56 protein-coding genes and 1 tRNA gene (1 of these 57 running past the window's edge) are annotated in these 55991 nt (G+C 64.9%); 35 read left to right on the top strand and 22 right to left on the bottom strand.

The annotated features are described in order from the left end of the window. From DKT70_RS13520 to DKT70_RS13495, 6 genes are all read right to left on the bottom strand, one after another. Window positions 1-550, bottom strand: the 5' portion of a protein-coding gene (locus DKT70_RS13520; protein WP_111559639.1) for a glycosyltransferase family 25 protein. It extends 380 nt beyond the left edge of the window; the window shows 550 of its 930 coding nt (coding positions 1-550); it begins with the start codon at window positions 548-550; its stop codon lies beyond the left edge, outside the window. A gap of 136 nt (window positions 551-686) precedes the next feature. Next, window positions 687-1400 carry an arsenical resistance protein ArsH gene (gene arsH / locus DKT70_RS13515; RefSeq protein WP_111559638.1) on the bottom strand — a complete coding sequence of 238 codons (714 nt, stop codon included), beginning with the start codon at window positions 1398-1400 and terminating at the stop codon, window positions 687-689. 41 nt (window positions 1401-1441) lie between these two features. After that, the gene (locus DKT70_RS13510; RefSeq protein ID WP_407672214.1) at window positions 1442-1606 is read right to left on the bottom strand and encodes a thioredoxin domain-containing protein; all 165 of its coding nucleotides are present in this window, start codon (window positions 1604-1606) and stop codon (window positions 1442-1444) included. After that, window positions 1603-2655, bottom strand: coding sequence for an ACR3 family arsenite efflux transporter (arsB, locus tag DKT70_RS13505; RefSeq protein ID WP_111559637.1), 1053 nt, complete (start codon window positions 2653-2655; stop codon window positions 1603-1605). Before arsB ends, DKT70_RS13510 begins: the two co-directional genes overlap by 4 nt. Window positions 2656-2691: 36 nt before the next feature. Next, window positions 2692-3024: an ArsR/SmtB family transcription factor gene (locus tag DKT70_RS13500; RefSeq protein ID WP_111559636.1), complete on the bottom strand. Its 333-nt coding sequence runs from the start codon at window positions 3022-3024 to the stop codon at window positions 2692-2694. A gap of 108 nt (window positions 3025-3132) precedes the next feature. Beyond that, window positions 3133-4653: an NAD(P)H-hydrate dehydratase gene (locus DKT70_RS13495; RefSeq protein ID WP_111559635.1), complete on the bottom strand. Its 1521-nt coding sequence runs from the start codon at window positions 4651-4653 to the stop codon at window positions 3133-3135. A 155-nt stretch (window positions 4654-4808) separates the two neighbouring features. Between DKT70_RS13495 and DKT70_RS13490 the strand changes: the two genes are divergently transcribed. The 3 genes from DKT70_RS13490 to DKT70_RS13480 all read left to right on the top strand — a co-directional run bounded on the left by DKT70_RS13490 (window position 4809) and on the right by DKT70_RS13480 (window position 7060). Next, window positions 4809-5147 carry a P-II family nitrogen regulator gene (locus tag DKT70_RS13490; protein ID WP_072297194.1) on the top strand — a complete coding sequence of 113 codons (339 nt, stop codon included), beginning with the start codon at window positions 4809-4811 and terminating at the stop codon, window positions 5145-5147. A gap of 79 nt (window positions 5148-5226) precedes the next feature. After that, window positions 5227-6633 (top strand): type I glutamate--ammonia ligase, encoded by a 1407-nt coding sequence (gene glnA, locus DKT70_RS13485; RefSeq protein WP_111559634.1) that lies wholly within the window; start codon window positions 5227-5229, stop codon window positions 6631-6633. A 166-nt stretch (window positions 6634-6799) separates the two neighbouring features. After that, window positions 6800-7060, top strand: a complete 261-nt coding sequence (locus DKT70_RS13480; RefSeq protein WP_111559633.1) for a hypothetical protein — start codon at window positions 6800-6802, stop codon at window positions 7058-7060. A gap of 68 nt (window positions 7061-7128) precedes the next feature. Here DKT70_RS13480 and DKT70_RS13475 read toward each other — a convergent pair whose 3' ends face one another. Beyond that, window positions 7129-8271 (bottom strand): alkene reductase, encoded by a 1143-nt coding sequence (locus tag DKT70_RS13475; RefSeq protein ID WP_325048044.1) that lies wholly within the window; start codon window positions 8269-8271, stop codon window positions 7129-7131. Window positions 8272-8391: 120 nt separating this feature from the next. Here DKT70_RS13475 and DKT70_RS13470 point away from each other — a divergent pair, with 120 nt between their 5' ends. From DKT70_RS13470 to DKT70_RS13450, 5 genes are all read left to right on the top strand, one after another. Continuing rightward, window positions 8392-10941, top strand: a complete 2550-nt coding sequence (locus DKT70_RS13470; protein WP_111559649.1) for a cation:proton antiporter — start codon at window positions 8392-8394, stop codon at window positions 10939-10941. Window positions 10942-10976: 35 nt separating this feature from the next. After that, window positions 10977-13265: a Tex family protein gene (locus DKT70_RS13465; RefSeq protein WP_111559632.1), complete on the top strand. Its 2289-nt coding sequence runs from the start codon at window positions 10977-10979 to the stop codon at window positions 13263-13265. A gap of 12 nt (window positions 13266-13277) precedes the next feature. Then, window positions 13278-14498, top strand: a complete 1221-nt coding sequence (locus DKT70_RS13460) for an AGE family epimerase/isomerase (RefSeq protein WP_111559631.1) — start codon at window positions 13278-13280, stop codon at window positions 14496-14498. Window positions 14499-14618: 120 nt separating this feature from the next. Then, a complete protein-coding gene (locus DKT70_RS13455) occupies window positions 14619-15719 on the top strand; it encodes a sensor histidine kinase (RefSeq protein WP_111559630.1) in 1101 nt (366 codons plus the stop codon). 102 nt (window positions 15720-15821) lie between these two features. Then, window positions 15822-16598, top strand: a complete 777-nt coding sequence (locus DKT70_RS13450) for a transglutaminase-like domain-containing protein (RefSeq protein WP_111559629.1) — start codon at window positions 15822-15824, stop codon at window positions 16596-16598. Here the strand turns inward: DKT70_RS13450 and cbiB are convergent. Then, complete coding sequence (cbiB, locus tag DKT70_RS13445; protein WP_111559628.1) at window positions 16595-17500, bottom strand: adenosylcobinamide-phosphate synthase CbiB; 906 nt, start codon at window positions 17498-17500, stop codon at window positions 16595-16597. The genes DKT70_RS13450 and cbiB overlap by 4 nt on opposite strands. 4 nt (window positions 17501-17504) lie before the next feature. Continuing rightward, window positions 17505-18050: a histidine phosphatase family protein gene (locus DKT70_RS13440; protein WP_111559627.1), complete on the bottom strand. Its 546-nt coding sequence runs from the start codon at window positions 18048-18050 to the stop codon at window positions 17505-17507. A 170-nt stretch (window positions 18051-18220) separates the two neighbouring features. On the opposite strand from DKT70_RS13440, the gene DKT70_RS13435 reads away from it, so the two are divergent. The 7 genes from DKT70_RS13435 (at window position 18221) to DKT70_RS13405 (ending at window position 26705) form a co-directional block, all read left to right on the top strand. Further along, window positions 18221-19381, top strand: coding sequence for an isovaleryl-CoA dehydrogenase (locus DKT70_RS13435; protein ID WP_111559626.1), 1161 nt, complete (start codon window positions 18221-18223; stop codon window positions 19379-19381). Beyond that, a complete protein-coding gene (locus DKT70_RS13430) occupies window positions 19381-19878 on the top strand; it encodes a lysozyme inhibitor LprI family protein (RefSeq protein ID WP_233490581.1) in 498 nt (165 codons plus the stop codon). Before DKT70_RS13435 ends, DKT70_RS13430 begins: the two co-directional genes overlap by 1 nt. A gap of 7 nt (window positions 19879-19885) precedes the next feature. After that, the gene (locus DKT70_RS13425) at window positions 19886-21418 is read left to right on the top strand and encodes an AMP-binding protein (protein ID WP_111559647.1); all 1533 of its coding nucleotides are present in this window, start codon (window positions 19886-19888) and stop codon (window positions 21416-21418) included. A gap of 28 nt (window positions 21419-21446) precedes the next feature. Beyond that, on the top strand, window positions 21447-23051 hold the full coding sequence (locus tag DKT70_RS13420) for a carboxyl transferase domain-containing protein (RefSeq protein ID WP_111559625.1): 1605 nt from the start codon (window positions 21447-21449) through the stop codon (window positions 23049-23051). A 90-nt stretch (window positions 23052-23141) separates the two neighbouring features. Then, entirely contained in the window at window positions 23142-25070 is a 1929-nt protein-coding gene (locus DKT70_RS13415; protein ID WP_111559624.1) for an acetyl/propionyl/methylcrotonyl-CoA carboxylase subunit alpha, read from the top strand. Further along, the gene (locus DKT70_RS13410) at window positions 25067-25930 is read left to right on the top strand and encodes a hydroxymethylglutaryl-CoA lyase (protein WP_111559623.1); all 864 of its coding nucleotides are present in this window, start codon (window positions 25067-25069) and stop codon (window positions 25928-25930) included. The genes DKT70_RS13415 and DKT70_RS13410 overlap by 4 nt, the downstream gene beginning before the upstream one ends. Beyond that, window positions 25923-26705 carry a crotonase/enoyl-CoA hydratase family protein gene (locus DKT70_RS13405; protein WP_111559622.1) on the top strand — a complete coding sequence of 261 codons (783 nt, stop codon included), beginning with the start codon at window positions 25923-25925 and terminating at the stop codon, window positions 26703-26705. Before DKT70_RS13410 ends, DKT70_RS13405 begins: the two co-directional genes overlap by 8 nt. A 65-nt stretch (window positions 26706-26770) precedes the next feature. Here the strand turns inward: DKT70_RS13405 and glyA are convergent, their stop codons facing one another. Beyond that, window positions 26771-28066, bottom strand: coding sequence for a serine hydroxymethyltransferase (glyA, locus tag DKT70_RS13400; RefSeq protein WP_111559621.1), 1296 nt, complete (start codon window positions 28064-28066; stop codon window positions 26771-26773). A 203-nt stretch (window positions 28067-28269) separates the two neighbouring features. Here glyA and DKT70_RS13395 point away from each other — a divergent pair, with 203 nt between their 5' ends. Further along, a complete protein-coding gene (locus DKT70_RS13395) occupies window positions 28270-29031 on the top strand; it encodes an NAD kinase (protein ID WP_111559620.1) in 762 nt (253 codons plus the stop codon). Window positions 29032-29035: 4 nt separating this feature from the next. Here DKT70_RS13395 and DKT70_RS13390 read toward each other — a convergent pair whose 3' ends face one another. The 3 genes from DKT70_RS13390 to DKT70_RS13380 form a co-directional block, all read right to left on the bottom strand. Then, window positions 29036-30058 carry a hypothetical protein gene (locus tag DKT70_RS13390; protein ID WP_111559619.1) on the bottom strand — a complete coding sequence of 341 codons (1023 nt, stop codon included), beginning with the start codon at window positions 30056-30058 and terminating at the stop codon, window positions 29036-29038. Between the two features lie 84 nt (window positions 30059-30142). Then, a complete protein-coding gene (rpoH, locus tag DKT70_RS13385) occupies window positions 30143-31051 on the bottom strand; it encodes an RNA polymerase sigma factor RpoH (RefSeq protein WP_111559618.1) in 909 nt (302 codons plus the stop codon). Between the two features lie 150 nt (window positions 31052-31201). After that, the gene (locus tag DKT70_RS13380) at window positions 31202-32227 is read right to left on the bottom strand and encodes an RluA family pseudouridine synthase (protein ID WP_111559617.1); all 1026 of its coding nucleotides are present in this window, start codon (window positions 32225-32227) and stop codon (window positions 31202-31204) included. On the opposite strand from DKT70_RS13380, the gene DKT70_RS13375 reads away from it, so the two are divergent. Then, window positions 32226-32540 (top strand): DUF6476 family protein, encoded by a 315-nt coding sequence (locus DKT70_RS13375; protein ID WP_111559616.1) that lies wholly within the window; start codon window positions 32226-32228, stop codon window positions 32538-32540. The genes DKT70_RS13380 and DKT70_RS13375 overlap by 2 nt on opposite strands. Here DKT70_RS13375 and DKT70_RS13370 read toward each other — a convergent pair. Beyond that, complete coding sequence (locus DKT70_RS13370; RefSeq protein ID WP_111559615.1) at window positions 32528-32779, bottom strand: accessory factor UbiK family protein; 252 nt, start codon at window positions 32777-32779, stop codon at window positions 32528-32530. The genes DKT70_RS13375 and DKT70_RS13370 overlap by 13 nt on opposite strands. A 116-nt stretch (window positions 32780-32895) precedes the next feature. Here DKT70_RS13370 and lgt point away from each other — a divergent pair, with 116 nt between their 5' ends. Genes lgt through pgeF form a run of 3 tightly spaced genes read left to right on the top strand, consistent with a single transcriptional unit; the run spans window position 32896 to window position 35589 of the window. Continuing rightward, entirely contained in the window at window positions 32896-33783 is an 888-nt protein-coding gene (lgt, locus tag DKT70_RS13365; RefSeq protein WP_111559614.1) for a prolipoprotein diacylglyceryl transferase, read from the top strand. Further along, window positions 33780-34841: a class I SAM-dependent methyltransferase gene (locus tag DKT70_RS13360; RefSeq protein WP_111559613.1), complete on the top strand. Its 1062-nt coding sequence runs from the start codon at window positions 33780-33782 to the stop codon at window positions 34839-34841. The genes lgt and DKT70_RS13360 overlap by 4 nt, the downstream gene beginning before the upstream one ends. Beyond that, entirely contained in the window at window positions 34825-35589 is a 765-nt protein-coding gene (gene pgeF, locus DKT70_RS13355; RefSeq protein ID WP_111559612.1) for a peptidoglycan editing factor PgeF, read from the top strand. The genes DKT70_RS13360 and pgeF overlap by 17 nt, the downstream gene beginning before the upstream one ends. On the opposite strand, the gene DKT70_RS13350 is transcribed toward pgeF, so the two are convergent. Both DKT70_RS13350 and DKT70_RS13345 read right to left on the bottom strand, forming a co-directional pair. Further along, complete coding sequence (locus DKT70_RS13350) at window positions 35590-36252, bottom strand: NAD(P)H-binding protein (protein WP_111559611.1); 663 nt, start codon at window positions 36250-36252, stop codon at window positions 35590-35592. It abuts the gene before it with no gap. Between the two features lie 60 nt (window positions 36253-36312). Continuing rightward, complete coding sequence (locus DKT70_RS13345) at window positions 36313-36813, bottom strand: Lrp/AsnC family transcriptional regulator (protein WP_072297221.1); 501 nt, start codon at window positions 36811-36813, stop codon at window positions 36313-36315. Window positions 36814-36969: 156 nt separating this feature from the next. Here DKT70_RS13345 and trxB point away from each other — a divergent pair, with 156 nt between their 5' ends. The 4 genes from trxB to DKT70_RS13325 all read left to right on the top strand — a co-directional run bounded on the left by trxB (window position 36970) and on the right by DKT70_RS13325 (window position 42242). Next, window positions 36970-37953, top strand: coding sequence for a thioredoxin-disulfide reductase (gene trxB / locus DKT70_RS13340; protein ID WP_111559610.1), 984 nt, complete (start codon window positions 36970-36972; stop codon window positions 37951-37953). A gap of 226 nt (window positions 37954-38179) precedes the next feature. Next, entirely contained in the window at window positions 38180-39889 is a 1710-nt protein-coding gene (locus DKT70_RS13335) for a bifunctional sulfate adenylyltransferase/adenylylsulfate kinase (RefSeq protein WP_111559609.1), read from the top strand. A 108-nt stretch (window positions 39890-39997) separates the two neighbouring features. After that, the gene (locus DKT70_RS13330; protein ID WP_111559608.1) at window positions 39998-41434 is read left to right on the top strand and encodes an MFS transporter; all 1437 of its coding nucleotides are present in this window, start codon (window positions 39998-40000) and stop codon (window positions 41432-41434) included. Between the two features lie 16 nt (window positions 41435-41450). Further along, complete coding sequence (locus tag DKT70_RS13325; RefSeq protein ID WP_158530052.1) at window positions 41451-42242, top strand: TolB family protein; 792 nt, start codon at window positions 41451-41453, stop codon at window positions 42240-42242. Here the strand turns inward: DKT70_RS13325 and DKT70_RS13320 are convergent. Both DKT70_RS13320 and DKT70_RS13315 read right to left on the bottom strand, forming a co-directional pair. Then, window positions 42229-42456: a DUF1150 family protein gene (locus DKT70_RS13320; RefSeq protein ID WP_111559606.1), complete on the bottom strand. Its 228-nt coding sequence runs from the start codon at window positions 42454-42456 to the stop codon at window positions 42229-42231. The genes DKT70_RS13325 and DKT70_RS13320 overlap by 14 nt on opposite strands. A 10-nt stretch (window positions 42457-42466) precedes the next feature. After that, on the bottom strand, window positions 42467-42877 hold the full coding sequence (locus DKT70_RS13315; protein WP_072297227.1) for an Hsp20 family protein: 411 nt from the start codon (window positions 42875-42877) through the stop codon (window positions 42467-42469). 219 nt (window positions 42878-43096) lie between these two features. Between DKT70_RS13315 and DKT70_RS13310 the strand changes: the two genes are divergently transcribed. The 4 genes from DKT70_RS13310 to DKT70_RS13295 are packed head-to-tail and all read left to right on the top strand — an operon-like array spanning window position 43097 to window position 45328. Next, window positions 43097-43315 (top strand): YdcH family protein, encoded by a 219-nt coding sequence (locus DKT70_RS13310; RefSeq protein WP_111559605.1) that lies wholly within the window; start codon window positions 43097-43099, stop codon window positions 43313-43315. Window positions 43316-43372: 57 nt separating this feature from the next. Then, window positions 43373-43858 (top strand): 5-(carboxyamino)imidazole ribonucleotide mutase, encoded by a 486-nt coding sequence (purE, locus tag DKT70_RS13305; protein WP_111559604.1) that lies wholly within the window; start codon window positions 43373-43375, stop codon window positions 43856-43858. Further along, a complete protein-coding gene (locus DKT70_RS13300; RefSeq protein ID WP_111559603.1) occupies window positions 43851-44885 on the top strand; it encodes a 5-(carboxyamino)imidazole ribonucleotide synthase in 1035 nt (344 codons plus the stop codon). Before purE ends, DKT70_RS13300 begins: the two co-directional genes overlap by 8 nt. Continuing rightward, window positions 44882-45328, top strand: a complete 447-nt coding sequence (locus DKT70_RS13295) for an NUDIX domain-containing protein (protein ID WP_111559602.1) — start codon at window positions 44882-44884, stop codon at window positions 45326-45328. Before DKT70_RS13300 ends, DKT70_RS13295 begins: the two co-directional genes overlap by 4 nt. Window positions 45329-45358: 30 nt before the next feature. On the opposite strand, the gene purF is transcribed toward DKT70_RS13295, so the two are convergent. The 3 genes from purF to radA form a co-directional block, all read right to left on the bottom strand. Next, window positions 45359-46846 carry an amidophosphoribosyltransferase gene (purF, locus tag DKT70_RS13290; protein WP_111559601.1) on the bottom strand — a complete coding sequence of 496 codons (1488 nt, stop codon included), beginning with the start codon at window positions 46844-46846 and terminating at the stop codon, window positions 45359-45361. Window positions 46847-46973: 127 nt separating this feature from the next. Beyond that, window positions 46974-47561, bottom strand: a complete 588-nt coding sequence (locus DKT70_RS13285; protein WP_072297233.1) for a CvpA family protein — start codon at window positions 47559-47561, stop codon at window positions 46974-46976. Between the two features lie 42 nt (window positions 47562-47603). Continuing rightward, window positions 47604-48980 (bottom strand): DNA repair protein RadA, encoded by a 1377-nt coding sequence (gene radA / locus DKT70_RS13280; RefSeq protein ID WP_111559600.1) that lies wholly within the window; start codon window positions 48978-48980, stop codon window positions 47604-47606. A 173-nt stretch (window positions 48981-49153) separates the two neighbouring features. Between radA and DKT70_RS13275 the strand changes: the two genes are divergently transcribed. The 4 genes from DKT70_RS13275 to DKT70_RS13260 all read left to right on the top strand — a co-directional run bounded on the left by DKT70_RS13275 (window position 49154) and on the right by DKT70_RS13260 (window position 52053). After that, window positions 49154-50419 (top strand): lipoprotein-releasing ABC transporter permease subunit, encoded by a 1266-nt coding sequence (locus tag DKT70_RS13275; protein WP_233490580.1) that lies wholly within the window; start codon window positions 49154-49156, stop codon window positions 50417-50419. Then, window positions 50412-51077 carry an ABC transporter ATP-binding protein gene (locus DKT70_RS13270; protein WP_111559599.1) on the top strand — a complete coding sequence of 222 codons (666 nt, stop codon included), beginning with the start codon at window positions 50412-50414 and terminating at the stop codon, window positions 51075-51077. The genes DKT70_RS13275 and DKT70_RS13270 overlap by 8 nt, the downstream gene beginning before the upstream one ends. A 148-nt stretch (window positions 51078-51225) precedes the next feature. Then, entirely contained in the window at window positions 51226-51555 is a 330-nt protein-coding gene (locus DKT70_RS13265) for a c-type cytochrome (protein ID WP_158530050.1), read from the top strand. A 3-nt stretch (window positions 51556-51558) separates the two neighbouring features. After that, entirely contained in the window at window positions 51559-52053 is a 495-nt protein-coding gene (locus DKT70_RS13260) for a phosphatase PAP2 family protein (protein WP_233490579.1), read from the top strand. Here DKT70_RS13260 and selD read toward each other — a convergent pair. Next, window positions 52050-53111, bottom strand: coding sequence for a selenide, water dikinase SelD (gene selD, locus DKT70_RS13255; RefSeq protein ID WP_199559600.1), 1062 nt, complete (start codon window positions 53109-53111; stop codon window positions 52050-52052). The two genes, DKT70_RS13260 and selD, sit on opposite strands and share 4 nt — an antisense overlap. Window positions 53112-53278: 167 nt before the next feature. Here selD and tig point away from each other — a divergent pair, with 167 nt between their 5' ends. The 3 genes from tig to DKT70_RS13240 all read left to right on the top strand — a co-directional run bounded on the left by tig (window position 53279) and on the right by DKT70_RS13240 (window position 55316). Beyond that, complete coding sequence (gene tig / locus DKT70_RS13250) at window positions 53279-54613, top strand: trigger factor (protein ID WP_111559644.1); 1335 nt, start codon at window positions 53279-53281, stop codon at window positions 54611-54613. 158 nt (window positions 54614-54771) lie between these two features. Then, the gene (locus DKT70_RS13245; RefSeq protein WP_111559596.1) at window positions 54772-55194 is read left to right on the top strand and encodes a DUF1489 family protein; all 423 of its coding nucleotides are present in this window, start codon (window positions 54772-54774) and stop codon (window positions 55192-55194) included. A 48-nt stretch (window positions 55195-55242) separates the two neighbouring features. Beyond that, window positions 55243-55316, top strand: a tRNA-Gly gene (locus DKT70_RS13240). The last annotated feature ends 675 nt before the right edge of the window (window positions 55317-55991 follow it).

Below are 55991 nucleotides of genomic sequence, written 5' to 3'. Positions count from 1 at the left end.
AGGCACCGGCCCCTTTCTCTCGGGTCAGGGCGATGGCCAGGCTGCGGCCGTTGGGAAGATCGCGGAAGCGGAATTTCGGCCCCTTGTTCATGGTGCTGAGGCGCAGGATGTCCCAATCTTCGTCGGCGTTCAGGGCGTCGCGCAGCACCGCTGCAAAGTCTTGGGAAAAGGCGACGTCATCTTCCAGGACAAGGGCATGCTCGGCGTCGCTTTGCAGAAGCCGACGCGCGCATTCCACATGGCTGAAATAGCACCCGACCTCGGCCGGAATGATCCGGCGACCATGCAGGTATCTGTAGGCGCGGGCGCTGACGCCCGAATGGGGAAAGGTAAGGGTTTCTCCATCGGTCGCCGCCACGCGTTCGAAGGAAAGGCCCGCCTCGGCGCATTTCTCTTCCATCCGCCGCAACCGTTCTTCCGCACGATCGAGATTGATGAGGTAGACCCTGAGGTAGTTGGGCAAGGGATGTGTCACGAGGCTGCTGATCCGGAAAGGGTGCGACCATATTGCGCGGGTCGGGCCATCCGTCAATCGGGCTTGGTGCGACATCCCCTGCTGTTGACAAGATATGATCCGGCCACCCAAGCGATTGATCGCACTGTCATATCGGCGCGCGGCTGGCCGGGCGTCCGGCTTTTCGGATGCTGCCCCGGCCGTTCACCCGTCGGCGGGGGCTGCCGCAGCCTCAGACGGCCTTGGTCTGGTTCACGCGCTTGGACAAGGCCTCGTGGCTTTCCACGCGCTCGGAATAGCGGTCAACGAGGTGATCCTTGATGTCGCGGGTCAGCAGGGTGAAGCGGACCAGTTCTTCCATCACATCCACGATCCGGTCGTAATAGGGCGACGGCTTCATGCGACCTGCCTCGTCGAATTCATCCCAGGCCTTGGCGACCGAGGATTGGTTCGGGATGGTCAGCAGCCGCATCCAGCGCCCAAGGATGCGCAGCTGGTTGACGGTGTTGAAGCTCTGGCTACCGCCGCAGACCTGCATCACGGCCAGCGTCTTGCCCTGCGTCGGGCGCACGCCGCCCAGGGACAGCGGGATCCAGTCGATCTGGGTCTTCATGACGCCCGTCATCGCCCCGTGCCGTTCGGGCGAACACCAGACCATTCCCTCGGACCAGCCGACCAGGTCGCGCAATTCGGCGACCTTGGGATGGTCTGCCTCGGTCGCATCGGCAAGCGGCAGGCCTTGCGGATCGAAGATGCGGGTTTCGGCGCCAAACGCGGTCAGCAGGCGCGCGGCTTCCTCGACCGAGAAACGCGAAAAGCTGCGGTCGCGCAGCGAACCATAAAGCAGCAGGATGCGCGGTGGATGCTGGCTTCGCGGGGCCGAAAACAGCGGCTCGGCGGTAATGGGGCCAAGGCATTCGGGGGTGATGTTGAGCAGGTCAGTCAACGGGATGGTCTTTCTGGTCAAGGATCATCAGCTGTCCTCATTTAACAGGGGTCAGGTCGGCCGCCGCCAGCAACGCCAGCAGCTGCGCACCGGTCTAGCCTTCCGGTCAAATCGTCGATGAACACCGGCTGGCTGCCAAAGGCGCGGATGATGTTCAGCGCATTGCGCGATGTGCCGCAGTCGGGGTTGTGATGATCGACGATCATGCCTGCTCCTGCGGGAAACGGGACCGGGTGCGGTTGGCGAACGCCACCAGCGACAGCATGACCGGCACCTCGACCAGAACGCCGACAACCGTGGCCAGCGCCGCGCCGGAATTCAGCCCGAACAGGCTGATGGCCACCGCGACGGCCAGTTCGAAAAAGTTCGACGTGCCGATCATGGCGCAGGGCGCGGCGATCCGATGCGGCACGCCCATCAGAAAGGCGGCGCCGTAACCGATGGCAAAGATCAGATAGCTTTGGATCAGGATCGGCACGGCGATCAGCGCAATGACGACGGGTCTGTCCAAGATCGTCTGGCCCTGAAGGCCGAACAGGATGGCCACCGTCGCGATCAGGCCGATCATCGACCAAGGTTTGACCCGGGCCGAAAAGATGTCGATGCGGGACTGGGTGCCAAGAATGCGACGCGTGACCAGCCCCGCCGTCAAAGGCAGGACGACATAGAGGATCGTGGCCAGCACAAGCGTCTGCCAAGGCACCACGATCTGGGTCACGCCCAGCAGCAGGGCCACGATGGGGGCGAAGGCCACGACCATGATCAGGTCGTTCACCGAGACCTGCACCAGGGTATAGGTCGCGTCACCCCGCGTCAGCTGCGACCAGACGAAGACCATCGCGGTGCAGGGCGCGGCGCCCAGCAGGATCAGACCGGCAATGTATTGCTGCGCATCCTGGGGGGCAATCCAGGGGGCGAAGACATGGTCGAAGAACAACACTGCCAGCAAGGCCATGCTGAAAGGCTTGATCAGCCAGTTCACCACCAGCGTGATCAGCAATCCCCGTGGCTGACGAAAGGCCCCGCCCACGGCGCCAAGATCGACGCTGACCATCATCGGATAGACCATGGCCCAGATCAGGACGGCGACGACCAGGTTGATCGACGCCACCTCTGCCCCCGCGATGGCCTGAACCAGCCCGGGAAACAGCGCGCCCAAGGCAAGTCCCGCGATCATGGCCAGACCCACCCAAAGGGTCAGCAGGCGTTCGAACCGGCCCAGGGGGGTGCCTTCGGGTTTTGTCATGTCGGTCATGGGTCTCTGCCCTTGCGCGATGGGATGGGGTCGCGATCAGCAATCGCAGGCGATCTGGTCCAGAACCGGCTGACACAGGTCGGGCTGTCCACCGCAACAATCCTCCATCAGAAAGCCCAGCAGCCCCCGCATCGTCTCCATCCGGGCGAAATAGCGGATCGAACGGCCTTCGCGCCGTGATCGCACCAGATCAGCCGCGCCCAGGATATTGAGGTTGTTCGACAGGGTATTGGCCCTGATATCGAGGCTTGCGGCGATCTCTCCGGCGGCCATGCCCGACGGTCCCGCCTGCACAAGCAGGCGAAACACGTCCAGCCGGATGTCATGGGCCAGGGCCGACAGGGCTTCGAGGGTTCTATTTTTTTCCATACTTCATGCTTAATGGAATTAAATGGGGCGGGCAAGGCCCGCGCTACGACGGGTTCGCCCAAAGGCGGGTGGGCTTTTCGACCGCGGCAGTTGGGGATGTCATCGCAACTACGCAGGCCTGTCACCCATGGCATGCCGGATAATGTCAGGCATCAGGTCGGGCAGATCGTCGGCGATGAGGCCGGGCCCGAAATGCCGTGCAGCCTGGGCATGCAGGCTGACCCCCATTTGGGCGGCCCGGAAGGGGGGCAGGCCGCGGGCCAGAAGGCCCGTGATCAGGCCGGACAGCACATCGCCCGCGCCGGCGGTGGCAAGCCAGGGGATGTCATAGGCCGAATGGACCCGGATGGCCCCCTCGGGGCAGGCGATGACAGTGTCGGGACCTTTCAGAACCATCACCGCATTCAGGGTCCTTGCGGCCTGACGGGCGGCCTCGAGCTTGGAGAGGGGCGGGTCCTGGCAGGGGTCGGAAAGACGCTGCGCAAGCTGGGGCTGGATGCGGGCGAATTCCCCCATATGCGGGGTCAGGATGCAGGCGGGATGCAGGGCAGGGGCCAGGCCCTTGGCCAGCGCGGTGATGGCATCGGCATCCAGCACCGCCGCCCGTCCGCTGGCCAGAAGCGGCGGCAGCAGCGCCTGCGCGCGGTCGACCCCGCATCCCGGGCCGATGCAGACGGCGCCGATGCGGTCATCCTGCAGCATCCGCGCCAGATCCCCGGGGCCCTGCACGGGTTTGCGCATCAGCGCATCGGGCGGGCCGGCATGTTCGGGCATGGCGTCGGGTGTCGGACAGATCGTGACCAGCCCCGCCCCGATCCTCAGCGCCGCGCGTGCCGACAGGCGGGCCGCGCCGCCGCTGCCCTGTTCGCCGGCGATGACCAACGCTGCGCCATGCGCGAATTTGTGTCCCGCACCATGCAGCTTGGCCAGCCAACGCCCTTGGGACGCATCGGGCGCGGATGTCAGGGCGACGCCTGCCGGATCGGCCTGACGCCAGGGGCCAAGGCCGATATCGGCGACCACCAGGCTGCCGCAGGCCGTGGGGCCGTCGCCGATCAGATGGCCGGGCTTGGGGCTGTCGAAGGCGACGGTCAGACCCGCGCGCGCCCCGTCACCGGGGAACCGGCCGTCCTCAAGGCGCAGGCCGCTTGGGCAATCGACCGCGACCATCCGGTCGCGCAGGGCGTCACCCGACAGGGTCTGCAACAGCTGGGCGATGGCGCCCTGCGGCGGTCTGGTCAGGCCGGTACCGAAGATCGCATCGACGATGACATCGCACCCGGTCGGGTCGAAACCGACATCCAGGGGCAGGATCGACCCCGATTCCCGCCAGCGGGTGGCCATCGCGCCTGCATCGCCTGCCGCTTTGCCGCGCATCCCCAGAACGCCGACCTGCCAGCCCGCGCGGTGCAGATGACGGGCGATGACATATCCGTCGCCACCATTGTTCCCCGGACCGCACAAGACGGTGACCCGCCGCGGCGCGGGCCATCGCAGGCGAATCTGATCCGCCACGGCGCGCCCCGCGCGTTCCATCAGTTCGGCCGCGGTGACCATGCCGCTGGCAATGGCCGCAGCCTCGGTGGCGCGCATTTGGGCGGGTGTCAGAATCTCAGCGCCATCCAGCATCGTGTTTGCCTGTATTTTAATCTTGTTGCCGATATTTTATGCAGGACCCCGTGACAAACCGTTTCCGGCCTTCCAAGATCATCCTGCTGCATTTACGCCATCCAACAAACGCGCCAATCAGACTGCAGGCAAGCCGCGAGGAAGGATCTAGAGCGATGAAGAAGATCGAGGCGATCATCAAGCCGTTCAAGCTGGACGATGTGAAGGAAGCCCTGCAGGAAGTTGGCGTGCAGGGTCTGTCCGTCACCGAAGTCAAGGGCTTCGGGCGTCAGAAGGGGCATACCGAACTGTATCGCGGCGCTGAATACGTTGTCGATTTCCTGCCCAAGGTGAAGATCGAGATGGTGCTGCCCGACGACCAGGTCGAAGCCGCCGTCGAAGCGATCGTGGGCGCCGCCCGCACCGAAAAGATCGGCGATGGAAAGATCTTCGTCATGCCCGTGGAACAGGCCATCCGCATCCGGACCGGTGAAACCGGCGACGACGCGGTCTGATCGCGGCAGGCGAAACAACCCGATATCTCTCGGCCCGGCCAGAATGCCGCCGGGCCGTTACCACGAAGAAAGGGAAGAGATGAAAATCAAGGATGTCTTGAAGTTGATCGAGGATGAAGATGTCGCCTATGTCGACGTCCGCTTCACCGATCCCAAGGGCAAGCTTCAGCACGTGACGCTGGATCGCGATCTGATCGATGAGGACTTCTTCGAGGAAGGCTTCATGTTCGACGGCAGCTCGATCGCGGGCTGGAAGTCGATCGATCAGTCCGACATGAAGCTGATCCTGGACCCGGCATCGGCCTATATCGATCCGTTCTATGCTGAAAAGACGCTCTGCGTGCATTGCAACGTGGTCGAACCCGACACCGGCGAACCCTACAGCCGCGACCCGCGCGGAACGGCTGAAAAGGCCGAGGCCTATCTGAAGTCCTCGGGCATCGGTGACACGGCCTATTTCGGACCTGAAGCCGAATTCTTCCTGTTCGACGACGTGCGCTATTCCGTGACGCCGCAGAAGGTCGCGTTCCAGATCGACGCCTCCGACGCCGCATGGAACACCGACACCGAATACGAGATGGGCAACCAGGGTCACCGCGCAGCCCACAAGGGCGGTTATTTCCCGGTCAACCCGACCGACGCCGCTCAGGACATCCGCAGCGAGATGCTGACGACGATGAAGCGCATGGGCATGAAGGTCGACAAGCACCACCACGAAGTTGCCAGCGCGCAGCACGAGCTGGGGCTGATCTTCGGGACGCTGACGACCCAGGCCGACAACATCCAGAAATACAAATACATCATCCACAACGTCGCCCACGCCTATGGCAAGTCGGCCACGTTCATGCCCAAGCCCATGAAGGGCGACAACGGGTCGGGGATGCATGTGAACATGTCGATCTGGAAGGACGGCAAGCCGCTGTTCGCAGGCGACAAATATGCCGACCTGAGCCAAGAGGCCCTGTGGTTCATCGGCGGCATCCTGAAGCATGCCAAGGCGCTGAACGCGCTGACGAACCCCTCGACCAACAGCTACAAGCGCCTGATCCCGGGCTTCGAGGCCCCCGTCCTGCGCGCCTATTCGGCACGCAACCGTTCGGGCTGCGTCCGTATTCCGTGGACGGAATCGCCCAAAGCCAAGCGCGTCGAGGCCCGCTTCCCCGATCCCGCGGCGAACCCCTATCTGTGCTTTGCAGCGCTCCTGATGGCCGGCCTTGACGGCATCAAGAACAAGATCGATCCGGGCGCGGCTTCCGACAAGGATCTCTACGATCTGCCGCCGGAAGAGCTGGCCGAAATCCCGACCGTCTGCGGTTCGCTGCGCGAAGCGCTGGAGGAGCTGGACAAGGACATGGACTTCCTGCTGGCCGGTGACGTCTTCACCCGCGATCAGCTGGAAGGCTACATGGCACTCAAGTGGGAAGAGGTCTATGCCTACGAGCATACGCCCCATCCGATCGAATACGCGATGTATTACAGCTGCTGATCCCACGGGATCGGTGAACGCGAAAAGGCGGTCCTTCGGGGCCGCCTTTTTCACATGGCGCGCAATCATCTGCATCACGCTCGCGTGTGGGGTGCAACAAATGGGTCGCGGCGACCGTAACTGCAATCACGACAAGCGAAACTTCACCCCAACGAGGAATACAGATATGACCCGCTTTGCCCTGATTGCCGCCGCCATGACCGCCCTTGCCGCCATCCCCGCCGCGGCCGGATCGCTGACCATGAAGGAACGGCCCGACATGAACAACTTCAGCCAGGCCCAGATGCAGCAAGTCGATCGCCGCGCCGGCGATCTGTTCAACGCCCGCGAGCTGGCCGACCGCAACCTGATGTCCGGTGACACGGTCTCGGTTTCGTCCTTCCCCAGCGGCATGCGCCCCGACGACTCCAGCCGCGACCGCATGTAAGACAACCGCATGACTGAAAAGGCCGGGCGATTGCCCGGCCTTTCCTATGTTTGCCCTGCCTGGCGGCCCTATTCGGCGGCGATGCCCGTCCGGATGGGATAGTCGGTATAGCCTTCGGCACCGCCCGCATAGAAGGTCGAGGGATCATGGTCGTTCAGCGCCAGGTTCCGACGGAAGCGTTCGGGCAGGTCGGGCGTGGCGATGAAATCGCGACCGAAGGCCACGGCATCGGCCTTGTCTTCGGCCAGCAACTTTTCAGCCAGATCCTTGGTCAGGCCTTCGTTGGCAATGACCGGACCGTTGAAAGCCGTTCGGATGTCACCCATCAGGCTGTCCCCCGCGACGTGTTCGCGCAGGCAGATGAAGGCCACGCCCTTGCGGCCCAGCTGGCGCGCCACATGGGTGAACAGCGCCTTGGGGTCGCTGTCGCCCATGCTGTGGCCGTCGCCGCGCGGGGCCAGATGGACGCCGACGCGATCGGCACCCCAAACCCCGATGACCGCATCGGTGATTTCGTCAAGCAGACGGGCGCGGTTTTCGATCGATCCGCCATAGGCATCGTCGCGGGTGTTGCTGGCATCCTGCAGGAACTGGTCGATCAGATAGCCATTCGCGGCATGGATCTCGACCCCGTCAAAACCGGCGCGACGGGCGTTTTCGGCACCCTGGCGATAGGCCTCGACGATGGCGGGGATTTCTTCGATGTCCAAGGAGCGCGGCGTGACATAGGACCGCTTGGGGCGCAGCAGGCTGACATGGCCTTCGGGTTGAATGGCAGAGGGCGCGACAGGCAATTCGCCGCCCAGAAGGTCGGGATGCGAAATGCGCCCGACATGCCACAGCTGCAGGAAGATCAGGCCGTCGCGTTCGTGTACGGCCTTGGTGATCTTGGACCAACCCTCGACCTGGGCCTGGTTCCAGATGCCGGGGGTTGCCTCATAGCCGACGCCCATGGCCATCACGCTGGTCGCTTCGGACAGGATCAGCCCGGCGCCTGCACGTTGGGCATAGTATTCGGCCATCATGTCATTGGGAATGCGCTGGTCGCCCGAACGGCTGCGCGTCAGGGGGGCCATCACGACGCGGTTCTTCAGCGTCACGGCACCAAGCGTCAGGGGGTCGAACATCGAGGACATGGCGTCCTCCTTTCCATAGGTCTTGTTGATCTGGCGGGTCGTCCGACCCGTGGCCTTGTCAGCTGTGCGCTGCATGGCCGCAATTCAAGCACTGCGCGGCGCGATCACTGAATTCGACGTCACAGGACGGTGTAGATGCCAGATATGGCGCCAGGTGGTCTTCCCAGCGACGACATCTGCCACTATTCCGAAGTCATGGATATCGTGCTTCTGACCTCGTTCACCGCCTGCCTGTTCCTGCTGATCGCCATGGCCGAGCCCTTGGCGGCGCGCCTGTCCCTGCCGTTCAGCGTCATGCTGGCGGCGGTCGGCACGCTGATCGGGGGCGGCGCGATCTTCCTTTTGAACACCGAGCTGACGGATGCGCTGAACCCGCTGGCCGAAGGCATCCTGGCGCTGCCGATCCGATCCAGCGTGTTCCTCTATGTCTTCCTGCCGACGTTGATCTTCCAGGCGACGCTGGAAATGAACATCCGCCGGATGATGGATGACTGGGTGCCGATCCTGACGCTGGCCGTGGTGGCGGTCGTCGTGGCGACATTGACCATCGGCTATACCCTGTCCTGGATCAGCGGGCTGCCGTTGATGGTCTGCCTGCTGGTCGGGTCGATCGTGTCGACGACGGACCCGTCGGCGGTGGTCAGCATCTTCCGGTCGCTGTCGGCACCCAAGCGCCTTGCCCGCATCATCGAGGGCGAGAGCCTGCTGAACGATGCCGCCGCCATCGCCCTCTTTGGTCTCTTCATGAGCTATGTGATGCTGGGCGTCCCCAATCCCAGCCTGTCCGAGGCCTTCGGCAAGTTTCCCGGCCTGATCCTGGGCGGCGTCTTGTCGGGCTGGCTGTCGGCGCGGGTGGCGCTGATGCTGATGGGGCTGTTTTCGCGGTTCGAAACCGCGCAGATCTCGGTCTCGGTCGCGGTGCCTTATCTCGCCTATATCGGGGCGGAACAGTTACTGGGCGCGTCGGGTGTCATCGGCGTTGTCGCGGCGGGCCTGACCCTGAACTTCATGGGGCCGGGGCGTCTTGCACCCGCCTTCTGGGTCAACCTGCGCGAGGTCTGGGGCCTGCTGGCGCATTGGGCAGGCGCGATGATCTTTATCCTGGCCGCGCTGCTGATCCCGCGGCTTCTGGACAATGTGCGCCTGTCGGACCTGCTTCTGGTGCTGGTGGTGATCCTGGCGGCCTTCGTCGCCCGTGCGATCATCCTGTTCGGGGTGCTGCCGTTGCTGACCGTGATGGGATTGTCGCCACGGATTCAGCGACCCTATCGCGTGGCGATCCTGTGGGGCGGTCTGCGGGGGGCCGTCACGCTGGCGCTGGCGCTGGCCGTGACCGAAAGCCTGCGCGTGCCGGTGGAAACCAAGCGGCTGGTGGGCATCCTGGCCACGGGCTTTACGCTCTTCACGCTGATCGTGCAGGGGACGACGCTGCGGGGCGTCATCACGCTGCTGGGTCTGGACAAGCTGTCGCCGCTGGACCGGGCGCTGTCGAACCAGGTGGTCGCCGTGGCGCTGCAGACGGTGCGCGAAGGCGTGGCGCAGGCGACCGAGAATTACGACCTGACCCGCGACACCGTCCGATCCGAGGCCAAGCGCTTTGCCGCCCGCCTCGACGCCGCCGTCGAACGCGCCGAGGCCGAGGACAATGCCGAGATCCTGGACCGCGACCGCATCACCCTGGGCCTGATCGCCTTGGCGGGCCACGAACGCGAGATGATCTTGCAGCGATTCCGCGAACGCATCATCTCGGCCCGGCTGTCGGAACAGGCGCTGTTCGACGTGGACCGCCTGATCGAGGGCGCGCGCAGCAGCGGGCGGACCGGCTATCAGCGCGCATCGCGCAGCAGCCTGGGTTATGGGCCGACCTTCCGCATGGCCGCCATCCTGCGCAACCGTTTCGGCGTGCCCGGCCCCCTGGCCGCCCTGACCGCCGACCGGTTCGAGATGTTGCTGGCCAAGCGTCTGATCCTGCGCGATCTTCACGGCTTCATCGACCGGCGCATCCGCCGCATCCACGGCCGCCGCGTGGCCGAATTGCTGCATGAACTGCTGAGCCGCCGGATCGAGGCGGTCGAGACCGCGTTGGAGGGTTTGCGCCTGCAATATCCCGGCTATGCCGAGGAATTGGAACGCCGCTTCATCCGCCGCACCGCCCTGCGGTTGGAGGAACGCGAATACAACACCATGCGCGACGACGGGCTGATCGGCGCCGAGGTCCATACCCAGCTGATGAACGACCTGACGGTCCGCCGTAGCCGGTCCGAAACGCGACCCAAGCTGGACCTTGCCCTGCGCAAGAACGAACTGGTCCGCCAGTTCCCGCTGTTCGCCGATCTGAACGACGCCGAGCTGAAGCGCCTGAGCAAAGAGGTCCGCACCCGCTATATCAATGCGGGCCATGTCATCACCCGCAAAGACACGCCCGCGCGGACGGTCTATTTCGTGGCATCGGGGGCGGTCGAACAATTGACGGCCGGCCAGACGAACCGCTTGGGCCGAGGCGACATGTTCGGCCAGATGGGGGTTCTGACCAGCCGCGTCCGCCGTGCCGAGGTGCGGGCCATCACCCCAACCAGCCTGCTGGCTCTGGACGAAACCGGCTTCCGGCGTCTGCTGAAACGGTCCGCCGCGCTGCGTCAGGTCGTGCGCGACAGCGCCAAGGGCAAGGCCACCGCCGCCGAGGTTCTGCAGCTGCCGGAACTGCAGGTCGATGCACCGCTTGGCGGGGACGAGACGAAGGGCTAGAACGGCGGCCAAAGATCACGACGAAAGGTTCCTCCATGGACACCGCGCTTCGCATTGCCCGCCAGATCGCCACCGAAATCGCCGCCGAGCCCAGGCAGGTGATCGCCGCCGCCGAATTGCTGGACGGGGGCGCGACGGTTCCCTTCGTCGCCCGTTACCGCAAGGAGGTCACTGGCGGCCTGGACGACACGCAGTTGCGGACCCTGTCCGACCGCCTGACCTATCTGCGCGACATGGAGGCGCGGCGGGCCTCGATCCTGGGGTCGATCCGCGATCAGAGCAAGCTGACCGACGATCTTGCCCGCGCCATCACGCAAGCCGACACCAAATCCGCGCTGGAGGACATCTATCTGCCCTTCAAGCCCAAGCGCCGCACCAAGGCGATGATCGCCCGCGAAAAGGGGCTGGAGCCGCTGCTGCGCCACATCATGGCCGACCCGTCCCAAGACCCGGCCAGGCTGGCCCCCGGCTTTGTCACCGGTGATGTGGCCACCCCCAAGGACGCGCTGGACGGGGCCCGCGACATCCTGGTCGAGGAACTGGCCGAAAACGCCCAGGTCCTGGGCAGCCTGCGCGATTTCATGCAGCGCGACGCCTTCATCGCGGCCCGCGTCGCCAAGGGCAAGGAGGAGGTCGGGGCGAAGTTCAGCGATTATTTCGACCATCGCGAAAAATGGGCCGATATCCCCGGCCACCGGGCGCTGGCGATCCTGCGTGCCGCCAAGGAGGAGATCGTCACCATCGACATCTCTCCGGACCCCGAAACCGGCGTGGCGCGGGCCGAAGGCATCGTCGCGCGGGGTCTTGGACCGCTGACGGCGGGGCCGGGGGCCGATTGGCTGCGCGGCGTGGCGGGCTGGACGTGGCGGGTACGCCTGTCGAACACCATGTATATCGACCTGCTGACCGACCTGCGCAAACGCGCCCATGAAGAGGCGATCCGCGTCTTTGCCCGCAACCTGCGCGACCTGCTGCTGGCGGCACCTGCCGGGGCGCGGACCACGCTTGGCATCGATCCGGGCATCCGCACCGGCTGCAAGATCGCGGTGATCGACGCGACCGGCAAGCTGGTCGATACGGCCACCATCTATCCCTTCCAGCCCAAGAACGACCTGCGCGGGGCCGAGGCCACGCTCTCGGCGCTGATCGCGAAGCACGGCGTCGACCTGATCGCCATCGGCAATGGCACCGCCAGCCGAGAGAGCGAGCGGCTGGTGGCCGATGTGCTGAAGCGTCTGCCCAAGGGGACCAAGGCACCGACCAAGGTCATCGTTTCCGAAGCCGGTGCCTCGGTCTATTCGGCCTCGGAACTGGCGGCCAAGGAATTTCCCGATCTGGACGTGTCGATCAGGGGGGCGGTGTCCATCGCAAGGCGGTTGCAGGACCCGCTGGCCGAACTGGTCAAGGTGCCGCCGCAATCCATCGGCGTGGGGCAGTATCAGCATGACGTCGATCAGCGCCAACTGGCGAAATCGCTGGAGGCCGTGGTCGAGGATGCCGTGAATGCCGTGGGCGTCGACCTGAACACCGCGTCGGCGCCGCTGCTGGCGCACGTCGCGGGGCTGGGGCCGTCCTTGGCGCAGGCCATCGTTGCGCATCGCGATGCGACCGGAGCCTTCCCGTCCCGCGCCGCATTGAAGAAGGTCGCGGGGCTTGGCCCCAAGGCCTTCCAGCAAAGCGCAGGCTTTTTGCGCGTTCAGGGGTCCGAGCCGCTGGACGCTTCGGCCGTCCACCCCGAAGCCTATGGCGTCGCCCGCAAGATCGTGGCCGCCTGTGGACGTGATCTGCGCGCCCTGATGGGCGACAGCGCAGCGCTGAAATCGGTGCGGGCGCAGGATTTCGTGACCGATGATTTCGGCCTGCCCACCGTGCGCGACATCCTGTCCGAGCTGGAAAAGCCCGGTCGCGACCCGCGCCCCGGTTTCGTCACCGCGACCTTTTCCGACGGGGTTGAGGACATCAAGGATCTGCGCCCAGGCATGTCGCTGGAGGGCACCGTCACCAACGTTGCGGCCTTCGGCGCCTTCGTGGATATCGGTGTGCATCAGGACGGGCTGGTCCATGTCAGCCAACTGGCCGACCGGTTCGTCAAGGACCCTCATGAGGTGGTGAAGGCCGGTGATGTCGTCCGCGTCCGCGTGACCGAGGTGGACGTTCCCCGCCAGCGCATTGGCCTGACCATGCGGAAGGATGGTGGCGGCCAGCCCGCGCCGGAGCGCCCCAAGGCGGAAAAACCGCGTGGCAAGACGACGACCTCGGCAGGCCCGGCGCAATCGCAGGGCGCCTTCGGCTCGGCCTTGGCCGATGCCTTGCGCAAACGCTGAAAGGAACGGACCATGACCGCCATTCTGCTGGACGACCCTGACCACCGCGCCTTCCTGGCCCAGGATGCCCGGCGTTCGCTGGACCTGTTCGATGCCAGCCCGCGGGCGGCAGGCGGCTTTCACGGCCTGGACCCAACGGGCCGCGCCTTGGCCAGCGACATACAGGAGCTGCACAGCACGACGCGGCTGGTCCATTCCTATGCCCTGGCCCAATTGGCGGGGCGGCCGGATCGGGCAGGGATCATCGATCAGGGTATGGCATTCCTGTGGAACGGCCACCGCGATCGCGACCGCGGCGGTTATCTGTGGTCGGTCGATGGCAAGGGCGCGGCCGACGGGACCAAGCTGGCCTATGGGCATGTCTTCGTGCTGCTGGCGGCCTCCAGCGCCAAGATGGTCGGTCATCCCGATGCCGACCGGCTGCTGTCAGACATCACCGAGGTTCTGGATCGTCATTTCTGGGACGCCAAGGCGGGGCTGTTCCGCGACGAATTCACCCGCGACTGGCAGGTCTTTTCCACCTATCGCGGCATGAACGCCAACATGCACGGAGTCGAGGCGCTGCTGGCCGCCCATGAGGCCACTGGCAAGGGCGAATTCCTGTCGCGGGCAGGCGGCATCCTGCGCTTCTTCATCGCGGGGCAGGCGGCAGAGAACGGCTGGCGCATTCCCGAACATTACGACGCCGACTGGCGGCCCGATCACGGCTATTCCGGCAATCCGATGTTCCGCCCCGCAGGCACCACCCCCGGCCACAGCTTCGAGATGGCGCGCCTGCTGCTGCAATGGTGGGATCTGGCGGGACGGCCCGAGGGCGACAGCGTCGCGCAGGCGACCGCCTTGGTGCGGACAGGGCTGGCGGACGCCTGGAACGACGATCTTGGCGGGCTGGCCTATACTCTTGGCCGCGACGGTCGGGTCGACAACCCCGCGCGGTACTGGTGGCCCGTGACCGAGGCGATCGGCGCCCTGGCGGCCCTGCTTAAACTGGACCCGAAACCCGAATTCGACGATTGGTATCGCAGATTGTGGCAGTTCGCGGCCACTCATATGGTTGATGCCCATCACGGCGGCTGGCACCACGAGGTCGGCCCCGACAACCTGCCGCTGATGACCCAGTTCCAGGGCAAGCCCGACATCTATCACGCGCTTCAGGCCGATCTTCTGCCGTTGGCGCGGGGGCTGTCGCGACAGGGTGACGACCTTGCACGCCAGCGGCCCTTTGCGGACTAACGCAGCGGCGCGGTCGGTCAGGCCTGATTGACCTTGACAGGGGATGGCATGTTTTGACAGTGGCACCCATGAACCGCGCCGCCGCGCAAGCCCTCAGATCCGAAAGGTCGCATCGCTTCCATGGTCCTGCCTGATGACAATCTTGCCGCATTGGACGTGCTGGACGGCGCCGAAAAAGGGTTCACCCTTTCCGTGCTGGACAGTTCCCCCGATTGCATCAAGCTGCTGGAGATGGATGGCCGGCTCAGCTTCATGAACAGCAATGGCATGTGCGCCATGGAGATCGACAATTTCGCGGACGTCGCCGGGGCCGAATGGCCGGTGATGTGGCCCAAGGCCAGTCACGACGCCCTGGCCCATGCCATGAACGAGGCCCGCGACGGCCGCAGCAGACGGTTCGAGGCATTCTGCCCCACCGCCAAGGGCACCCCGCGCTGGTGGGACGTGACGGTGTCGCCGGTGCGCGCACCCGATGGCCGCGTGATGCGTATCCTGGCCTGTTCGCGCGACGTCACCGACATCGTCGAGGCCCGCAAGTTGCTGCAGGAGCAGGCCGCCCAGTTGCAGGCCGAAGTCGCGCTGAAGAACAAAGCCCTTGCCCGCCAGAAGGTCCTGCTGGGCGAGATCGATCACCGGGTCAAGAACAGCTTTGCGGCGGTGATCGCGCTTTTGCGGATGCAGGCCCGCATCCATGCCGATGTCGATGCAGGCGCGCTGATCGGGGATGCGGCCAACCGGATCAGCACGCTGTCGCGCGTGCATGAACAGCTGCATCTGGACCCGGAATCGGGTTTCGTGACGCTGGCCGATTATGCCGCGGCATTGACGCAGGACCTGGGGCAGGCGTTGAACGCGCAGGTGGATTTCATCGACCGGCTGCCTCGCGACCTGCGGGTCAACCCGTCGCAGGCGGCGGCCATCGGGCAGCTGCTGGCCGAACTGATCGGCAATGCCATCAAGCATGGCGGCAAGGATCGCCGGACGATGATCGCCGTCGATCTGTCTGCGCAGGACGACCGGTTGACGCTGCGCGTCATGGATGACGGTCCCGGGCTGCCCGATGATTTCGACCCCGACAGCGCTGCCGGGCTGGGCATGCAGATCTGCCAGATCTATGCCCAGCAGATGGGCGGCGCGCTGACATTCGGGGCATCGCCCATGGGTGGTGCGGCCTTTGACGTCGATATCCTGCTGGACGCCAACTCGGTCGGCTTTGCCTGATAGGGTGCCGCGGGGAACCTTATCCCTTCACCATGATTGACTGCGCAGGCACCGGTTCGAATGCCCGCGCCCTTGCCCCATTTTTCTGACAGGAGCCCGCCCATGCGGATGCAAATCGACGTTCTTCTTGATTACGCGCTGCAGCAGCCCGGCACGGCATTGCTGGTGATCGAGGCCGCGGGCGCCACCGGCCAAGAGATCGTGCAAAGTGCGATCGATCTGGGCAACCCCGAACGCACCGCCCGCGTCCCTGCCGAAGAGGGGATCGGCGAACGTCTGATCGTGCGCGCCAGCGACCGCCTCTATTGCAACTATACCGCCACGGTCGAGGTCACCCGCCCCCGCCCCGATCTGGCATCCCTGTCGCAGGTCGAGGTCGAGGACATGTCCGGCGACGCGCTGCGCTATCTGCTGCCGTCGGTCTATTGCCCGGTGGACCGCTTCTTCAACTTCATCAACACCCGGTTCGACGGCCTGACCGGTGGCGCCAGGGTCGCGGCATTGCGCGATTGGGTCGAGGAAAATCTCAGCTATGTCGCGGGCGCCAGCAATGCCGACACCACCTCGGCGGATACCTTCCTGGACCGTCAGGGGGTGTGCCGCGATTACGCGCATCTGATGATCTCGCTGTGCCGCGCCTGTCAGATCCCGACCCGCTTTGCCAGCGTCTATGCGCCTTCGGTGACACCGCCCGATTTCCACGCCGTGGTCGAGGTCTATCTGGACGGCGCCTGGCATCTGGTCGATCCGACGGGCATGGCGCATGCCGATACGATGGCGATCGTCGCCGTGGGACGCGATGCGGCGGATGCGGCCTTCCTGACCACCACCAGCACGGCGGAACTGCGTCAGCAGACGGTCAGCGTCCGCACGCTTTAGGCCACGGCCATTATGACCAGAAGAACCCCCGCCAGCACCACCGCCCGACGATAAAGCGTGATGCCGCGATGCAGGTCGCGCGCCGTCGGGTCGGGGGCGGGGCCGTTCAGCCAGCGCTCGGCCGCAATGCGGTCGCCATAGACGCGCGGGCCGGAGAGGCGGATGCCCAGGGCGCCCGCCATGGCGCCCTCGGGCCAGCCGGCATTCGGCGAGCGGTGCCCCGATGCATCGTGCCACGCGCATCGCAGGGCCGCCCCGGACCATGCCGCCCCCGCGATCAGCAGGGCCGTCAGCCGTGCCGGGATCAGGTTCACCACGTCATCCAGCCGCGCCGCCACATTGCCGAAGGCTTCGTGCCGAGGGGTCCGGTGGCCGATCATCGAATCCAGCGTGTTGATCGCCTTGTAGGCGGCGATGCCCGGCAGGCCCGCCACCGCGGCCCAGAACAGGGGCGCGATCACGCCGTCGCTGGCATTCTCGGCCAAGCTTTCCAAGGCTGCGCGGCTGATGGCGGCCTCGTCCGCGCGGCTGACATCACGCCCGACGATCATTGCGACCGCACGCCTTGCGCCTGCGATGTCCTGCGCCAGCAGGGGACGCGCGACCGCCCGCAGATGATCGTCCAGCGACCGCGCCGCCACCAGGGGCCAGGCAAGCACCGCCGCCGCCCAAGGGCCAAGCACCGCCTGCAGGATCAGCGTTGGCAACACCGCCGCGCCGATGACAATCAGAACTGCAACGCCCCCCTTGGCCCGTCGCCAGCCGCCCCGGTTCATTTGCGCATCCAGCGCCCCGATCAGCCGTCCCAGCCAGGTCACCGGGTGGCCGATCCGTCGGAACAGCCATCCGGGCCAGCCGATCAGCGCATCAAGAATCAGGGCAATCAGGGCGACAGATGCCATCGCGTCAGCTTTCGAAGATTGGCAGGTTCGTGGCCTCGACCGACCACTGATCGCCATGCCGGTGCAGGATGGTCAGCGACAGCGGCGCGACGGCAAAGGACAGCGCCCCGTTCCCCGCCACCAGCGACAATGCCGCCCGCACCGTGCCCGCATGGGCCACGATCAGTGTGTCACGGGTCAGGGCGCGCAAGGCGGGCGTGATCCGGGCGCAAAGATCGGCAAAACTCTCGCCGCCCTCGGGCCGGTGATGGGCCAGCTGTTCGGTCGTCAGCGGGCCAAGGTCGGGCAGGTCCGCATAGGGAAGACCCTCCCACGCGCCAAAATCCTGTTCCCACAGCGCCGGATCGGTCGCGTCGGGCCTCAGGCCCAAGGCGTCGGCTGTCTGGCGGCAGCGCAGTGCGGGACTGCAGATGAAGTGATCGGTCACCCCGATCCGGGACCTGACCCGCGCCAAGGCGTCCCGGTCGCCGCAATCGGCCGGGACGTCGCGGCGACCCGCCAGCCTGCCTTGGGTAAGGGCCGGGGCGTGGCGCAGGATGGAAAGGCGCATGGGTGACCCCGCTTTGATTGTTCTGGCCGTTTACTGGCCCGCATGACGGCGCGGGGCAAGACCCCGATTGACGCAAGCGCGCGCCTTGGCGCAGGCTGTCTTGACGCAGGGCGGGGCGCTGCGATAAAAGAAATGAACAAGCGTTCAATAACCGGGGAGGGGGGATCGCGATGTTCAACAAGGGCATGGAATTCGATCTGGGCGAAGATGTGAACGCGCTGCGCGAGATGGTGCATCGTTGGGCAGAGGACCGCATCGCCCCCATCGCCGCGCAGGTCGACCGCGACAACGCCTTCCCGAACGAGATCTGGACCGAGATGGGCGATCTGGGTCTGCTTGGCGTCACCGTCCCCGAGGAATGGGGCGGTTCCGGCATGAGCTATCTGGCCCATGTCATCGCGGTCGAGGAGATCGCGCGGGCCAGCGCCAGCGTCAGCCTGTCCTATGGCGCGCATTCGAACCTCTGCGTGAACCAGATCAAGCTGAACGGCACCGACGAGCAGCGCGCGAAATACTTGCCCAGGCTGTGCAGCGGCGAACATGTCGGTGCGCTGGCCATGTCCGAGGAGGGCGCGGGCAGCGATGTCGTCGGCATGAAGCTGCGGGCGGAAAAGAAGAACGACCGCTATGTGCTGAACGGCAACAAATACTGGATCACCAACGCGCCCGATGCCCACACGCTGGTCGTCTATGCCAAGACCGACCCGGATGCGGGCAGCAAGGGCATCACCGCCTTCATCGTTGAACGCGGCATGGCCGGTTTCACCACCAGTCCGCATTTCGACAAGCTGGGGATGCGCGGTTCGAATACGGGCGAGTTGATCTTCGACAATGTCGAGATCCCGTTCGAGAACGTCCTGGGCGAGGAGGGCCGGGGCGTTCGGGTGCTGATGTCGGGACTGGACTACGAACGCGTGGTTCTTTCCGGCATCGGCACCGGTATCATGGCGGCCTGCCTGGATCAGGTCATGCCCTATGTGACCGAACGCAAGCAGTTCGGCCAGCCGATCGGGTCTTTCCAGCTGATGCAGGGCAAGATCGCCGACATGTATGTCGCGCTGAACACCGCCCGCGCCTATGTCTATGAGGTCGCGCGGGCCTGCGACAAGGGGACCGTAACCCGTCAGGACGCCGCGGGCGCGGTGCTTTATGCCAGCGAACAGGCGATGGTGCAGGCGCATCAGGCGGTGCAGGCCATGGGCGGCGCGGGTTTCCTGAACGACAGCGTGGTCAGTCGCCTGTTCCGCGACGCCAAGCTGATGGAGATCGGCGCCGGCACCAGTGAGATCCGCCGCATGCTGATCGGCCGCGAACTGATGGGGCTGGTTTGATGCGCATGGTTCTGGCCGTTCTGGTTGCGATGACGGGTCCGGCCATGGCGCAGGACAGCGCGATGCCCTCGGCAGATCTGGCGATCGTGGACACCTGCCTGGCGGGCAATGCCGATCCGATGTCCTGCATTGGCATGGCGGCGCAGGCCTGCATGGAAGGCCCAAGTAGCAGCACGACGGTCGGCATGTCATTCTGCCTGTCGGAGGAGCTGTCCCACTGGGACGGTCTGCTGAACGACAGCTATGAAAGGCTGATGGCGCAATCCAAGGCCGCCGACGCCGAAATGGCCGATCTGGGATCCGCCGCGCCCGAACAGGCGCCCCTGCTGCGCCAGATGCAGCGCGACTGGATCGCCTATCGCGACGCTGCCTGTTCCTATGAGGGTAGCCGTTGGGGCGGCGGAACCGGCGCGGGTCCGGCCGGCACGCAATGCATGCTGACCCAGACCGCGCGGCAATATCTGTGGCTGGACGCCTATCTGACCGAAGGGCGATAAGATGCGGATGTTGACGCATACCGACCATGACGCATTGCGCCGCGATTTCCGCTGGAACCTGCCCGCCCGCCTGAACATGGCCGATCAATGCCTGGCCCATGACGCCGCCGCAGTGGCCATCATCGACCATGACGGCAGCCCCCGCCCCGTGACATTCGGCAAGCTGTTTGAGATGACAAACCGCCTGGCGCATGCGCTTGACGTGCCGCGGGGCGAACGCGTGGGTGTCTTGCGGACGCAATCGTCCTGGACCGCCGCCGCGCATCTGGCGACCTGGAAATCGGCCGCCATCTCGGTCCCGCTGTTCAAGCTGTTCGGCCCCGATGCACTGGCCCTGCGCCTGAACGACGCCGGCATCCGAACGGTCATCGCCGATGTCGAAGGCCGCGAGATGCTGCGCGCCTTTCCCGACCTGCGGGTGATCGTGCCAGAAGACGGGCTGCCAGGCGCGGGGGCGTTTTCGTCACGCCCGACGGGACCCGATGATCCGGCTGTCATCATCTATACCTCGGGGACGACGGGGGCGCCCAAGGGCGCGCTGCATGGCCACCGCGTGCTGACCGGCCATCTGCCCGGCGTCGAGATGAGCCACGATCTGCTGGGCCAGCCCGGCGACGTCATCTGGACGCCCGCCGATTGGGCCTGGATCGGCGGGCTGTTTGACGTGGCCATGCCCGCGCTGGCGCTTGGCGTGCCGGTCGTGGCGGCGCGGATGCCGAAATTCGATCCCGCCGCCGTCGCCCGACTGGTCGACGATTGTCAGATCCGCAACATCTTCTTTCCGCCGACCGCACTGAAGATGCTGAAGGCCGCCGATATCCATCTGCCCGGCCTGCGCAGCGTCGCATCGGGCGGGGAAACGCTTGGGGCACCGATGCTGGAATGGGGGCAGGGCGCCTTCGGCCTGCAGATCAACGAATTCTATGGCCAGACCGAGTGCAACATGGTCGCGTCGGGGGCGGGTCGGATGTTCCAGGCCCAGCCCGGCGCGATCGGCAAGGCGGTCCCGGGATGCGATGTGGCGGTGATCGACGATCAAGGCGGCCTCTTGCCCGATGGGCAGGATGGCGACATTGCCATCCGTCGCGGGGCGGCCAGCATGATGCTGGGATACTGGAACCGCCCCGAGGCGACGGCGGAGAAGTTTCGCGGCGACTGGATGGTGACGGGGGACAAGGGTGTCATCCGTGACGGCCATATCCATTTCGTGGGCCGCGACGACGATGTGATCACATCGGCCGGATACCGCATCGGCCCCTCCGAGATCGAGGATTGCCTGCTGCGCCATCCCGCCGTGGCCCAGGTGGGCGTCATCGGCAAGCCCGACGCGCTGCGTACCCAGATCGTCAAGGCCTATGTCGTCCTGCGCCCCGGCTTTGCCGCCGATGACGCGATGGCCGATCAGCTGCGCGACCATGCCCGCAGCCAATCCGCCGCCCATTCCTATCCGCGCGAGATCGCGTTTCTGGACAGCCTGCCGATGACTGTCACCGGCAAGGTCATGCGCCGCGAACTGCGCGCGCTGGCAGAAGTCGAATGACCGTCCGGCCCCAATCAGAGGTTCCCCAATGAAGCTGACCAGCCAGGCCTTGCCCTCATCCGACCAGTTCCGTGCCAATCGGCAGGCGCATCTGGACCTGCTGGACATTGTGCGCCAGGCCGCAGACCAGGCCGCAGCGGGCGGGGGTGCGGCGGCCACCGAACGCCATGTCCGCCGCGGCAAGATGCCCCCGCGCGAAAGAGTCGCGAACCTGCTGGACCCCGGCAGCCCGTTTCTGGAGATCGGCGCGACGGCGGCGCATGGCATGTATGACGGCGCGGCCCCGGGTGCCGGCGTCATCGCGGGGATCGGCCGCGTGCATGGTCAGGACGTGATGGTCGTGGCGAATGATGCGACGGTCAAGGGCGGCACCTATTACCCGATGACGGTCAAGAAGCACCTGCGCGCTCAGGAAATCGCCGAGGAATGCGAACTGCCCTGCGTCTATCTGGTCGACAGCGGTGGCGCGAACCTGCCCAACCAGGACGAGGTCTTTCCCGACCGCGACCATTTCGGGCGCATCTTCTTCAACCAGGCCCGGATGAGCGCCAAGGGCATCCCGCAGATCGCCGTGGTGATGGGGTCCTGCACCGCGGGCGGTGCCTATGTGCCCGCTATGTCCGACGTGACTATCATCGTGCGCGCTCAGGGCACGATCTTTCTGGCAGGACCACCCTTGGTCAAGGCCGCCACCGGCGAGGTCGTGACCTCCGAGGATCTGGGCGGCGGCGACGTGCATACGCGTCTGTCGGGCGTGGCCGATTACCTGGCCGAGGATGACGCCCACGCTTTGGCCCAAGCCCGCCGCGCCGTCGCCAACCTGAACCGCCGCCGCCCCGAGACGGTCCTGTGGCAATCGCCCGAAGCGCCCGCCCATGACCCCGACGAATTGTTCGGCGTCGTGCCCGCCGACCTGCGCACACCCTATGACATCCGTGAGGTCATCGCCCGCATCGTCGACGGCAGCCGCTTTGACGAGTTCAAGGCGCGGTTCGGCGAAACGCTGGTCACCGGCTTCGCCCATGTCGAGGGCTGCCCGGTCGGCATCGTCGCCAATAACGGCGTGCTGTTTTCCGAAGCCGCCCAGAAGGGGGCGCATTTCATCGAACTGTGCAGCGCGCGGGGCATCCCGCTGGTGTTCCTGCAGAACATCACCGGCTTCATGGTCGGTCGCAAATACGAAAACGAAGGCATCGCCCGCCACGGCGCCAAGATGGTCACGGCCGTTGCCACAACGAATGTCCCCAAGATCACCATGCTGGTCGGCGGCAGCTTCGGCGCGGGCAATTACGGCATGTCGGGCCGCGCCTATTCGCCGCGCTTCCTGTGGACCTGGCCCAACAGCCGCATCAGCGTGATGGGCGGCGAACAGGCCGCAGGCGTTCTGGCCACCGTCCGCCGCGACGGCATCGAGCGCAAAGGCGGCACATGGTCGGCCGAGGACGAAGCCGAATTCAAACGCCCCACGGTCGAGATGTTCGAACGCCAGTCCCACCCGCTCTATGCCTCGGCGCGGCTTTGGGATGACGGGATCATCGACCCGCGCAAATCGCGCGAGGTGCTGGCCCTGTCCCTGCGCGCCAGCCTGAATGCGCCGATCCAGCCAACACGCTTCGGCATCTTCCGGATGTAGGCCCGCCATGCCGTCATCCGTCGCCAGGTATTCCGCGGGGCCCAGGTGCGCACAGCCGCCGGTGCCATCCATCGACACGAAAGGTCGCCCATGTTCGACAAGATCCTGATCGCCAACCGCGGAGAGATCGCCTGCCGCGTGATCGACACCTGCCGCCGCATGGGCGTGACCACGGTCGCCGTCTTTTCCGATGCCGACCGCGCGGCGCGCCACGTACAGATGGCCGACCAGGCGGTCCATCTGGGCGGACCTGCCCCCGCCGACAGCTATCTGCGCGGCGATGCCATCATCGCGGCGGCCATGGCGACGGGGGCGCAGGCGATCCATCCGGGATACGGCTTCCTGTCGGAAAACCCCGATTTCGTCGATCAGGTGCAGGCAGCGGGGCTGGTCTTCATCGGTCCCTCGGGGGATGCGATCCGGGCGATGGGGCTGAAGGATGCGGCCAAGGCGCTGATGGAAAAGGCGGGCGTTCCCGTGGTGCCCGGCTATCACGGTGCCGATCAGGAAGCGGATCACCTGGCGCGGATGGCGGATGAGATCGGCTATCCGGTGCTGGTCAAGGCGGTGGCGGGCGGCGGCGGCAAGGGAATGCGCCGTGTTGACGACCCCGCCGATTTCGCCCAAGCGCTGGACTCCGCTCGCTCCGAGGCGCGGACGGCCTTTGGCAATCCCGACGTGCTGATCGAGAAATACGTCCTGCAACCCCGCCATATCGAGGTTCAGGTCTTTGGCGACGGCAAGCGCGCTGTGCATCTGTTCGAACGCGACTGTTCGCTGCAGCGCCGCCACCAAAAGGTGATCGAGGAAGCCCCGGCCCCCGGCATGACGGCCGAGATGCGCCAGGCGATGGGCGATGCGGCCGTCCGCGCCGCCGAGGCGATCGGCTATTCCGGGGCCGGGACCATCGAATTCATCGTCGATGGCAGCGACGGCCTGCGCCCTGACCGTTTCTGGTTCATGGAGATGAACACCCGCCTGCAGGTCGAACATCCCGTGACCGAGGCGATCACCGGCATCGACCTGGTCGAATGGCAACTGCGCGTCGCCAGTGGCGAGGACTTGCCCGCCCGGCAGCAAGACCTGACCATCAACGGCCACGCCTTCGAGGCCCGTCTTTACGCCGAAGATGTGCCCGCGGGTTTCCTGCCCGCCACGGGCCGCTTGGCGCATCTGGGCTTTCCGGCCTCGGCCCGGATCGAGACGGGGGTGCGCCAGGGGGACGTGATCTCGCCGTGGTACGACCCGATGATCGCCAAGGTCGTCACCTGGGGACAGACCCGCGCGGTGGCGCTGCGGTCGCTGGAATCGGCCTTGGTCGACACCGATGTCGCGGGTTCGGTCACGAACCTGGATTTCCTGATCGCCCTGACCCGGCATGATGGGTTCAGCGCGGGGCAGGTCGATACTGGTCTGATCGGGCGCGATCTGGACGCGTTGACGGCCCCGGGCGATGACGACGGCGCGTCCGTCGCCTTGGCGGTGATCGGGTTGGCCGGGCTGGCCGATCCCGACACCCAAGGCGGCATGACGCTGTGGCAGCCTCTACGCCGGACCATCGCATGGGATGGCGGCCAAGCCGTGCTGGAGGTGATGGGTCCGGGCCACGCCCGCGTCACGCTGGACGACCGCATCCATGACGTGCGCTGGCAGGGGGACCGGTGGTGGGTCGATGGCGATCTGTGCCGCCAGCGGATCATCCACCATGATGCCGGGGTCAGCGTCTTTGGGCGCGGGACGGTTCATCTGAAACCTGTCGATCCGCTGGACCGGGCCGGTGCCGATGACGGGGGCGACGGGCTGACCCGGTCGCCGATGCCGGGGCTGGTCAAGGCCATCCATGTCACGCAGGGCCAGCAGGTCCGCGCCGGCGACAGGCTCTGCGTGCTGGAGGCGATGAAGATGGAACACAGCCTGCTGGCCAGCCGCGACGGCACCGTGGCCGAGGTTCTGGCCGCCCAGGGCGATCAGGTCGAGGCAGGCGCCGCGCTGATCAGGCTGGACGAGGTTCCCGAATGACATCCCGCGTCGAAATCTTCGAGATGGGCCCGCGCGACGGGCTGCAGAACGAAAAGCGCATGATCGCCACCGCCGACAAGATTGCCTTGGTCGATCTGCTGTCCCAGGCAGGCTTTCGCCGGATCGAGGTGACCAGTTTCGTCAGCCCCAAATGGGTGCCGCAGATGGGCGATGCCGCGCAGGTCATGGCGGGCATCGCGCGCAAGACGGGGGTCAGCTATGCCGCGCTGACGCCGAACCTGAAGGGATATCAGGCGGCGCATCACGCCCGCGCCTCGGCGGTTGCGATCTTTGCCAGCGCCTCGGAAGGGTTCAGCCGCGCCAATCTGAACGCATCGATCGCCGACAGCCTGGATCGGTTCCGGCCCGTGGCCGACGCGGCCCGGGCCGACGGCGTCCCGATGCGCGGCTATGTCAGCGTGGTTACCGACTGTCCCTTCGACGGCCCCACTGCGCCCGCCGACGTGGCCCGCGTCGTGGCGGCGCTGCGCAACATGGGATGCTATGAGGTCAGCCTGGGCGACACGATCGGGCAGGGCCGCCCCGAGACCATCGACGCCATGTTGGGTGCGGTGCTGGACGAATTGCCGGCAGACCGGCTGGCGGGGCATTATCACGACACGGCCGGACGGGCGCTGCAGAATGTCGATGCCAGCCTGGCGCGCGGTCTGCGGGTCTTCGATGCGGCGGTGGGCGGTCTGGGCGGTTGCCCCTATGCGCCCGGTGCGGCCGGCAATGTTGCGACCGAAGCATTGGCCCGCCACCTTGCCGCGCAAGGATTTGATCACGGGCTGGACATGGCGGTGATCGACCGCGCGGCCGCATTCGCACGCACCCTGCGGGAGGGAACCCATGCCTGAGACGATCCGGATCGAAACCGATGCCCGCGGCGTTGCGACCATCACCTTGGCGCGCCCGGACAAGCATAACGCCCTGTCGCGCCAGATGATGGACGACATCACCGAAGCCTGCGCCAGCCTTGGCGCCGATCCTGCCGTGCGCGTCGTCGTTCTGGCGGCAGAGGGCGCCAGTTTTTGCGCAGGGGGCGATCTGGCTTGGATGAAGGCGCAGATGACGGCGGATGCCAGGACACGCCGCGAAGGCGCCCGGGTTCTGGCCGGGATGCTGCAATCCCTGAACCTGCTGCCCAAGCCGCTGATCGCGCGGGTGCATGGCAATGCTTTCGGCGGCGGTGTCGGCATGATGTCGGTCGCCGATGTGGCGATCGTCGCCGACAACGCGCGGTTCGGCCTGACCGAGGTGAAGCTGGGGCTGATCCCCGCCACCATTGGCCCCTATGTGATCGCCCGCATGGGCGAGGACAGGGCGCGGCGGGTCTTCTTTTCGGCGCGTCTGTTCGATGCGGCCGAGGCCGTGGATCTGAACCTTGCCGCCCGCTGCGTCCCCGCCGACGCCCTGGACGCCGCGATCGAGGCCGAGATCGCCCCTTATCTGCAGGCCGCCCCAGGCGCTGTCGCGGCCGCCAAGGCACAATGCCGCGCCTTGGGCATGCGGATCGACGATGCGGTGATCGAGGACAGCATCGACCGGCTGGTGGCCATCTGGGAGGGAACCGAGGCACCCGAAGGGATCGCCGCCTTCTTTGACAAGCGCAAGCCGTCCTGGATCCGCTGATCGCCATGGAAAACCCCCGCCGCGGATTGCGCGACGGGGGTCCCTGTTTCAGCAGTCAGCGCTGATCACATGCCGGCATAGAGGGGGAAGCGGGCGCAGAGTTCGGCCACTTCGGCACGGACCTTGGCTTCGACTTCGGTGTTGCCCTCTTCGCCATGCGCGGCCAGGCCGTCGACGACTTCGACGATCCAGCGGGCGATCTGGCGGAACTCGGCCTCGGCGAAACCACGCGTGGTGCCTGCAGGCGCACCCAGACGGATGCCCGAGGTGACGAACGGTTTTTCGGGGTCGAAGGGGACGCCGTTCTTGTTGCAGGTGATGTGCGCGCGGCCCAAGGCAGCCTCGGTCGCCTTGCCGGTCACGCCCTTGGGACGCAGGTCAGCCAGGCACAGGTGGTTGTCGGTGCCGCCCGATACGATGTCGATGCCGCCCTTCATCAGCTCATCCGCCATGGCCTGAGCGTTCTTGACGACCTGTGCCGCATAGGTCTTGAACTCGGGGCGCAGGGCCTCGCCGAAGGCCACGGCCTTGGCGGCGATCACATGCATCAGCGGGCCGCCCTGCAGGCCGGGGAAGACGGCGCTGTTGACCTTCTTGGCGATGTCGGCATCGTTCGTCAGGATCAGGCCGCCGCGCGGGCCGCGCAGGGATTTATGCGTGGTCGAGGTGACGACATGCGCATGACCGATGGGCGAGGGGTGCTGACCGCCCGCGACCAGACCCGCGATATGGGCCATGTCCACCATCAGATAGGCGCCCACCTCATCCGCGATCTTGCGGAAGGCGGCCCAGTCCCAGGTCCGGCTGTAGGCGGTGCCGCCGGCGATGATCAGCTTGGGCTTGTGCTGGCGGGCGCTTTCGGCGATCGCGTCCATGTCCAGCATCTGGTCCTGCTGGCGCACGCCATAGCTGACCACGTTGAACCACTTGCCCGACATGTTGACCGGCGAACCGTGGGTCAGGTGACCGCCCGAATTCAGGTCCAGACCCATGAAGGTGTCGCCCGGCTGCAGCAGCGCCAGGAAGACGGCCTGGTTCATCTGGCTGCCCGAATTGGGCTGGACGTTCGCGTATTCGCAGCCGAACAGCGCCTTGGCGCGTTCGATCGCCAGGTTCTCGGCGATGTCCACATATTGGCAGCCGCCATAGTAACGCTTGCCCGGATAGCCTTCGGCGTATTTGTTGGTCAGGACCGATCCCTGTGCCTCCATCACGGCGCGGCTGACGATGTTTTCCGAGGCGATCAGCTCGATCTCGTCGCGCTGACGACCCAGCTCCTGGGTGATGGTTTTGGCGATGTCGGGGTCACGGCTGGCCAGGGTTTCGGTGAAAAAGCCGTTGTCGCGGGTGGGGGCGTTCATCGGTCTCGCGTCCTTTTATGGCTGGGGCGGCAGAGGATGCTGGCCTTCTAACGTAACATCCTGATTGCGGAAAGTGACAAAACGACCCGCCGCGTGGCCCTTGCGACCCAAGGGGGCGTCCGGGCGGGCTTGTCATCCGCGCGGTGGCGGTCAATGCTGCGCGCCTATCTCGGGGACGCCATCATGGGGGAAACGACCGGCTTATGACGGCACGCATTCATTTTACCGCCAGCCAGGCCGGAGCGGCACGACAGGCCCATGCCGAACTGACCTCGCGATATGGCGATACCCCCTTGGATCAGGCCGAGGTCGTGGTGGCCCTGGGCGGGGACGGCTTCATGCTGCAGACGCTGCACGCGATGCAGGGGCGCGACATGCCGGTCTATGGCATGAACCGCGGGACGGTGGGTTTCTTGATGAACGGCTATGCCGTCCAGGATCTGCCCGAACGCCTGGCCGCCGCCGAGGAGGCGGTGATCAACCCTCTGCGGATGCGCGCCACCTGCGCCAACGGCACCTGCCACGAGGCCTTGGCCATCAACGAGGTCAGCCTGCTGCGCGAGGGCCCGCAGGCCGCCAAGCTGCGCATCCATGTCGATGGCCGCATGCGGATGGAAGAGCTGGTCTGCGACGGCGCGCTGGTCAGCACGCCCGCCGGATCGACCGCCTATAACTATTCGGCGCATGGCCCCATTCTGCCCATCGGGTCCGAGGTTCTGGCCCTGACCGCCATCGCCCCCTTTCGCCCCCGTCGCTGGCGCGGCGCGCTGCTGCCCAAGGCCGCCGAAGTCGTGATCGAGGTGATGAACCCCGAACGCCGCCCCGTCATGGCCGATGCCGACAGCCGGTCCTTCCGCCATGTCACCCAAGTCCAGATCCGCAGCGCCTCGGACATCCGCCATCGGCTGATGTTCGACAGCGGTCACGGGCTGGACGAACGCCTGTTGCGCGAACAGTTCGTCTGAGCGGTCAGCCTGCGCAGATCTGCTGCAGGGCCAGCCATTGTTCGTCGGTCAGCAAGGGACGGCCACCATTGGTGTCGCGCATCGGGTCGCGTTCGATCAGCGACAGGACAGACGCGCCGGTCGGGTCCAGGGACCGGGCATAGGGTTCTGTCGACAGGTCGTGTTCCGCGAATGCAGCGGGCAGGGTGTCCGCGTCGGGCCGCCGCAGCGGTTGATCCAGCAGCTGTTCCCCATATCCCGCCAGCGCATTGCGCGGCAGGGTCCCCAAGGTCATCAAGCGCAGTGACGCGAAGGCCCCCGCATATTCCAAGGCCTGCTGCGTGACCTGTTGTTCATCCTGCGCGATCTCGGCCGCGATCAGGTGTCCGGCCGCCGCCTCGGGCCCGGTGGTCGAGGCCAGGAGGTCGTTGCCCAGCAGATACATCTGCCCCGGCAGGCGCAGCGCGCCATTCAGCGGCCCCGGCACCACCTGGACCAGCGCATCCCGGTTCAGAAGGCGCGGCGTGATCCAGTTCAGCACCTGCTGGCCGGAATTGCGGTGGCAGATCGGGCCGGTGCCCTGCTCCAGATCGGCCAGAACGGCCTTGCCGATGGTGCGCAGTTGGGCAGGCGGCGCGATGCGGACGGCATGGCGGATCAGCGCATCGGGCAGCCACATGATGAAGGCAGCCACCAGCCCCAGCATCACCAGACCGGTCAGCACGCCGCGCAGGCGCCCCGGCTTGACCCGGTGGCGGGCGATGGCCGTCTGGACACGCTCAATCCCGTCAACCATCAGCGGGTCGTCGATCTCGACGGTTTCATCGGGGGGGCCGGATGTGGGGGTGTATCGGGCAGGCAGCTTGCCGGGGTTCAGGCGCACGACCGCAGGCAGGGACCAATGCGACAGAGGTCGGTCGGTCTTGGGGTCCATCAGCATCAGCGTCGCCTCGCCGATGGAGACGATGACCTCTCGCGCAGCTGCGCTCGGGGATTCCTTCCAAGTTCCCTGCGCCTCGAGACGTCGAAATTCGGTCAACGCTGTCATGGCGGGGGGGCGCTTTCAGAGACGAGATCAGGGTTTGGCCGACCATAAAGCAGCGCCGCATCGCGTCAATGCGGCGCCGATCGTTTATTCGACCTCTTCGCTGATCCGCATGCCTTTTTCGCGCGCCAAAACACGCATCCGGTCCTGAAGCTTTTCAAAGGCGCGGACCTCGATCTGGCGGATGCGTTCGCGGGATACGTCGTAACGGCTGGAGAGATCCTCCAGCGTCATCGGGTCATCGCGCAACCGGCGTTCCATCAGAATGTCGCGTTCACGGTCGTTTAGCACGTCCATGGCGGACATCAGCATCTGGCGACGGGTGTCCAGCTCTTCGGTCTCGGCATAGGCTTCGGCCTGATTGGCATCGGTATCCTCAAGCCAATCCTGCCACTGGGCCGAGGATTCGCCGTCGCCCGAACCGACCTGCGCGTTCAAAGATGCATCGCTGCCCGACAGGCGGCGGTTCATGTCGATGACCTCTTTTTCGGTCACGTTCAGCTCGGTCGCGATCTGGGCGACGTTTTCGGGGCGCAGATCGCCTTCCTCAAGCGCGCCGATCTTGGACTTGGCCTTGCGCAGGTTGAAGAACAGCTTCTTCTGCGCACTGGTGGTGCCCATCTTGACCAGCGACCAGGACCGCAGGATGTATTCCTGAATCGAGGCGCGGATCCACCACATGGCATAGGTCGCCAAACGGAAGCCGCGTTCGGGATCAAAGCGCTTGACCGCCTGCATCAGGCCGACATTGGCCTCGCTGATGACTTCGGCCTGCGGCAGCCCGTATCCGCGGTAACCCATCGCGATCTTAGCGGCCAGACGCAGGTGGCTGGTCACCATCCGGTGCGCGGCCTCGCTGTCCTCGTGATCCGCCCAGGCCTTGGCCAGCATGTATTCCTCTTCCGGTTCCAGAAGCGGAAACTTGCGGATCTCTTGCAGATAGCGGTTCAAACCCTGTTCGGGACTAGGGGCCGGAAGATTGCCGTATGTCGCCATGATGTTTGCCTTTCGCAGAGACCGACGAACGCGACCCTGCGTCTGCGGGTTCCGGACAGAATGCCGCAGGCAGGCCACCGATCGTCCGATCAGGGGGCCAGTCTGCGCCCTGAACCGGACCTTGCAAACTGTGTATCGGTCACATTGACGTCAAGAGGCGCTGGCGCGCAAAGCGTCAAGAACCCGCTGCATGTCATCGGGCAGGGGGCTGTCGAATGACATGGCCTGGCCAGTGACCGGATGGTCGAACCCCAGATGCGCCGCATGCAGCCCCTGGCGCGAAAAGGCCTGAACCAGTTCGGCCGCCGCGCCAAGCGCCTTGGCCGATGCCTTGCGGGCCCCGCCATAGACCGGGTCGCCGATCAGCCCCAGTCCCGCATGGGTCATGTGCACACGGATTTGATGGGTGCGCCCGGTTTCCAGCCGGCATTCCACCAGCATGGCCGAAGGCGGCGTACCGAACCGTTCCAACAGCTTGGCGCGCGTGACGGCATGGCGGCCCTTGTCGAAATAGACCGCCTGCCGCTGGCGATCGGTCGGATGGCGCGACAGGCGCGAGGTGATTTTCATCACCAACCCGTCCTCGAAACTGATGCCGGGGGTGCCGCGCAGGCGCGGATCGGCGGGATCGATGACGCCATGCGCCAGCGCCAGATAGCGGCGTTGCGCGGTGTGGGCCTCGAACTGGGCGGCAAGGCCGTGATGGGCGCGGTCCGATTTCGCCACGACCAGCAGGCCCGACGTGTCCTTGTCGATCCGGTGCACGATGCCCGGTCGCTTTTCCCCGCCGATGCCCGACAGCGTGTCACCGCAATGCGCCAGCAGCGCGTTGACCAGCGTTCCGGTGGGCGATCCGGGCGCCGGATGGACGACCATGCCTGCCGCCTTGTCGATCACGATCAGGTCATCATCTTCATGGACGATGGTTAGGGGAATCGCCTCGGGCAGGGTTTCGACGGATTCGGGGGCCGACAGGGTGATGCGGTATTCCTGGCCTTCGGACACCTTGGTTTTGCCGTCACGGACCACGCCGTCCGGTCCATGGACGTCGCCCTCCGCGATCATGCGCGATAGACGCGACCGGGAAAGCGCCGCATCCTCTGGCACGGCAAGGGCAAGCGCCTTATCAAGCCGTTCTGGCGGATTGGCCGGGATGATCACAACAAGGTTCGACATGGCGGAAGATGATACCGATTGGAAGGCAGCGGCGAAAGCGGTTCCGGAACTGAGGTTCCTGAAGACGCTCGTCACCGGGCTGACGCTGGTGATGGGGTTCGGGATGGTGGCGGTGGTCGCGCTGCTGTGGCTGCGCCTGAGCCAGCCGGTGCTGCCCGAATTGCCCGGCAATATCAAGCTGCCGGACAATGTTCAGGTGCAGGCCGTGACCTTTGCGACCGACTGGATCGTGATCGTCACCGATGACGCGCAGGTGCTGCTCTATGACCGCAATGGTACGCTGAAGCAGACCGTCGCGGTTCAGTCGCCCTGACGGCCGGTTTCGATCGCGTCCAGGCGCGCCTTCAGTTCGGCGTTTTCGGTGCGGGCCTTAATGGCCATTTCGCGGACGGCTTCGAATTCCTCGCGGGTGACGAAATCGCGGTCGGCCAGCCAGCGGTCGACCCAGCCCTTCATGGCGTTTTCGGCCTCGGTGCGGGCGCCTTGGGCCACGCCCATCGCATTGGTCATCATTTTCGAGATGTCGTCGAAGAAGCGGTTATCGGTGCTCATGTCTGCCTGTCCTTCAAGCTTGGTCCGGTCCTATATGGTCCGACGGGCGGCGGGGTTCAATGTTGACACGGGCGGTTTGCTGACTAGCGTGCGCCGCAATCGAAAGCCGAGGCCCCATGATCCCCTTCCCCGATATCGCCCCCGAAATCTTTACGATCAACCTTGGCAGCCTTTCCCTATCGTTGCGCTGGTACGCGCTGGCCTATCTGGCGGGGCTGATCATCGGCTGGCAACTGATCGCGCTGATGATGCGCAGGCCTGCCATCTGGGGCGACCATCCGCCGATGCAGGCCGACAAGGTCGACGACCTGCTGACCTGGGTGATCCTGGGCGTGATCCTGGGGGGGCGGCTTGGTTTCGTGCTGTTCTACGAACCGGCCTACTATCTGGCCAACCCTGCCCAGATCCTTCAGGTCTGGCAGGGCGGGATGAGCTTTCACGGCGGCTTTGCGGGCGTCATCCTGGCCACCGCAATCTATTGCCGCAGGAACAGCATTCCCGTTCTTCGGCTCGCCGACGCGATGGCCGTCGTGGCGCCCGTGGGGCTGTTCTTCGGTCGCGTCGCGAATTTCATCAATGCCGAATTGTGGGGCCGCCCGACCGACCTGCCATGGGGCGTCGCCTTCCCCGGAGAGGCGGCGCAAAACTGCCCGGGCGTCACAGGCATCTGTGCCCGCCACCCCAGCCAGCTTTACGAAGCCGGGCTGGAGGGGCTGGTGCTGGGCCTGATCCTGCTGGTGACGTTGCGGGCGGGTGCGTTGCGCCGACCGGGGCTGCAATTCGGCATTTTCCTTGCAGGCTATGCACTTGCCCGCATCTTCGTCGAATTCTTCCGGGTCGCGGATGCCCAGTTCATCACCCCTGAAAACCCGCTTGGGCATGTCATCGGGGGCCCCGTCATCGGGCTGAGCATGGGTCAGGTGCTGTCTCTGCCGATGCTGCTGATCGGGCTGGTGCTGATCGTGAAGGCGGTCAGGCGTCCGCCGGTGGCTGGCGGTTCATGACGCCGCTGGCCCGGATCATCGCGGCCCGCATCCGTGCCACGGGGCCGATCACGCTGGCGGATTACATGCAGATCTGCCTGCTGGACAGCCGTCACGGGTATTACGCGACGCGCGACCCCTTCGGGCAGGCTGGCGATTTCACCACGGCGCCCGAAATCCATCAGATGTTCGGTGAATTTTGCGGATTGGCGCTGGCTCAGGCCTGGATGGATCAGGGGTGTCCGTCGCCGATCACCCTGGCGGAACCCGGTCCGGGACGCGGAACGCTGATGGCGGATATGTGGCGGGCAATCGCCGTGGCGCCTGGAATACGGGACGCGGCGCAGATCTGCCTGATTGAGGCCTCGCCCTTTCTTCGCAGGCTGCAGACCGAACGATTGGGCGCGCCCCACCATATCGACAGTCTCAAGGATCTGCCCAATAAGCCCCTGTTTTTGATTGCGAATGAGTTCGCCGATGCCTTGCCGATCCGGCAGTATCAGATGACAGCCGAGGGTTGGCGCGAACGGATGGTCGGCCTGTCTGACGATGGGGATCTGCGGATGGGGATGGGGCCCGTCGTCCCGTTCCCGCGCGACGGCAAGCCCGGCGACGTGGTCGAAGATTGCGCCGAGGCGGTTGCGTCCATTGATGTCATCGCAACCAAGATCGCGGACTATGGCGGCGCGGCGATCATCATCGACTATGGTGGATGGAACGGATATGGCGATACATTCCAGGCGCTTAGAAACCATATCCCCGAAGATCCACTGGCTAATCCCGGATTGGCCGACCTGACGGCCCATGTGGATTTCGCCCCCTTGGCGGCTGCGGCATTGCGCGCGGGGGCAATGGCTTCGCGTCCAGTTCACCAAGGCGACTGGCTTCTGTCGCTTGGTGCCGAGGCACGAGCCCGCAAACTGGCCCAGATCGGCGATGCGGGGGCGATGGCGGCGCTTGCGCGCTTGACCGACCCGGCGGAAATGGGTCACCTGTTCAAGGCGATCGCCATTTGGCCGAAAGGGGCCACCCCCGTTCCCGGCTTCGAGGCGCTGGAGATACATGCAGACAACACTTGAAATACTGACCCACCCATTGCTGTCCGACGTCAGGCACGGGTTCTTCACGCGCAAGGGTGGGGCCTCGTCTGGGTTGTTCGCAGGGTTGAACTGCGGGCGGCGGTCCACCGATCAGCGCGACATGGTCGAGCTGAACCGCGCCCGCGTGGCGACCGCGATGGGTGTCGCCGCGTCCAGCCTTGCGACGGTCAAGCAGGTGCATTCCGCGGATGTGGTGACGTTGGATCTGGATGATGACATCGTCGCAACCCGAGAGATTTGCGCCGACGGCATCGTGACAGCCCGCCAGGATGTCGCTCTGGCGGTGTTGACCGCAGATTGTCAGCCGATTCTGCTTGCGGATGCGGATATGGGGGTCATCGGCGCCTGTCATGCGGGGTGGCGTGGGGCAATCGGCGGTGTGATCGAGGCGACCGTGGCCGCCATGCACGAACTGGGCGCGCAGAGCATCAAGGCTGTCATCGGCCCCAGCATCAGCCAGCGCGCCTATGAAGTCGGTGACGACTTCATGGACAACTTTTTGGCCGAAGATCATGATTACGAACGCTTTTTCGCGCCAAGCGCGAGGGGGAAGCCGATGTTCGACCTGCCTGCCTTTGGCCTGATGCGTCTGCGCGAGGCCGGGGTCGAGGCAGAATGGTCACGCCACTGCACCTATTCCGACCCCGCCAAATTCTTCAGCTATCGCCGCGCCACGCATGAAGGCCAAGTCGATTATGGCCGCCTGATCAGCGCCATTGCCCGCTGATCAGCGGGTCGTGCTGGCCAACGCACTGACGGCGACCGGGATCGGATCATTGCCCGGTGCCAGCTCGATGATTGTATTGACGATCTGGGGGGTGGCGACGGTCTGGGCAATGAAATCGGCCACATCGGCGCGCTGGATGGTGCCATAGGGGACGGCCAGCCCCGCCGACACCTTGCCGGTCGCGCCGTCGTCACCAAGCGTGCCGGGACGGATGATGACGAATTCCAGTCCGCTCTGGACAAGATGAACATCCGCCATCTTCTTGACGCGCATGTAGTTTTCGAAACCGTCACCTAGATCGGCGTTTCGTCCGGCCTCTGGGAAGGCCGAGATCAGGTAGATGCGCTTGACGCCGGCCTCCTTGGCGGCGGCGACCGTCTTTTCCAGGCCTTCGCCGTCGACGGCATTGGTCAGTTCTTCTCCGGCACCACCGGCGCCTGCAGCAAAAATCACGGTCTGCACATCCGCCAGCATTGACGCCATGTCCTGCGGGCTCAGCTGGGTCAGGTCGCCCCTCACCGGCGTCGCGCCCAGATCGGCCAGCTGGTCATGCTGTTCGTCGTGACGATAGAGAGAACTGACGCGATTGCCGCCCGCGATCAGCTGCGGGGTCATCATGCGGGCAATCTGGCCCGCGCCGCCAACGATGAAGATATGGGCCATGATGCGCTCCTGTTGCCTGTGGGGCAGGGAACGTCGCGGATGGCTGCAGGGTTTCGTCGCTCAGCCGGCTTCGCGGATGCGCTCTTCGACGATCTCGAAGGGAACCGAGGGTTCGTCCTTGGCGCCGCGGATCACCAGCGACGTCTTGACCGAGGCGACGTTCGGTGCCGCCGTCAGGGCGTTTGTCAGAAAGCGCTGGAAGGTTGACAGGTCCGGCGACACGCATTTCAGAATGAAATCGATCTCTCCGTTCAGCATGTGGCATTCGCGGACCAGCGGCCAATCCTGGACCAGCGCTTCGAAGGCCGACAGGTCGCGTTCGGATTGCGAATTGAGGCGGACCATGGCAAAGACCTGCACCTCGAATCCCAGCTCGCGGGCGTCGATATCGGCATGATAGCCGCGGATATAGCCAAGCTCCTCCAAAGTGCGGACGCGGCGCAGGCAGGGCGGTGCCGAGATCCCGACACGGCGGGCCAATTCGACATTGGTCATCCGGCCATCGGCCTGCAATTCGGCAAGAATCTTACGGTCGATGTCGTCAAGTTTGGCGCCGGCCATGGTGGTCTTTCTTTTACAGGGTCTTGGCGTTAACGGAAACTACAATGCAGCCCGGAAATGCGCAACAATCTTTCTGGGATTGCAGGAGTTCCGGGATGCGTTGCAGTTGGGCGTCGAAGGGACTACCTCATGCACAAACCAAGATTGGGGCGCAAGATGACCGAACGCACGCATGTGAAACTTTTGATCGTCGGATCGGGTCCGGCCGGCTATACCGCTGCTGTCTATGCGTCGCGGGCCATGCTGGAACCGATGCTGATCCAAGGGATGCAGCCCGGCGGGCAGCTGACCATCACCACCGAAGTCGAGAACTGGCCCGGCGAGACCGAGATCCAGGGCCCCGAACTGATGGTCAAGATGGAGGCTCATGCCCGCGCCATGGGCGCCGAGATCGTGACCGACATGGTCACCGCGCTGGATCTTCAGCAGCGTCCCTTTACCGCCACCTGCGACAGCGGCCGCATCGTGACGGCCGATGCGGTGATCCTGGCGACGGGTGCGCAGGCACGCTGGCTGGGCCTGCCGTCCGAGGAGAAGTTCAAGGGCTTTGGCGTCAGTGCCTGTGCGACCTGCGACGGCTTCTTCTATCGCAACCGCGAGGTCGTGGTGATCGGCGGCGGCAACACCGCGGTCGAGGAGGCGTTGTTCCTGACGAAATTCGCCAGCAAGGTGACGCTGGTTCATCGCCGCGACAGCCTGCGTGCGGAAAAGATCCTGCAGCACCGCCTGATGAACCATCCCAAGGTCGAGGTGATCTGGAATCACCAGCTGGAGGAAGTGACAGGCGTCGACACGCCGATGGGCGTGACCGGGGCGGTGCTGAAATCCACCGTCGATGACAGCACGCGCCAGATCGCGGCCGACGGCGTCTTCGTGGCCATCGGCCATGCGCCCGCGAACGAGCTGGTCAAGGATCAGCTGGAACTGCACAATGGCGGCTATGTGAAGATCGAGGCGGGCAGCACCCGGACCTCGATCCCCGGCGTCTTTGCGGCGGGCGATCTGACCGACCACACCTATCGCCAGGCCATCACCAGCGCCGGCATGGGCTGCATGGCGGCGCTGGACGCGGAACATTTCCTCGCGGCGCAGGACGGCGTCGTGACCGCGCCTGAACAATTGGTCGTGGGCATCGCCTGACCGCGACTGGCGGGGTTTCGACATGGACGGGGCAGGGGCGGTGATCCGCCTCTGCCCCGTGCCGTTTGAACCATGCCACCGGCTGTTGCAAAGAACCGCGCAATACCCTCAAAAAGCGTTTTCCCAGACTTGAATATCGCTTTCAGGGCTTGTATGCCGCCTGCAAGTCACGCGACCCCAAGGGCCTGCGTGGTCATTTGTCTCATGTAATCACCAGGTTTCGCACATGACCAATCCGAACCAGACCCCGATCCCCGAGCTTTACGTCTCGGAAGCTGCCGCCGCCGCGCTGAAGGACGAAGCAGGCAACATGCCCAGCTGGGATCTGACCCCGCGCCAGATCTGTGATCTGGAACTGTTGATGAATGGTGGGTTCAACCCGCTGAAGGGCTTTCTGACCCAGGCCGATTACGACGGCGTCGTCAGCGACATGCGCCTGACCTCGGGCGCGCTGTGGCCGATGCCGATCAACCTGGACGTGTCCGAGAAATTCGCCGAAGGGCTTGAGCCGGGCACCGACATCGCGCTGCGCGACCAGGAAGGCGTCATTCTGGCAATCATGTCGGTCACCGACAAATGGGTGCCGAACAAGTCGCTGGAAGCCGAAAAGGTCTTCGGTGCCGACGATCTGGCCCACCCGGCCGTGAACTATCTGCACAACACCGCCGGCCCCGTCTATCTGGGCGGTCCGGTCAAGGGTCTGCAGACGCCGACGCATTACGATTTCCGCGCGCGCCGCAACACGCCGAACGAATTGCGCACCTTCTTCAAGAAGCTGGGCTGGAACCGCGTCGTGGCCTTCCAGACGCGCAACCCGCTGCACCGCGCCCACCAAGAGCTGACCTTCCGCGCCGCGCGCGAAGCCCAGGCCAACCTGCTGATCCATCCGGTCGTCGGCATGACGAAGCCTGGCGATGTGGACCACTTCACCCGCGTGCGCTGCTATGAGGCGGTGCTGGACAAGTATCCGGCCGCCACGACCAACCTGTCGCTGCTGAACCTGGCCATGCGCATGGCCGGCCCGCGCGAAGCCGTCTGGCATGGCTTGATCCGCGCCAACCACGGCGTGACGCATTTCATCGTTGGTCGCGACCATGCCGGCCCCGGCAAGAACAGCCAGGGCGAGGATTTCTATGGTCCCTATGACGCGCAGGACCTGTTCCGTCAGTACCAAGACGAAATCGGCGTCGAGATGGTGGACTTCAAGCACATGGTCTATGTGCAGGAACGCGCCCAGTACGAACCGGCAGACGAGATCGAAGAGGGCGTGACCGTCCTGAACATCAGCGGCACCGAACTGCGCCGCCGCCTGCGCGAAGGGCTGGACATCCCGGAATGGTTCAGCTTCCCCGAAGTGGTGCAGCAGCTGCGCCGCACCTCGCCCCCGCGGGCCCAGCAGGGCTTCACGGTCTTCTTCACCGGCCTGTCCGGTTCGGGCAAGTCGACCGTCGCAAACGCGCTGATGGTCAAGCTGATGGAGATGGGTGGCCGCCCCGTGTCGCTGCTGGACGGTGACGTGGTCCGCAAGCACCTGTCGTCGGAACTGGGCTTCAGCAAGGAGCACCGCGACATCAACATCAAGCGCATCGGCTATGTCGCGTCCGAGATCACCAAGAACGGCGGCATCGCGATCTGCGCGCCCATCGCGCCCTACACCGCGACCCGTCGCGCCGTGCGCGAGATGGTCGAGGCCGGCGGTGCCTTTGTCGAGATCCACATCTCGACCCCGCTGGAGGAATGCGAGCGTCGCGACCGCAAGGGTCTCTACAAGCTGGCCCGTGAAGGCAAGATCAAGGAGTTCACCGGCATCTCGGACCCCTACGAGGAACCGCAGAACCCCGAACTGACCGTGGACACGACCAATATCGACGTCGATGCCGCCGCCCACCAGGTTCTGTTGAAACTGGAAGCCATGGGTCTGATCGGCCTCAGCTGATCGATCTCCAGATGATGCGACGGCCCCGGTGCGAGACCGGGGCCGTTTCGCGTTCGGAACCAATCCAGCCGGGGTCGGTTCGACAGCAGCCCGTCGCAAGAGGATCCCATGACAAGCAGCCGAGACACGAATTCCGGGGTCAATCCCTGGTTCACCGCCGCATTGTTGCTGATGGGCAATTTCATGAACCTGATCGATGTCAGCATCGTGAACGTGGCGCTGCCGTCGATCCAGAAGGACCTTTCGGCCAGCCCGACGCAGATCGAATGGGTCTCGGCGGCCTATGTGCTGGCCTTTGCGGTTGGATTGCTGCCTTGCGGGCGCTTTGGGGACAAGCTGGGGCGCAAGCGGCTGTTCATGCTGGGCGTGTCGCTTTTCACACTGGCATCCGTGCTGTGCGGCCTGGCGCCCAGCATCGGCGTTCTGATCGGGTCGCGTGCCCTGCAGGGGATCGGCGGGGCCATGATGGTGCCGCAGGTTATGGCCATCATGCATGTCATTTTTGCCCCCGAACAGAAGGCCAAGGCCTTCGCGCTGGCGGGCGTCATCGTCAGCCTTGGCGCCGTCACTGGCCCGCTGCTGGGCGGATTTCTGATCACGGCGGATATCAACGATCTGGGCTGGCGCCCGATCTTCCTAGTCAACCTGCCGGTGGGGGTGCTGGTGGTGCTGGCCGGACTGAAGCTGATCCCACGCATGTCGTCGTCGCGCACGCTGGCGATCGATTGGTGGGGGGTGGGGCTGTTCGCGCTGACCATCACCCTGATCGTCCTGCCCGTGGTCGAAGGCCCGTTGCTGGGATGGCCGCTATGGTGCCTGGCGCTGATGGCCCTGTCGCTGCCGATGGCGGTGCTGTTCGTGCGTCGACAGATCGCCCTTGCAGCAGCCGACCGGGAACAGCTGCTGCCTGTGCAGTTGATGCGTGACGGCGGGTTCATGTCGGGCGTGACCATCGTGCTGATGCATTTTTCGGCCATCCCGGGAATGTTCCTGATCCTGGCCATCTATCTGCAGACGGGGTTCGGTTTCACGCCGATGCAATCAGGAATTGCGACCGCGCCCTTCCCGTTGGGCATCATGCTGGGCAGCTGGATCACCGGTCGTTTCGGCACGCGCCACCTGACCGGACGCATCGCGCTTGGCGCGGGTCTGTTGGTCATCGGGATGCTGTATCTGCGTCACGTGACCGGCAACCCACCGACCGAGATGCGCCTGACGACATTGGCGCCACCGCTGGCGCTCAACGGTTTCGGGATGGGGCTGGCCATTTCCCCCCTGTTCCAGATGGTCCTCCGCAGCGTGCCCGACAAAATCGCGGGCGCGGCAACAGGGGGCATGCAGGCGTTCCAGCAGGTGGGCGCTGCCATCGGCATTGCCATCGCCTCCAGCTTGTTCTTCGTCCAGCTTCAGAGCGGCCAGGATAATTACGCTGCAGCCATGCATTTCGCCCTGACCTATCAGGTGGCGGTGTTTACGGCGATCCTGCTGGTGCTGGGGGTGCGGACGCTTGTCCTGCGCCGCCGTCAGCCTGCCATGGCAGCCTGACATGTGGCGCTCATCCTTGGAGGTTCATCATCTGGACAGCGGTCGGACCGAGGTCATCTGGCAGGATGACATGCTGTTCGAGGCGCCGAACTGGCATCCGGATGGCTGGTTTCTGGTCAATGCCGAAGGCGGGCTGTTCCGGGCCGACCGCACGGGTCTGACGCCGATCCCGCTTGGGTTCGGCGAACGTTGCAACAACGATCACGGATTTCTGCCCGATGGCCGGATCATCCTGTCGGCCCATGATGGCACGGGGGCAGGGATGCATATCTTCGACGGGCGGGCGACGACGCGGATCGGATTGCCACGACCCAGCTGGTGGCACGGGGTTCATGGCAGCCTGCTGACCTATCCCTGCGTCAGGAATGGCGATCGCGTCGTCAGGATCGCCACCTATGATATGGACAGCCAGGTCGAAACCATCCTGACGCCGGGCGCGGCCCATCATGACGGGCCTGATTTCTCGGCCTGCGGAAAGCATATCTGGTTCAATTCGGATGCGACGGGACATGCTCAGATCTGGCGGATGCGGCGGGATGGCAGCGATGCCGCGCCCGTTTTTCGCGATGAGAACGTGAACTGGTTTCCCCACCCATCGCCCTGCGGAAATCATGTGGTGTTTCTGGTTTATCCACCCGGAACGGAAGGGCATCCGCGCGACGTGGCGGTGCAGGTTCACGCGATGTCGCCCGATGGATCGAACCGGCGCAAGCTGTTCGATCTGTTTGGCGGGCAGGGCACGATGAACGTGCCCTGCTGGTCGCCCGACGGCCGGGCGTTCGCCTATGTCAGGTTCAGTGAACGCTGACCGGCTGCAATTCGTTCTGGCGGGCGATGGTGAAGGCCAGGTTGCGGTCGCGGACCAAGGCAAGACGCTCGCCCTCGACGTCGTGGACGGCATACATGGCGCTGACGCCTTCCAGCTTGTCCTGAACGTCCTGTGGCAAGCTGCTGGTGGCGACCTTGCGGATATAGACGGTCTGCGCGTGCTGGCTGTCGCCGAAATCAAATTTGGTATCCATGGTGATCCCCTTACTTGCGGCTGATCGGAATGGTCTGAACGACCTGTTCGGGCTGGACCCTGCGCAGATCGATATGAAGAAGCCCGTTTTCCATCGCGGCCGAAATCACCTCGACCCCGTCGGCCAGCACGAAACTGCGCTGGAAGGCGCGTGCGGCAATGCCGCGATGTAGGAAGACACGGTCTCCCTCGGCTTCGGGCATGCGACCCCGGATCACCAACTGGCGATCTTCGGTCGTGACGCCCAGATCCTCTTCGCGGAACCCTGCCACGGCCAGGGTGATCCTGAAGCCGTCGGGTGCCATGTGTTCGATGTTATAGGGGGGATACCCCTCGCCGCCCTTTGCGGCCCGTTCGGCCAGCCGCTCCAGCTGGTCGAAACCCAACAGATAGGGGTGCGACCCCAACGAAATTTTCGTCATCTCAGCCCTTTGCCTTCAAGCGACTGTTCGTCACCCCGGTCCCGCTGATCGGCGACCGGGGTCATGGGTTCAATATGTGAACGCATGACCGATCTTGCAAGAACTTCACGATCTGCATGCCCATGACAGTGCAAAACAGACCCGGCGTGACGCATGATTCTGTTAACATGAATCGCTTTTGCGGCTATAAAGGGGAAAAACAACGGCACCTTCGATCACATGAATATCCAGCACTCCATGAACCATGACGACATCTGCCGCGCACGCCTGGAAGCGTTGCGCTGCGAGCATCGCGACCTGGACGAGGCGATCGCCGCCCTGCACGGGCAGCAACTGCCGCCCTCGCTTGCGCTCCAGCGGCTGAAGAAGCAGAAACTGTCGCTGAAGGACCGCATCGCCCGTCTGGAGGACGAACTGACGCCGGACATCATCGCCTGATTGCGACCCGCCCCGTGGCACGCTATGCGATAGCCAGCAAAAATTTGGGGGCAAGCGATGGAAACACCGGTGGGAATCATCATGGGCAGCCAGTCGGACTGGCCCACCATGCGCGAGGCTGCGGCCATTCTGGACCAGTTGCAGATCCCCTATGAGGCACGGATCGTCAGTGCCCACCGAACACCCGACCGGCTTTGGGAATATGGCAGGACCGCTGTCGATCGCGGCCTGAAGGTCATCATCGCGGGGGCAGGCGGCGCGGCCCACCTGCCAGGCATGATGGCATCGAAGACCCGCGTGCCGGTGATCGGGGTTCCTGTCCAGACCAAGGCGTTGTCGGGGGTCGACAGCCTCTATTCCATCCTGCAAATGCCCAAGGGTTATCCTGTTGCCACCATGGCCATCGGTGCGGCCGGTGCTGCCAATGCCGGGCTGATGGCGGCGGGTATCCTGGCCCTCGGTGACGCCGAACTGGCGCAACGCCTGGACGACTGGCGCGCGGCGCTGTCGGCATCGATCCCGCAGGAGCCGCGCGATGAATGATGTGCGCACCGTTGGCATCCTGGGCGGTGGCCAGCTGGGCCGAATGCTGTCCGTGGCCGCCAGCCGCCTTGGCATTCGCTGCCATATCTTCGAACCTGGCGCATCACCTGCGGGCGACGTTGCCTGGCGGGTGACCCAAGCACCATACGAGGATGAAAACGCCCTTCGCGCCTTTGCGGATTCGGTGGACGTCATCACCTATGAATTCGAGAATGTTCCGACTTCGGCATTGGATCTGCTGGAGAAAATCCGTCCTCTTCATCCTAACCGCAGGGCGTTGTCTGTGTCCCAGGACCGGATGACGGAAAAGACCTTCCTGAACGAAATCGGCTTGTTCACCGCGCCTTTTGCCGACGTCCCCGATCAGGCTTCTCTGACCGAGGCCATCGACCGGATCGGCCGCCCGTCGATCCTGAAGACCCGGCGGATGGGCTATGACGGCAAGGGCCAGGTCAGGATCGGCGACGGCCCGGCGGAATGGACCGGCGCGCCCTCGGTCCTGGAAGGTTTCGTCAATTTCACCGCCGAGATCAGCGTCATCATCGCGCGCGGGACGGACGGGCAGGTGGCGGCCTTCGATCCCGGCCTGAACGTCCACCGGGACGGCATCCTGCGCACGACCACCGTGCCCTGTGGGTTACCGGCACGCGTCACGACCGACGCTGTGCTGAACGCCGCGCGCATCGCCAATGCGCTGGACTATGTCGGTGTGATGGGGGTCGAGTTCTTCGTGACGCCGGCCGGCCTGATCGTGAATGAATTCGCGCCGCGGGTTCATAATTCGGGCCACTGGACGCAGGCGGGATGCGTGGTCGATCAGTTCGAACAGCATATCCGTGCCGTGGCCGGCCTGCCCTTGGGCGACGGCAAGCGATACGCGGATGTGGTCATGGAAAACCTGATCGGCGATGACATGGACCGCGTGCCGGACCTGCTGGCGACGCCGGGTGTTCAGGTGCACCTCTATGGCAAGGGCGATCCGCGGCCAGGCCGCAAGATGGGCCACGTCAACCGGGTCGGGGGATGAGGCCCGCGCGCCCACGTCTGGCGGTTCGCGCCGCCATCCTTCATCGGGACAAGTTGCTGATGGTGAACGCCTATCCCGGGCAGAAATCCGACCTGTGGTGCCTGCCCGGCGGCGGGGTCGAACCCGCACAGTCCTTGCCACAGAACCTGCAGCGCGAGGTGACCGAGGAAACCGGGCTGACCGTCAAAGTCGGTCCGCCGATCCTGATCAATGAATTCCACGACCCCGGCGGCCGCTTTCATCAGGTCGAACTTCATTTCCGGGCAACGCTGGACGGCCCCGATACAATTACCTTGGCCGACCCCGAGGGCGTGGTGAACCGCTTCCGGTGGGTGACGCGCGATCAGCTGGCGCGGCTGCGACACAAGCCGGACGGGCTGGCGAATGCGGTCTGGGGCGATCAGTTCGCCCATTACGATCCGCTGGAAGCCATCATCATGTGAAAAGGGCGCGCCGATCGGCGCGCCCTTTCATCATTCCGCTGCCTGGACGTCCGTTTCGGATCCCGGCTTCATCTGGAAACCGCGTTCCATCTGGTCGAAGGGGGCGACCGGGTAATCCCCCGAGAAACAGGCGTCGCAATATTGCGGGCATTTGGCATCGCGTCCCTGCGCTTCACCGACGGCCCGATAAAGACCATCCAACGACACGAAAGCCAAGCTGTCCACGCCAATCCACTGGCGCATTTCGTCAGGGGTCATGTTCGCCGCCAACAGCTTGTCGCGGTCGGGGGTGTCGACGCCATAGAAACAGGGCCAGGCGGTGGGGGGCGATGCGATGCGGAAATGCACCTCGGCCGCGCCGGCATCCAGGATCATGTCCTTGATCTTGCGGCTGGTGGTGCCGCGCACGACGCTGTCATCGACCAGCACCACGCGCTTGCCCGCGATCAGGGCGCGGTTCACGTTCAGTTTCAGACGGACCCCCATGTTGCGGATCTGCTCGGACGGTTCGATGAAGGTCCGGCCCATATACTGGTTGCGGATGATCCCCATGCCGTAGGGAATGCCCGATTCCTGCGCGTAACCGATGGCGGCGGGGGTGCCGCTGTCGGGGACGGGGCAGACCAGATCAGCCTCGACCGGGGCTTCGCGGGCCAGTTCGACGCCGATCTGGCGACGGGTCTCATAGACCGAGCGGCCGCCGATGATGGAATCAGGGCGCGAGAAATAGACATGTTCAAAGATGCAGAATCGGCCCTTGGACGGCCCGAAGGGGCGCGAGCTTTCGATCTTGCCCTTCGAGATGACAACCATCTCGCCCGGCTCGATCTCGCGGATGAACTCGGCGCCGATGATGTCCAGCGCGCAGGTTTCCGACGATAGGATATAGCCATCCTCGCCCACACGCCCCAGGACCAGCGGGCGGACGCCCAAGGGGTCGCGCACACCCATCAGCTTGGTGCGGGTCATCGCGATGACGCTGAAGGCGCCTTCGATGCGGCGCAGCGCATCCTTCATCCGTTCGGGAATGTTGCGCTGGATCGAACGCGCCATCAGGTGGATGATGCATTCGCTGTCGCTGCTGGACTGGAAGATCGATCCGCGCTCGATCAGCTCGCGGCGCAGGGCGGCGGCATTGGTGATGTTGCCGTTATGAGCGATGGCCGAACCGCCCATGTGGAATTCGCCAAAGAAAGGCTGCACGTCGCGGATGGCGGTCGCGGCCTTGGTGCCGGCCGTCGAGTAGCGCACATGGCCGATGGCCAAAGAACCGGGCAGGGTGGCCATCAGTTCGGGCTTGGTGAAGTTGTCGCGGACATAGCCGAAGCGATGGGCGCTGTTGAAGCCGTGTTCGGGATCATGGGCGACGATGCCGCCGGCCTCTTGGCCCCGATGTTGCAAGGCGTGCAATCCAAGAGCCACGAAATTGGAGGCATCGGCCACGCCGATCACACCGAAGACTCCGCATTCTTCATGCAGTCGGTCCGAATCGAACGGATGGGCCAGGAAGGGTTTCATGGGCACGTCCTGAGGTCTGGGGGCATATGGGGGGGTATGTAGTCGCAGCGTCGCATAAAGTCACGCCCCCGCAAACCTGCGGGGGCGCTTTTTCGTCATCAGGCTGTCGCAAACAGGTCGCGCTGCCTCAGTTGGTCGCAGCCGGGCTGACGGTCTCGCCGGACGAAGTGCAGGCCATGACCATCTGTTCGTAACGGTTGACGATCCAACCCGGCGCATCGGCGGGGATCTGTTCGTCCATCTGGGTGCGCATGCGTTCGAAGACCTGCGCCGAGCGGGAATTTTCAACCATCGGAACGGTCTGGCTGGTCATCACGCGGTCATAGACGATGAAGGCGATCGCCACCAACAGGACGCCGCGCGCCACGCCGAACAGGAACCCGATCCCCTGGTCGATGCCGCCCACGGCCGAACGCTGCACGACCGATGAAAACAATGGCGTGATGATCGAGAAGACCACCAGTGCCAGCGCGAAAACGACCGCGAAGGCCGCGATCGTGGCCAGTTCGCAACTGTCGCCCATGAAACGGTCAAGAACGGGGATCTGGGCGATCATCGGGCGGACGGTTGGCGCGAACAGGAAGGCCAGCACGGCGGCGGCGATCCACCCCAGGATGGCCAGCGATTCGCGGACGAAGCCGCGCGACCACGCCAGAATTGCCGAGAGGATGATGACACCTGCCACCACCGCATCGATGATCGTAAATCCGTCCATAGACCTGCCTCATGCGCCGGTTGTTCATGTATTACAGGTGCTTCAGCCGGCGCCGAAAATGTCACCCACAAATCCCGTCAGGTCGGTCACGCGCCGCAGCGTCGTACCGCCCTTCTTGTCGTCGCCGGCCTCGACCTTCTGGCCCTCCGGCAAAATCGCTTGTGAAAAACCAAGTTTCCGCGCTTCTTTCAACCTGTTTTCGGCCTGCGCCACGGGACGCAGCGCGCCTGACAGGCTGATTTCGCCGAAAAGTACGGCCTCGGGGGGCAGGGGATTGTCTTCGCGTGCGGAAAGCAGCGCGCCCGCGATGGCCAGGTCGGCGGCGGGTTCGACGACCTTCATGCCGCCCGCGACGTTCAGGAAGACATCGAGGCCCGCGAAGGGAATGCCGCAGCGCGCCTCGAGGACGGCCAGGATGGTGCTGACGCGGCCGCTGTCGAGGCCCACCACCGTGCGGCGCGGGCTGGCCAAGGTGGATGGGGCGACCAGGGCCTGGATCTCGGTCAGGACGGGGCGGGTGCCTTCGATGCCAGCAAAGACCGCGCTGCCGGCGATGGGCTGGCCGCGTTCGGACAGAAACAGCGCCGAAGGGTTCGTGACCTCGGCCAGGCCGCTGCCCGTCATCTCGAAGACGCCGATCTCGCCCGATGGGCCAAAGCGGTTCTTGACGCTGCGCAGGATGCGGAACTGGTGGCCCCGTTCGCCCTCGAAATAGATGACGGTGTCGACCATGTGTTCGACGACGCGGGGGCCGGCGATCTGGCCTTCCTTGGTAACGTGGCCGACCAGGATCACGGCCACGCCGCGGCGCTTGGCGAAGGTCACCAACTCATGGGCGGCGGCGCGGACCTGCGCCACGCTGCCGGGCGCGGCCTCGACGGTGTCGGACCACAGCGTCTGGATGGAATCGATCACCACGACGTCGGGGCGTTCCGCGTCCAGCGTCGTCAGGATGTCGCGCAGGTTGGTTTCGGCGCCAAGACGCATCGGGGCCTCGGCCAAGCCGAGGCGAACGGCGCGCATGCGGACCTGCGCGCTGGCTTCCTCGCCGCTGAAATAGATGGCGTTGAGGCCGCGCATCGAAAAGGCGGCCGCCGCCTGCAGCAGCAGCGTGGATTTGCCGATGCCCGGATCGCCGCCGACCAGCAATGCCGATCCGGGCACAAGCCCGCCGCCCAGCACGCGGTCCAGTTCGTCCATCCCCGAAAGGCTGCGCGGGGGCGGCGGTTCGGTGGTCGACAGCCCGGACAGGGGAACCGCGCGTCCCTTGTGTGCGCCCAGACCGCGACCGGGGCCTTGTGACAGGGGGGCCTCTTCGATGATGGTGTTCCATGCGCCGCAAGCGTCGCAGCGTCCGGCCCATTTCTTGTGGGCGGCGCCGCAGGCGGTGCAGGTGAATGCAGACGAGTTCTTTGCCATGCGCCGATATGTGACACCTGGGACCAGCCGTCGCAAGCTGGGTATTTGCGCGTTGACCGGACACTCACGCCATTGTCGGGTTGATCTTTGGCGGACGCGGGGTCAGGGTCTGCGCGGATTTCCAGCAGGCCCAGATCATGTCCAGCCCCAGACCGTTTTCCCGTTTTGAATTCATGATCGCGTGGCGTTACCTGCGCGCGCGCCGGGCCGAGGGCGGGGTCAGTGTGATGACCTGGATCAGCCTGATCGGCATCGCCCTGGGGGTGATGGCGCTGATCGCCACGCTGGCCGTGCGCGCCGGGTTCAGGGCCGAATTCGTGGACACGATCCTGGGCGCGAATGCCCACACGACCGTCTATATGGCGCCCACGCAGATCACCAACGAATATACCGACGACGTTTATGTGGTGCCGGGCAAGATCGAGGACTATCAGGATGCCGCCGCGCGCCTGGCCCAGGTTCCGGGCGTCACGCGGACCGCAGCCATCGTCAAGGGGCAGGTCATGGCATCGGCCAATGACAGCGCCAACGTGGCCGAGGTGTTCGGTGTTTCGGCCGATGACCTGGCGGCCACGCCCCGGATCGTCGATCCGGCGACGTCGCAGGGCGATCTGGCGAATTTCGACCAAGGCATCGCCATCGGCCAAGGCATCGCGCGGGAACTGAACGTGGGGCTGGGCGACCGGATCCGGCTGATCGCGCCGGAAGGGGCGCGCACCGCCTTTGGCACCACGCCTCGGGTCAGTGCCTATGAGGTCACCTTCATCTTCAGCGCCGGGCGCTATGACATCGACCGGACGCGCATCTACATGCCCATCGCCGAGGCGCAGAGCTATTTCAACCGCGAAGGTGTCGCCGACGAGATCGAGGTCTTTGTCGACGACCCCGAGCGGGTGGATGAATGGTCACTGCCGCTGATGCGCGCCATGGGCGATGGCGCGCAGGTCTGGAGCTGGCGCGACGCGTCGGGGTCGTTCCTGTCGGCGCTGGACATGGAAGATGACGTCATGTTCGTCATCCTGTCGGTGTTGGTCCTGATCGCCTCGATGAACATCACCAGCGGTCTGATCATGCTGGTCAAGAACAAGGGCCGCGACATCGGCATCCTGCGCACCATGGGCCTGACCGAGGGGTCGGTGCTGCGCGTCTTCATCCTGTGCGGGGCCTTTACCGGCATCATCGGCACCATCGCCGGGGTGATCCTGGGGGTGGTTCTGGCGCTGAACGTCGACAACATCATGGCGGCGCTGAACGCCCTGACGAATGGCGGCGCCTGGCAGCCCGAGGTGCGCGGCATCTATCGCCTGCCGGCCGACCTGCGGGCCTGGGACATCCTGCGGGCCGTGGGCCTGTCGTTGACCCTGTCCTTCATCGTCACCATCTTTCCGGCGCGTCGTGCGGCGCGCATGAACCCGGTCGAGGCGCTGCGCTATGAATGACGTGTTGAAACTGGAAGCCGTCGGCAAGACCTATGACAAGGCCGGGCCTGCGCCCGTGGCGGTTCTGGACGGGCTGGACCTGTCCGTCGCGCGCGGCGAGGTCGTGGCGCTGGTGGCCCCGTCAGGGGCGGGAAAATCGACGCTGCTGCATATCGCGGGGCTGCTGGACACGCCCGATACGGGCCGGGTGCTGCTGAACGGGCGCGACATGACCGGGTTGCCCGATCGTGACCGGACCGAGGCGCGTCGGCAGGAACTGGGCTTCATCTATCAGTTCCACCACCTGCTGCCTGAATTCAGCGCCGCCGAAAACATCATCCTGCCGCAACTGGCCAATGGCGTGGCCGCACGCGATGCGGCGGCGCGGGCGGACATGCTGCTGGGCCATGTCGGTCTGACCCATCGCGCGACCCATCGCCCGGCGCAGATGTCGGGCGGAGAACAACAGCGCGTGGCCTTCTGCCGGGCCCTGGCCAACGGGCCGTCGCTGTTGCTGGCGGACGAGCCGACAGGAAACCTGGACCCCGAAACCTCGGACAGGGTGTTCGAGGTGCTGATGTCGCTGGCGCGGGAAACCGGGCTCTCGGCGCTGATCGCGACGCATAACCACGCGCTGGCCGAGCGGATGGATCGGGTGGTCCGGCTGGGGCGCAGCTGATCACCATTGCATGGGCACGCCCGGCGTTGCATCCTTGGGACAAGGAAACACAACAACGCGGGGGGGCAGGATGCGGACGGCTTGGATCGCTTTGGCTGGGGGCTTGGGCGCAGCCCTGGTGGTAGCGGCTTGCACGCCACAGGCGCGGGTGGCAGGGGCCGCCGCGGATTACGCCGAAAACTGCGTGGCCTGTCACGGTCCCGAGGGACGCGGAAATGGACCTGCGGCGGTGGGAATGATGCCGCCTCCGCCTGATCTGACACTGCTGTCGCGGCAGAATGAGGGCGTCTTTCCCAAGGCCCGCGTCATGGGGCAGCTGATCGGCAACACCATGGGCCGCAGCGAGGCCCATATGCCCATCTTCGAGGAATTGCGTGACGGGCCGGTCGTGATGTTCGATGACGGCTCGGGCAATCCGGTCGCGACACCGGCGCGCGTCGTCGCGCTGGCCGATTATCTGCAAAGCCTGCAACGCTAGATGATGCGTCCTGCCGTCATCGCCGCCGCGGCATTCCTGGCCGCGCCAGCCGCCGCCGATCCGTTCGAAGATTTCGGAACCACGATGAAATACGGGCTGCCGCTGGCGGCGGCGGTCTGCGCCGCCGATCAGGGCCGCTTCGAGGATTTCGCCATTCGCGGTGCCGCGCAGGCCGTCATCGTGCTGGGGCTGAAGGCGGTCTTCGACGGCAGCGAGTTGGGCACGCGTCCATCGGGGCTGGGGCGCGGGTTTCCCTCGGGGCATTCGGCAGCGGCGGGGTTCGGCGCCGCCGATCTGGCCGGCAAGTGTTTCGATGATCCGGGGCTGGGTGCCGTGGCCTATGGCGCGGCGGGGCTGACGGCGGCCAGCCGGGTGCATGCGGGCGAACACACGCCGGCGCAGGTGCTGGCCGGGTCGCTGATCGGGATCAGCTTTGGCGCGGCCAGCTTTGGTTTCGGGGGCGAGGGCGCCTCGTTCGATTTCGGCCTTCGGTTCTAGACGATGACGACACGCGGGTTCGGGGTGGTTTCGCCAACCTTGCCGATGACGGTGGCATCGTCGAACCCGTGCTTTGCAAAGCACGCCCTGACCTGATCCAGCGCCTCGGGGGTGCAGGCGACCAGCAGGCCCCCGCTGGTCTGCGGATCCGTCAGCAGGGCACGCGCCCCGTCGTCAAAACCCGCGGGCAGCGCCACCCCGTCGCCATAGCTGGCCCAGTTCCGGCCCGATGCGCCGGTCACATGGCCAGCCTCGATCATAGCCTGAATGCCCGCCAACTTGGGCACCGCGCGCCAATCGATATTCAGATCGCGCCCCGATCCGCGCGCCATTTCCAGCGCGTGGCCGCCCAGGCCGAAACCCGTCACGTCGGTCATCGCATGAACGCCCGCGATCGCGGCCAGTTCGGGACCGGGACGGTTCAGCTGCGTGGTCACCTGGATCATCCGGGCATAACCCGCATCGTCCAGCTGGCCCTTCTTCAGCGCCGCGGACATGACGCCCACGCCAAGGGGCTTGCCCATGACCAGCAGATCGCCGGTCTGCGCATCGGCGTTGCGCTTGAGTTTCGCGGGGTCGATCAGGCCAAGGGCCACCAGCCCATAAATCGGTTCGACCGAATCGATGGTATGGCCTCCGGCGATGGGAATGCCAGCTTGGCGGCAGATATCGGCACCGCCATCCAGAACCCGCGCGATGGTTTCGTGAGAGATGGTGTTGATCGGCATGCCGACCACTGCCAGCGCCAAAATCGGCGTCGCGCCCATCGCATAGACGTCGCTGATGGCGTTCGTGGCGGCGATCTGGCCGAAATGGAAGGGATCATCCACCACCGGCATGAAGAAATCGGTCGTGGCCACCAGCGCCTGATGGTCGTTCAGTCGATAGACCGCCGCATCGTCCGAGGTCTCGATCCCGACCAGCAGTTCGGGCGGGACGGGCAGGGCGGCACTGCCGCGCAGCAGACCCGACAGGACGCCGGGCGCGATCTTGCAACCGCAGCCGCCGCCATGGGCAAGGGATGTCAGGCGCGGCTCGGGCATATCAGTCTGGGTCATGTACATCGTTCCTGTGGCGGGCGGTCGTTTCGGGCGCAACATAGACCGGCAGGGGGCCGATGTTCCAGCGTCACCGCTATCTGCTTGCAGGCGAAGGGCACCAAGATTAGAACAGGCGAAATTTTCCGGCCGCCTTATCGGTGGCCCTTCTTGCTATGAGGACGATGATGAACGTCAAGGAAACCCTGAACGACGGCCTGAAGCGTGGGTACCAGTTCACGCTGCCCGCCGCCGAACTGGCCGCCGCTGTCGATGCGAAGCTGAAAGAAGCGCAGCCCGAAGTCGAGATGAAGGGCTTCCGCAAAGGCAAGGTCCCGATGGCCATGCTGAAAAAGCAGTTCGGTCCCCGTATTCTGGGCGACGCCATGCAGGAAGCCATCGACGGCGCCCTGCGCGATCACCTTGAAACGTCGGGCGACCGCCCGGCCGTCCAGCCCAAGGTCGAGATGGAAAACGGCGAGCAGTGGAAAGAGGGCGATGACGTCGTCGTCAACGTCACCTATGAAAACCTGCCCGAGATCCCCGAGGTCGACCTGTCCAGCCTGAAGCTGGAAAAGCTGAGCGTTCCGGCCGAGGAAGCCGCCGTGAACGAGGCGCTGGAAAACCTGGCGAAATCCTCGCAGGCGTTCGAGGACCGCAAGAAGAACACCAAGGCCAAAAGCGGCGATCAGGTGACGATCGACTTCAAGGGCTTTGTCGACGGCGAGGCTTTCGAAGGCGGCGCGGCCGAGGATTACCCGCTGGTCCTGGGCTCGAACAGCTTCATCCCCGGTTTCGAGGATCAGCTGGTCGGCGTGAAGGTCGATGAAGACGTCAAGGTCGAGGTCAAGTTCCCCGAGGAATACGGCGCAGCCCATCTGGCCGGCAAGGACGCGACCTTCGAGTGCAAGATCAAGGCCGTCAAGGCTCCGGTCGATGCCAAGATCGATGACGAACTGGCCAAGAAGTTCGGCGCCGAGGACCTTGACGGACTGAAGAAGCAGATCGCCGAGCGTCTGGAAGCCGAATATGCCGGTGCCGCACGCGCCGTGATGAAGCGCGGCCTGCTGGACCAGCTGGACGAGAAGGTCAAGTTCGACCTGCCGGCTTCGCTGGTCGAAGCCGAAGCCTCGCAGATTGCGCATCAGCTGTGGCACGAAGAAAACCCCGAGGTTCACGATCACAACCACGGTGAGATCGAGACCACCGAAGAGCACAAGTCCCTGGCAGAGCGTCGCGTTCGCCTTGGCCTGCTGCTGGCCGAAATCGGTCAGAAGGCTGAAATCACCGTCAACGACCAGGAAATGACCCAGGCCGTCATGCAGGCCGCCCGTCAGTATCCGGGCCAGGAACGTGCCTTCTTCGAGTTCATCCAACAGAATCAGCAGGCTCAGCAGCAGCTGCGCGCGCCGATCTTCGAAGATAAGGTCGTCGACCACATCGCGGAAAAGGCCGACACTTCGACCAAGACCGTTACCAAGGAAGAACTGGAAAAGGCCGTCGAGGCGCTGGACCAGCTGTGATCCGTCACCTCTGAGATAAATGGAAAGGGCCGCATCGTGATGCGGCCCTTTTTCATGGGGCGCACCCTTGCGCCGGGTCGGGCATCTGCGTTCCATGCATGTCTGATGCCGACCAAGGTCCCTTGAGTTGAACCGGCGCAGAGATTAACTGAGGCGCTATGGACGCGAAACTGCATCTGATGAAATTGTGCGTCGGTGCCGAAGGGCCCGATGATCTGGCTGCATGGCAAAAGCAGCGTTTCGGCAAGGCGCCAGCAATGCACGTGACCCGCATGTGGCCCAAGCGCGAGGCCGAGTTGCTGGATGGCGGCTCGATCTTCTGGGTATTCAAGGGCGTGATGTTGGCGCGTCAACGCATCCTCTCGCTGGACGAAGTGATCGGCCAGGACGGTATCAAACGCTGCGGTCTGGTTCTGGACCGCGATCTGGTGCGTGTGGCGGCGATCCCGCGCCGGGCGTTTCAGGGGTGGCGCTATCTCAAGCCCGAAGATGCCCCTGCGGATCTGCCGAAAGGTCGGCAGGCCGAGGAAGCCTTGCCACCCTCGATCGCCGCTGCTTTGGCCGAGATGGGATTGCGCTGATCCGTTATGCTTGACGGCACCGCAGGCTTGGGTTACCGGAAGGTCAAGGCGGGTGTAGCTCAATGGTAGAGCAGAAGCTTCCCAAGCTTACGACGAGGGTTCGATTCCCTTCACCCGCTCCAGCATAAGTCTCAAGAAAGCTTTTTTCTATAATTGGTTGGCTGACGGCTCCGATGGGAAGCATGTGCTGGCGGGCTGGGAACAAATGGCCAACTTATGCCTATGTCGGGCGCATTATCCCATAGAGTCCCGAAGAAACTCCCGAAGTATGTTCCCGGTTTTTCCCATCCGTCTTTTTCGTAAAGATAGCTAGCTCAGTGAAATCCTGCAGAACTAAAGAGCGTGGGAATTAAACACTTCCAGCTGGCGCGATTGAGCCAGCCCAGTGGCATCTATGCAGGTTCGGCAAACTAAAGGGCAAGTCCAACTGGCCTCGAAGCGGCTATCCTCGAGTTGCAGCTTTATGAAGTTTATCCGTCCATGCCGTTATCACAGGGAGCAACCTTCCCAGTTCCAAGCTTTCGGCAGGCAGCATATGGGCCAAGCAGCTGGCATATGGATAATCTCCCAGGTTCCCTAAGTTGGATAGCTGCGCGATAGTTATCTCTGCCAAATTGCTACCCTTTAGCACCTGCTATGTGGGCAGCATTCCAGTCTGCATTGTGTTTCCAGTAGTTGGCGACAGCGTGGATCGCCCTTGCATGCGAAATGCTGTCGTTGATCATAAGAGGTGACCTGAGACCCGCCTCTCCTCCAGCCATTCGGAGAATCCGCGGGTTGATTTCTGGGGCTACGCG

It is taken from the genome of Paracoccus sediminilitoris, assembly GCF_003259195.1.
Lineage (GTDB): Bacteria > Pseudomonadota > Alphaproteobacteria > Rhodobacterales > Rhodobacteraceae > Paracoccus > Paracoccus sediminilitoris.
This window is presented reverse-complemented; position numbering and strand designations above follow the sequence as displayed.

Coding starts and splice junctions, on each gene's coding strand:
- DKT70_RS13510 (WP_407672214.1), bottom strand. CDS start 1,606: ATGATCGTCGATCATCACAACCCCGACTGCGGCACATCGCGCAATGCG.
- arsB (WP_111559637.1), bottom strand. CDS start 2,655: ATGACCGACATGACAAAACCCGAAGGCACCCCCCTGGGCCGGTTCGAA.
- DKT70_RS13500 (WP_111559636.1), bottom strand. CDS start 3,024: ATGGAAAAAAATAGAACCCTCGAAGCCCTGTCGGCCCTGGCCCATGAC.
- DKT70_RS13495 (WP_111559635.1), bottom strand. CDS start 4,653: ATGCTGGATGGCGCTGAGATTCTGACACCCGCCCAAATGCGCGCCACC.
- DKT70_RS13490 (WP_072297194.1), top strand. CDS start 4,809: ATGAAGAAGATCGAGGCGATCATCAAGCCGTTCAAGCTGGACGATGTG.
- glnA (WP_111559634.1), top strand. CDS start 5,227: ATGAAAATCAAGGATGTCTTGAAGTTGATCGAGGATGAAGATGTCGCC.
- DKT70_RS13480 (WP_111559633.1), top strand. CDS start 6,800: ATGACCCGCTTTGCCCTGATTGCCGCCGCCATGACCGCCCTTGCCGCC.
- DKT70_RS13475 (WP_325048044.1), bottom strand. CDS start 8,271: ATGCAGCGCACAGCTGACAAGGCCACGGGTCGGACGACCCGCCAGATC.
- DKT70_RS13470 (WP_111559649.1), top strand. CDS start 8,392: ATGGATATCGTGCTTCTGACCTCGTTCACCGCCTGCCTGTTCCTGCTG.
- DKT70_RS13465 (WP_111559632.1), top strand. CDS start 10,977: ATGGACACCGCGCTTCGCATTGCCCGCCAGATCGCCACCGAAATCGCC.
- DKT70_RS13460 (WP_111559631.1), top strand. CDS start 13,278: ATGACCGCCATTCTGCTGGACGACCCTGACCACCGCGCCTTCCTGGCC.
- DKT70_RS13455 (WP_111559630.1), top strand. CDS start 14,619: ATGGTCCTGCCTGATGACAATCTTGCCGCATTGGACGTGCTGGACGGC.
- DKT70_RS13450 (WP_111559629.1), top strand. CDS start 15,822: ATGCGGATGCAAATCGACGTTCTTCTTGATTACGCGCTGCAGCAGCCC.
- cbiB (WP_111559628.1), bottom strand. CDS start 17,500: ATGGCATCTGTCGCCCTGATTGCCCTGATTCTTGATGCGCTGATCGGC.
- DKT70_RS13440 (WP_111559627.1), bottom strand. CDS start 18,050: ATGCGCCTTTCCATCCTGCGCCACGCCCCGGCCCTTACCCAAGGCAGG.
- DKT70_RS13435 (WP_111559626.1), top strand. CDS start 18,221: ATGTTCAACAAGGGCATGGAATTCGATCTGGGCGAAGATGTGAACGCG.
- DKT70_RS13430 (WP_233490581.1), top strand. CDS start 19,381: ATGCGCATGGTTCTGGCCGTTCTGGTTGCGATGACGGGTCCGGCCATG.
- DKT70_RS13425 (WP_111559647.1), top strand. CDS start 19,886: ATGTTGACGCATACCGACCATGACGCATTGCGCCGCGATTTCCGCTGG.
- DKT70_RS13420 (WP_111559625.1), top strand. CDS start 21,447: ATGAAGCTGACCAGCCAGGCCTTGCCCTCATCCGACCAGTTCCGTGCC.
- DKT70_RS13415 (WP_111559624.1), top strand. CDS start 23,142: ATGTTCGACAAGATCCTGATCGCCAACCGCGGAGAGATCGCCTGCCGC.
- DKT70_RS13410 (WP_111559623.1), top strand. CDS start 25,067: ATGACATCCCGCGTCGAAATCTTCGAGATGGGCCCGCGCGACGGGCTG.
- DKT70_RS13405 (WP_111559622.1), top strand. CDS start 25,923: ATGCCTGAGACGATCCGGATCGAAACCGATGCCCGCGGCGTTGCGACC.
- glyA (WP_111559621.1), bottom strand. CDS start 28,066: ATGAACGCCCCCACCCGCGACAACGGCTTTTTCACCGAAACCCTGGCC.
- DKT70_RS13395 (WP_111559620.1), top strand. CDS start 28,270: ATGACGGCACGCATTCATTTTACCGCCAGCCAGGCCGGAGCGGCACGA.
- DKT70_RS13390 (WP_111559619.1), bottom strand. CDS start 30,058: ATGACAGCGTTGACCGAATTTCGACGTCTCGAGGCGCAGGGAACTTGG.
- rpoH (WP_111559618.1), bottom strand. CDS start 31,051: ATGGCGACATACGGCAATCTTCCGGCCCCTAGTCCCGAACAGGGTTTG.
- DKT70_RS13375 (WP_111559616.1), top strand. CDS start 32,226: ATGGCGGAAGATGATACCGATTGGAAGGCAGCGGCGAAAGCGGTTCCG.
- DKT70_RS13380 (WP_111559617.1), bottom strand. CDS start 32,227: ATGTCGAACCTTGTTGTGATCATCCCGGCCAATCCGCCAGAACGGCTT.
- DKT70_RS13370 (WP_111559615.1), bottom strand. CDS start 32,779: ATGAGCACCGATAACCGCTTCTTCGACGACATCTCGAAAATGATGACC.
- lgt (WP_111559614.1), top strand. CDS start 32,896: ATGATCCCCTTCCCCGATATCGCCCCCGAAATCTTTACGATCAACCTT.
- DKT70_RS13360 (WP_111559613.1), top strand. CDS start 33,780: ATGACGCCGCTGGCCCGGATCATCGCGGCCCGCATCCGTGCCACGGGG.
- pgeF (WP_111559612.1), top strand. CDS start 34,825: ATGCAGACAACACTTGAAATACTGACCCACCCATTGCTGTCCGACGTC.
- DKT70_RS13350 (WP_111559611.1), bottom strand. CDS start 36,252: ATGGCCCATATCTTCATCGTTGGCGGCGCGGGCCAGATTGCCCGCATG.
- DKT70_RS13345 (WP_072297221.1), bottom strand. CDS start 36,813: ATGGCCGGCGCCAAACTTGACGACATCGACCGTAAGATTCTTGCCGAA.
- trxB (WP_111559610.1), top strand. CDS start 36,970: ATGACCGAACGCACGCATGTGAAACTTTTGATCGTCGGATCGGGTCCG.
- DKT70_RS13335 (WP_111559609.1), top strand. CDS start 38,180: ATGACCAATCCGAACCAGACCCCGATCCCCGAGCTTTACGTCTCGGAA.
- DKT70_RS13330 (WP_111559608.1), top strand. CDS start 39,998: ATGACAAGCAGCCGAGACACGAATTCCGGGGTCAATCCCTGGTTCACC.
- DKT70_RS13320 (WP_111559606.1), bottom strand. CDS start 42,456: ATGGATACCAAATTTGATTTCGGCGACAGCCAGCACGCGCAGACCGTC.
- DKT70_RS13315 (WP_072297227.1), bottom strand. CDS start 42,877: ATGACGAAAATTTCGTTGGGGTCGCACCCCTATCTGTTGGGTTTCGAC.
- DKT70_RS13310 (WP_111559605.1), top strand. CDS start 43,097: ATGAATATCCAGCACTCCATGAACCATGACGACATCTGCCGCGCACGC.
- purE (WP_111559604.1), top strand. CDS start 43,373: ATGGAAACACCGGTGGGAATCATCATGGGCAGCCAGTCGGACTGGCCC.
- DKT70_RS13300 (WP_111559603.1), top strand. CDS start 43,851: ATGAATGATGTGCGCACCGTTGGCATCCTGGGCGGTGGCCAGCTGGGC.
- DKT70_RS13295 (WP_111559602.1), top strand. CDS start 44,882: ATGAGGCCCGCGCGCCCACGTCTGGCGGTTCGCGCCGCCATCCTTCAT.
- purF (WP_111559601.1), bottom strand. CDS start 46,846: ATGAAACCCTTCCTGGCCCATCCGTTCGATTCGGACCGACTGCATGAA.
- DKT70_RS13285 (WP_072297233.1), bottom strand. CDS start 47,561: ATGGACGGATTTACGATCATCGATGCGGTGGTGGCAGGTGTCATCATC.
- radA (WP_111559600.1), bottom strand. CDS start 48,980: ATGGCAAAGAACTCGTCTGCATTCACCTGCACCGCCTGCGGCGCCGCC.
- DKT70_RS13275 (WP_233490580.1), top strand. CDS start 49,154: ATGATCGCGTGGCGTTACCTGCGCGCGCGCCGGGCCGAGGGCGGGGTC.
- DKT70_RS13270 (WP_111559599.1), top strand. CDS start 50,412: ATGAATGACGTGTTGAAACTGGAAGCCGTCGGCAAGACCTATGACAAG.
- DKT70_RS13260 (WP_233490579.1), top strand. CDS start 51,559: ATGCGTCCTGCCGTCATCGCCGCCGCGGCATTCCTGGCCGCGCCAGCC.
- selD (WP_199559600.1), bottom strand. CDS start 53,111: ATGACCCAGACTGATATGCCCGAGCCGCGCCTGACATCCCTTGCCCAT.
- tig (WP_111559644.1), top strand. CDS start 53,279: ATGAACGTCAAGGAAACCCTGAACGACGGCCTGAAGCGTGGGTACCAG.
- DKT70_RS13245 (WP_111559596.1), top strand. CDS start 54,772: ATGGACGCGAAACTGCATCTGATGAAATTGTGCGTCGGTGCCGAAGGG.